Annotated in this window: 54 protein-coding genes, 1 tRNA gene, 3 pseudogenes and 1 riboswitch (1 of these 59 cut by a window edge); of the genes and pseudogenes, 15 read left to right on the top strand and 43 right to left on the bottom strand. The window is 71.7% G+C overall.

Annotation, left to right across the window (positions count from 1 at the left end):
• The 5 genes and pseudogenes from BMW78_RS08405 to BMW78_RS08425 all read right to left on the bottom strand — a co-directional run.
• On the bottom strand, positions 1-833 hold an 833-nt coding region (locus tag BMW78_RS08405), incomplete at its 3' end, for a DUF222 domain-containing protein (RefSeq protein WP_177180319.1).
• Between the two features lie 142 nt (positions 834-975).
• Positions 976-2,264 (bottom strand): annotated as a pseudogene (locus tag BMW78_RS08410) (RNA polymerase sigma factor).
• A 123-nt stretch (positions 2,265-2,387) separates the two neighbouring features.
• A complete protein-coding gene (locus BMW78_RS08415) occupies positions 2,388-2,807 on the bottom strand; it encodes a YciI family protein (RefSeq protein WP_091758320.1) in 420 nt (139 codons plus the stop codon).
• A 166-nt stretch (positions 2,808-2,973) separates the two neighbouring features.
• Positions 2,974-4,401 (bottom strand): FAD-binding oxidoreductase, encoded by a 1,428-nt coding sequence (locus tag BMW78_RS08420; protein ID WP_091758322.1) that lies wholly within the window; start codon positions 4,399-4,401, stop codon positions 2,974-2,976.
• Between the two features lie 76 nt (positions 4,402-4,477).
• Positions 4,478-4,897: a RidA family protein gene (locus tag BMW78_RS08425; protein ID WP_091759080.1), complete on the bottom strand. Its 420-nt coding sequence runs from the start codon at positions 4,895-4,897 to the stop codon at positions 4,478-4,480.
• Positions 4,898-5,035: 138 nt separating this feature from the next.
• Here BMW78_RS08425 and BMW78_RS08430 point away from each other — a divergent pair, with 138 nt between their 5' ends.
• Positions 5,036-6,169: a helix-turn-helix transcriptional regulator gene (locus BMW78_RS08430; RefSeq protein ID WP_091759082.1), complete on the top strand. Its 1,134-nt coding sequence runs from the start codon at positions 5,036-5,038 to the stop codon at positions 6,167-6,169.
• A gap of 80 nt (positions 6,170-6,249) precedes the next feature.
• Here BMW78_RS08430 and BMW78_RS08435 read toward each other — a convergent pair whose 3' ends face one another.
• Both BMW78_RS08435 and BMW78_RS08440 read right to left on the bottom strand, forming a co-directional pair.
• On the bottom strand, positions 6,250-6,564 hold the full coding sequence (locus BMW78_RS08435; protein ID WP_091758324.1) for a hypothetical protein: 315 nt from the start codon (positions 6,562-6,564) through the stop codon (positions 6,250-6,252).
• An 86-nt stretch (positions 6,565-6,650) separates the two neighbouring features.
• Entirely contained in the window at positions 6,651-7,199 is a 549-nt protein-coding gene (locus tag BMW78_RS08440; protein WP_091758326.1) for a hypothetical protein, read from the bottom strand.
• A 204-nt stretch (positions 7,200-7,403) separates the two neighbouring features.
• On the opposite strand from BMW78_RS08440, the gene BMW78_RS08445 reads away from it, so the two are divergent.
• The 3 genes from BMW78_RS08445 to BMW78_RS08455 all read left to right on the top strand — a co-directional run bounded on the left by BMW78_RS08445 (position 7,404) and on the right by BMW78_RS08455 (position 11,449).
• On the top strand, positions 7,404-9,431 hold the full coding sequence (locus BMW78_RS08445) for an adenylate/guanylate cyclase domain-containing protein (protein WP_091758328.1): 2,028 nt from the start codon (positions 7,404-7,406) through the stop codon (positions 9,429-9,431).
• Positions 9,432-9,564: 133 nt separating this feature from the next.
• Positions 9,565-11,019, top strand: coding sequence for an MATE family efflux transporter (locus BMW78_RS08450; RefSeq protein WP_177180320.1), 1,455 nt, complete (start codon positions 9,565-9,567; stop codon positions 11,017-11,019).
• Between the two features lie 10 nt (positions 11,020-11,029).
• Positions 11,030-11,449 carry a GNAT family N-acetyltransferase gene (locus BMW78_RS08455; RefSeq protein WP_177180321.1) on the top strand — a complete coding sequence of 140 codons (420 nt, stop codon included), beginning with the start codon at positions 11,030-11,032 and terminating at the stop codon, positions 11,447-11,449.
• Positions 11,450-11,468: 19 nt separating this feature from the next.
• Here BMW78_RS08455 and BMW78_RS08460 read toward each other — a convergent pair whose 3' ends face one another.
• Together BMW78_RS08460 and BMW78_RS08465 are read right to left on the bottom strand one after the other, a co-directional pair.
• Positions 11,469-12,479, bottom strand: a complete 1,011-nt coding sequence (locus tag BMW78_RS08460) for an FUSC family protein (protein WP_245735747.1) — start codon at positions 12,477-12,479, stop codon at positions 11,469-11,471.
• Between the two features lie 78 nt (positions 12,480-12,557).
• On the bottom strand, positions 12,558-13,676 hold the full coding sequence (locus BMW78_RS08465; RefSeq protein WP_091758335.1) for a CapA family protein: 1,119 nt from the start codon (positions 13,674-13,676) through the stop codon (positions 12,558-12,560).
• Positions 13,677-14,192: 516 nt separating this feature from the next.
• Between BMW78_RS08465 and BMW78_RS08470 the strand changes: the two genes are divergently transcribed.
• From BMW78_RS08470 to BMW78_RS20780, 3 genes are all read left to right on the top strand, one after another.
• Positions 14,193-14,456 (top strand): hypothetical protein, encoded by a 264-nt coding sequence (locus BMW78_RS08470; protein ID WP_091758336.1) that lies wholly within the window; start codon positions 14,193-14,195, stop codon positions 14,454-14,456.
• Positions 14,457-14,627: 171 nt separating this feature from the next.
• Positions 14,628-15,068 (top strand): hypothetical protein, encoded by a 441-nt coding sequence (locus tag BMW78_RS08475; protein ID WP_143056192.1) that lies wholly within the window; start codon positions 14,628-14,630, stop codon positions 15,066-15,068.
• A complete protein-coding gene (locus BMW78_RS20780; protein ID WP_091758341.1) occupies positions 15,065-15,265 on the top strand; it encodes a hypothetical protein in 201 nt (66 codons plus the stop codon). Before BMW78_RS08475 ends, BMW78_RS20780 begins: the two co-directional genes overlap by 4 nt.
• Positions 15,266-15,292: 27 nt before the next feature.
• Here BMW78_RS20780 and BMW78_RS08485 read toward each other — a convergent pair whose 3' ends face one another.
• The 5 genes from BMW78_RS08485 to BMW78_RS08505 form a co-directional block, all read right to left on the bottom strand.
• On the bottom strand, positions 15,293-16,441 hold the full coding sequence (locus tag BMW78_RS08485; RefSeq protein ID WP_245735748.1) for a hypothetical protein: 1,149 nt from the start codon (positions 16,439-16,441) through the stop codon (positions 15,293-15,295).
• A 4-nt stretch (positions 16,442-16,445) separates the two neighbouring features.
• On the bottom strand, positions 16,446-17,057 hold the full coding sequence (locus BMW78_RS08490) for a hypothetical protein (protein WP_218144287.1): 612 nt from the start codon (positions 17,055-17,057) through the stop codon (positions 16,446-16,448).
• Between the two features lie 266 nt (positions 17,058-17,323).
• Complete coding sequence (locus tag BMW78_RS08495; protein ID WP_091758342.1) at positions 17,324-18,268, bottom strand: S1C family serine protease; 945 nt, start codon at positions 18,266-18,268, stop codon at positions 17,324-17,326.
• 100 nt (positions 18,269-18,368) lie between these two features.
• A complete protein-coding gene (locus BMW78_RS08500) occupies positions 18,369-19,133 on the bottom strand; it encodes an SDR family NAD(P)-dependent oxidoreductase (protein ID WP_091758344.1) in 765 nt (254 codons plus the stop codon).
• Between the two features lie 79 nt (positions 19,134-19,212).
• Positions 19,213-20,001, bottom strand: a complete 789-nt coding sequence (locus BMW78_RS08505; RefSeq protein ID WP_245735749.1) for a helix-turn-helix domain-containing protein — start codon at positions 19,999-20,001, stop codon at positions 19,213-19,215.
• 128 nt (positions 20,002-20,129) lie between these two features.
• Between BMW78_RS08505 and BMW78_RS08510 the strand changes: the two genes are divergently transcribed.
• Together BMW78_RS08510 and BMW78_RS21390 are read left to right on the top strand one after the other, a co-directional pair.
• On the top strand, positions 20,130-20,543 hold the full coding sequence (locus tag BMW78_RS08510) for a nuclear transport factor 2 family protein (protein WP_091758346.1): 414 nt from the start codon (positions 20,130-20,132) through the stop codon (positions 20,541-20,543).
• Between the two features lie 29 nt (positions 20,544-20,572).
• Positions 20,573-20,743 (top strand): annotated as a pseudogene (locus tag BMW78_RS21390) (DUF1330 domain-containing protein); the annotation flags it as partial.
• A gap of 216 nt (positions 20,744-20,959) precedes the next feature.
• On the opposite strand, the gene BMW78_RS08520 reads toward BMW78_RS21390, so the two are convergent.
• Together BMW78_RS08520 and BMW78_RS08525 are read right to left on the bottom strand one after the other, a co-directional pair.
• Entirely contained in the window at positions 20,960-21,853 is an 894-nt protein-coding gene (locus BMW78_RS08520; RefSeq protein WP_091758348.1) for a hypothetical protein, read from the bottom strand.
• Between the two features lie 89 nt (positions 21,854-21,942).
• On the bottom strand, positions 21,943-22,275 hold the full coding sequence (locus BMW78_RS08525) for a hypothetical protein (RefSeq protein ID WP_091758350.1): 333 nt from the start codon (positions 22,273-22,275) through the stop codon (positions 21,943-21,945).
• Positions 22,276-22,413: 138 nt separating this feature from the next.
• On the opposite strand from BMW78_RS08525, the gene BMW78_RS08530 reads away from it, so the two are divergent.
• Positions 22,414-22,977: a DinB family protein gene (locus BMW78_RS08530; protein WP_091758352.1), complete on the top strand. Its 564-nt coding sequence runs from the start codon at positions 22,414-22,416 to the stop codon at positions 22,975-22,977.
• 9 nt (positions 22,978-22,986) lie between these two features.
• On the opposite strand, the gene arr is transcribed toward BMW78_RS08530, so the two are convergent.
• From arr to BMW78_RS08575, 10 genes and pseudogenes are all read right to left on the bottom strand, one after another.
• Positions 22,987-23,421 (bottom strand): NAD(+)--rifampin ADP-ribosyltransferase, encoded by a 435-nt coding sequence (gene arr, locus BMW78_RS21395; RefSeq protein ID WP_245735783.1) that lies wholly within the window; start codon positions 23,419-23,421, stop codon positions 22,987-22,989.
• A gap of 135 nt (positions 23,422-23,556) precedes the next feature.
• A pseudogene (locus tag BMW78_RS21400) lies at positions 23,557-24,036 on the bottom strand (putative immunity protein); the annotation flags it as partial.
• A 65-nt stretch (positions 24,037-24,101) separates the two neighbouring features.
• Entirely contained in the window at positions 24,102-25,361 is a 1,260-nt protein-coding gene (locus tag BMW78_RS08540; RefSeq protein ID WP_091758356.1) for a DUF445 domain-containing protein, read from the bottom strand.
• Positions 25,362-25,532: 171 nt separating this feature from the next.
• Positions 25,533-25,751: a hypothetical protein gene (locus BMW78_RS08545; protein ID WP_091758358.1), complete on the bottom strand. Its 219-nt coding sequence runs from the start codon at positions 25,749-25,751 to the stop codon at positions 25,533-25,535.
• Positions 25,752-25,803: 52 nt separating this feature from the next.
• A complete protein-coding gene (locus BMW78_RS08550; RefSeq protein ID WP_091758359.1) occupies positions 25,804-26,550 on the bottom strand; it encodes an SDR family oxidoreductase in 747 nt (248 codons plus the stop codon).
• A 120-nt stretch (positions 26,551-26,670) separates the two neighbouring features.
• Positions 26,671-27,567 (bottom strand): RNA polymerase sigma-70 factor, encoded by an 897-nt coding sequence (locus BMW78_RS08555; protein WP_091758361.1) that lies wholly within the window; start codon positions 27,565-27,567, stop codon positions 26,671-26,673.
• Between the two features lie 4 nt (positions 27,568-27,571).
• The gene (locus BMW78_RS08560) at positions 27,572-28,444 is read right to left on the bottom strand and encodes an LLM class F420-dependent oxidoreductase (RefSeq protein ID WP_091758363.1); all 873 of its coding nucleotides are present in this window, start codon (positions 28,442-28,444) and stop codon (positions 27,572-27,574) included.
• Between the two features lie 60 nt (positions 28,445-28,504).
• Positions 28,505-29,818, bottom strand: coding sequence for an SAM-dependent methyltransferase (locus tag BMW78_RS08565; RefSeq protein ID WP_091758365.1), 1,314 nt, complete (start codon positions 29,816-29,818; stop codon positions 28,505-28,507).
• Positions 29,819-29,901: 83 nt separating this feature from the next.
• Positions 29,902-30,342, bottom strand: a complete 441-nt coding sequence (locus BMW78_RS08570) for a VOC family protein (RefSeq protein ID WP_091759091.1) — start codon at positions 30,340-30,342, stop codon at positions 29,902-29,904.
• A gap of 65 nt (positions 30,343-30,407) precedes the next feature.
• Positions 30,408-31,661: a M48 family metallopeptidase gene (locus BMW78_RS08575; protein WP_091758367.1), complete on the bottom strand. Its 1,254-nt coding sequence runs from the start codon at positions 31,659-31,661 to the stop codon at positions 30,408-30,410.
• 248 nt (positions 31,662-31,909) lie between these two features.
• On the opposite strand from BMW78_RS08575, the gene BMW78_RS08580 reads away from it, so the two are divergent.
• Positions 31,910-32,239, top strand: a complete 330-nt coding sequence (locus tag BMW78_RS08580; protein WP_091758369.1) for a VOC family protein — start codon at positions 31,910-31,912, stop codon at positions 32,237-32,239.
• Positions 32,240-32,364: 125 nt separating this feature from the next.
• On the opposite strand, the gene BMW78_RS08585 is transcribed toward BMW78_RS08580, so the two are convergent.
• The 5 genes from BMW78_RS08585 to BMW78_RS08605 all read right to left on the bottom strand — a co-directional run bounded on the left by BMW78_RS08585 (position 32,365) and on the right by BMW78_RS08605 (position 37,461).
• A tRNA-Thr gene (locus tag BMW78_RS08585) sits at positions 32,365-32,437 on the bottom strand.
• Positions 32,438-32,608: 171 nt separating this feature from the next.
• A complete protein-coding gene (locus tag BMW78_RS08590) occupies positions 32,609-33,328 on the bottom strand; it encodes a transglycosylase family protein (RefSeq protein ID WP_091758371.1) in 720 nt (239 codons plus the stop codon).
• 9 nt (positions 33,329-33,337) lie between these two features.
• A riboswitch (cyclic di-AMP (ydaO/yuaA leader) is annotated at positions 33,338-33,484 on the bottom strand.
• A 265-nt stretch (positions 33,485-33,749) separates the two neighbouring features.
• Positions 33,750-35,258 (bottom strand): threonine/serine exporter family protein, encoded by a 1,509-nt coding sequence (locus tag BMW78_RS08595; protein WP_091758373.1) that lies wholly within the window; start codon positions 35,256-35,258, stop codon positions 33,750-33,752.
• A 43-nt stretch (positions 35,259-35,301) separates the two neighbouring features.
• Positions 35,302-36,990 (bottom strand): serine/threonine-protein kinase, encoded by a 1,689-nt coding sequence (locus BMW78_RS08600; protein WP_091758375.1) that lies wholly within the window; start codon positions 36,988-36,990, stop codon positions 35,302-35,304.
• 42 nt (positions 36,991-37,032) lie between these two features.
• On the bottom strand, positions 37,033-37,461 hold the full coding sequence (locus BMW78_RS08605) for a CBS domain-containing protein (RefSeq protein ID WP_091758377.1): 429 nt from the start codon (positions 37,459-37,461) through the stop codon (positions 37,033-37,035).
• Between the two features lie 187 nt (positions 37,462-37,648).
• On the opposite strand from BMW78_RS08605, the gene BMW78_RS08610 reads away from it, so the two are divergent.
• On the top strand, positions 37,649-39,172 hold the full coding sequence (locus tag BMW78_RS08610) for an alpha,alpha-trehalose-phosphate synthase (UDP-forming) (RefSeq protein ID WP_091758379.1): 1,524 nt from the start codon (positions 37,649-37,651) through the stop codon (positions 39,170-39,172).
• Entirely contained in the window at positions 39,172-39,948 is a 777-nt protein-coding gene (gene otsB / locus BMW78_RS08615) for a trehalose-phosphatase (RefSeq protein ID WP_091758381.1), read from the top strand. Before BMW78_RS08610 ends, otsB begins: the two co-directional genes overlap by 1 nt.
• A gap of 3 nt (positions 39,949-39,951) precedes the next feature.
• On the opposite strand, the gene BMW78_RS08620 is transcribed toward otsB, so the two are convergent.
• From BMW78_RS08620 to BMW78_RS08640, 5 genes are all read right to left on the bottom strand, one after another.
• Complete coding sequence (locus BMW78_RS08620; RefSeq protein ID WP_245735750.1) at positions 39,952-40,998, bottom strand: LacI family DNA-binding transcriptional regulator; 1,047 nt, start codon at positions 40,996-40,998, stop codon at positions 39,952-39,954.
• The gene (locus tag BMW78_RS08625; RefSeq protein ID WP_245735751.1) at positions 40,980-42,866 is read right to left on the bottom strand and encodes a glycoside hydrolase family 13 protein; all 1,887 of its coding nucleotides are present in this window, start codon (positions 42,864-42,866) and stop codon (positions 40,980-40,982) included. Before BMW78_RS08625 ends, BMW78_RS08620 begins: the two co-directional genes overlap by 19 nt.
• A complete protein-coding gene (locus BMW78_RS08630; protein WP_091758385.1) occupies positions 42,863-43,789 on the bottom strand; it encodes a sugar ABC transporter permease in 927 nt (308 codons plus the stop codon). The genes BMW78_RS08625 and BMW78_RS08630 overlap by 4 nt, the downstream gene beginning before the upstream one ends.
• 1 nt (position 43,790) lies before the next feature.
• Positions 43,791-45,377 (bottom strand): ABC transporter permease subunit, encoded by a 1,587-nt coding sequence (locus tag BMW78_RS08635; protein WP_091758387.1) that lies wholly within the window; start codon positions 45,375-45,377, stop codon positions 43,791-43,793.
• A gap of 199 nt (positions 45,378-45,576) precedes the next feature.
• Positions 45,577-46,905, bottom strand: a complete 1,329-nt coding sequence (locus BMW78_RS08640; protein ID WP_091758389.1) for a sugar ABC transporter substrate-binding protein — start codon at positions 46,903-46,905, stop codon at positions 45,577-45,579.
• 338 nt (positions 46,906-47,243) lie between these two features.
• On the opposite strand from BMW78_RS08640, the gene BMW78_RS08645 reads away from it, so the two are divergent.
• Both BMW78_RS08645 and BMW78_RS08650 read left to right on the top strand, forming a co-directional pair.
• Positions 47,244-48,362 (top strand): ABC transporter ATP-binding protein, encoded by a 1,119-nt coding sequence (locus tag BMW78_RS08645; protein WP_091758391.1) that lies wholly within the window; start codon positions 47,244-47,246, stop codon positions 48,360-48,362.
• Positions 48,363-48,532: 170 nt separating this feature from the next.
• On the top strand, positions 48,533-49,795 hold the full coding sequence (locus BMW78_RS08650) for a DUF4032 domain-containing protein (protein WP_091759095.1): 1,263 nt from the start codon (positions 48,533-48,535) through the stop codon (positions 49,793-49,795).
• 22 nt (positions 49,796-49,817) lie between these two features.
• On the opposite strand, the gene BMW78_RS08655 is transcribed toward BMW78_RS08650, so the two are convergent.
• From BMW78_RS08655 to BMW78_RS08685, 7 genes are all read right to left on the bottom strand, one after another.
• Entirely contained in the window at positions 49,818-50,546 is a 729-nt protein-coding gene (locus tag BMW78_RS08655) for a hypothetical protein (RefSeq protein WP_091758393.1), read from the bottom strand.
• Positions 50,547-50,567: 21 nt separating this feature from the next.
• Positions 50,568-51,014 (bottom strand): DUF2752 domain-containing protein, encoded by a 447-nt coding sequence (locus BMW78_RS08660; protein WP_245735752.1) that lies wholly within the window; start codon positions 51,012-51,014, stop codon positions 50,568-50,570.
• Positions 51,015-51,033: 19 nt separating this feature from the next.
• Positions 51,034-51,465, bottom strand: a complete 432-nt coding sequence (locus tag BMW78_RS21005; RefSeq protein WP_218144289.1) for a DUF4190 domain-containing protein — start codon at positions 51,463-51,465, stop codon at positions 51,034-51,036.
• 64 nt (positions 51,466-51,529) lie between these two features.
• On the bottom strand, positions 51,530-52,519 hold the full coding sequence (rlmB, locus tag BMW78_RS08670) for a 23S rRNA (guanosine(2251)-2'-O)-methyltransferase RlmB (RefSeq protein ID WP_091758395.1): 990 nt from the start codon (positions 52,517-52,519) through the stop codon (positions 51,530-51,532).
• 9 nt (positions 52,520-52,528) lie between these two features.
• Complete coding sequence (gene cysS, locus BMW78_RS08675; protein ID WP_091758397.1) at positions 52,529-53,968, bottom strand: cysteine--tRNA ligase; 1,440 nt, start codon at positions 53,966-53,968, stop codon at positions 52,529-52,531.
• 180 nt (positions 53,969-54,148) lie between these two features.
• Positions 54,149-54,817, bottom strand: coding sequence for an MBL fold metallo-hydrolase (locus BMW78_RS08680; protein WP_091758399.1), 669 nt, complete (start codon positions 54,815-54,817; stop codon positions 54,149-54,151).
• Positions 54,817-55,345 carry the final stretch of an S-(hydroxymethyl)mycothiol dehydrogenase gene (locus BMW78_RS08685; protein WP_091758401.1) on the bottom strand. 557 nt of this gene lie beyond the right edge of the window, so the window shows 529 of its 1,086 coding nt (coding positions 558-1,086); the start codon falls outside the window, past its right edge; it ends in the stop codon at positions 54,817-54,819. Before BMW78_RS08685 ends, BMW78_RS08680 begins: the two co-directional genes overlap by 1 nt.

Consider the following 55,345-nt stretch of genomic DNA (forward strand, 5'->3'; position numbering starts at 1 on the left):
GTCTTGCCGACCTCGTCCCCGGCCGCCACCGCCCGGCGCACCAGGGTGACCAGGGCGTCGCCGCGGCGCCGGTCGGAGGACCGGAGGTCGCGTTCGCCGTCGACCGGCTTCGGCGCGGACAACGGCCCGAGGGCGGCCTCGAGGACCGCCTTGCCCTCCAAGTCGAGGGTGAGCCGGTACTCGAAGGTGCTGGCGCCGGTGTCGGTCGGTGGGGAGAGCCGGATGAAGGACTTGCCCATGTTCTGCTGGTCCTGGAGCACGTCCTGGCGCCCGTACTTGGCGATCAGCCCGTCGCGCAGCAGCCGGCACCCGGACGGGCCGTGCTGCTCGGCCATCCCGATCAGCCCCTCCAGCACGTGCGGCTCGGCGCCGTCCGCCAGCAGCGGGCGCAGCTTGTCGGCCTCGGACACCACCACCGCCGCGGACTTCACCGCCAACCGGCCGGACTCCACTGCTTCCTTCACCGGGGCGTTGACGCGCTTGCCGAACGCGGTGGCCACCGACACGATCGCCGCCGCCCCACCGGCGATGGTCGACGGGGCGTGGTGACGGACCCACTGGGCGGTCGTCATCGCCGCCGATCCGCCAGAGTCTTCGCCGCGGTTCATCGCCTCCCGCAGCACCGCCACCCGGCCCGCGTCACACGCCATGCCCAGGGCGTCGACCTCGCCCATCAACCCGGACAGGCCGTCTGGGCCACCGCCGGAGGGTGCCTGCCAGGCCACGGACCCCAGCCCCTGCAGCGCCTCCCGCGCGGCCGCGATCCGGTCCCGGCGCTCGGCCAGGCTCAGGCAGTGACCTGCCTGCTCGCCGTGGCGCTGCTTCCCCTCCATGACCACAACACTAGGGGCGACCACCGACAACGCATCGCAAGCAGCAGCGAGCGGAAAGCATTGCGCCACAATCGCTTTCGCGGCATACGGGCGTCTCGACAGCAAGCCCATCAGAGCCGGTTGTGGACAGCGTGACGACGAGTCAGGGGCCTGTGGACAACGCGTCCACCTCTGCCGCTCGCCGACGGTAGACGCGTCGCTCGGCCTCGTTCTGCGTCAGCTCGGCCGCACGCTCGAACTCCGCCCGTGCCTCCTCGAACCGCCCCAGCCGCTCCAGCAGGTCGCCCCGCACCCCGGGCAGGAGGTGGTACCCCTCCAGCGAGGGCGTGTCCGCCAGACCCTCGAGGACTGCCAACCAGCCTCGGGACCAGCAGCCATCGACACGGCGACCGCCCGGTTCAGCTCGACCACAGGCGAGCTCGTCGCCACGACCAGTGCCCCGTAGAGCTCCGCGATGCGCTGCCAGTCCGTCTGCTCAGCCGTACGCGCACGCGCATGGCAGGCGGCAATGGCGGCCTGCAACCCATACACGCCAAGCGAGTCGGTCAGCGCCTCCGCCTTCTCCAACGCTGCCAGGCCGCGTCCGACCGCCGCCCAGTCCCACCGACCACGGTCCTGGTCGAGCAGCAACACCGGCTCACCGTCGCGTCCCACCCGCGCCCGTGAGCGTGATGACTGGATCTCCATGAGCGCCAACAACGCCCAGACCTCGGACTCCTTCGGGAGCAGCCCTGACAGCACCCGGCCCAGCCGCAAGGCGTCGTGGCACAGCTCCGGCCGCAACCAGTCCGACCCGGCGGTCGCCGAGTACCCCTCGTTGAATACGAGGTAGACAACCTCCAGCACCGAGTCGAGGCGCTCGACGAACTCGGACGGCAGCGGCGAGGAGAACCCGGCTCCGGCGCTGGTCAGCTTCTTCTTCGCCCGCACGATCCGTTGTGCCACAGTCGCTTCCGGCACGAGGTAGGCCCGGGCGATCTCGGCGGTGGTCAGGCCTCCGAGGAGCCGCAGCGTCAGTGCGACCCGCGCCTCGGGGGCAAGGACGGGGTGGCAGGTCGTGAACACGAGCCGCAGCAGGTCGTCCTCGATGTCCTCCTCCACCGCCTCGAAGTCGGCGATCCCGGACCTCTCGCCGGACGCCAGTGACAGCGCGAGCACTCGCCCGAGCTCGACCTCCTTGCGCGCCAACGTCTCCTGGCGACGGGACCAGTCGATGGCCCGCCTCCGACCGACCGAGAGCAGCCATGCACCGGGGTTGTCGGGTACGCCGTCGACGGGCCACTGCTCCATCGCCGCGACAAGTGCGTCCTGGGCGAAGTCCTCGGCCAGCCCGACGTCGCGAGTGACGTGGGCCAGTGCGGCCACCACCCGGGGCGACTCGATGCGCCACACCGCCTCGACGCGACGGCGGACGTCCTGTTCCGTGCCCACGCCCCCAACCAACCAGCGCTCCGCCACCCACCGCAAACAGGTATGCCGGTGGGCCGCCCACGAGGGCGACCCACCGGCATACCCGCGTGCCCGCCGGAACGGCGAGCGTCAGCCGACGTCAGGTCAGGAGCGCTGCGCCTCCTGCTTGGCGCGCTGCTCGGCCTCCCACTCCTTGACGTGCTCGGGCAGCGCGTCACCGAAGTCCTCGGCCTCGAAGACCCGACGGATCTCGAGCTCGCCCTCCTGCATCGGAGCCCGGCGCACCCACTCGACGGCCTCCTCCTTGGACTTCACGTCGAAGATCCAGAAGCCGGCGATCAGCTCCTTGGTCTCGGTGAACGGCCCGTCGAGCACGGTGCGCTCCTTGCCGTCGAACCGGACGAGGGCGCCCTCCGACGACGGGTGCAGGCCCTCACCGGCGACCAGCACCCCGGCCTTGGCGAGCTCCTGGTTGTAGGTGTTCATGGCCTCGAAGTCGTCCGCCGACGGCATCGCGCCCGACTCGGACTCGGGAGTTGCCTTGACCAGAACCATGTAGCGCATGTCTGTTCCTCTCGGGTGGTGGCCGGTGCCCTCACGGCCCAGCCTCTACCCTCACGTCGAACGGCGCAGCCACCGATCGACAGCCCGGCCGGAGAATCTTCAAGAGAGTCTCTCCGGCCGGGCTGATGGGGCCAGCCCCCGCCTGGGCGTGCCCCGACCCCCTGGTCTAGCCCTGGCCCGACACCGCGCCCGGGATCTGGTGGTTCGCGAGGAACACACCCTCCGGGTCGACCGCCGAACGGACCTGCCGCAGCCGGGTCCAGGTGTCACCGTCGAACGCGGTGCTGGCGTCGAGCGTTGTCTCGGTGAAGTTGAGGTAGGTCCGCCCGCCCACCCACGGCTGCAGGGCAGCCTCGAGACGGGCCGCGTCGGCGAGCCCCTGCGACGCCATCTCGGGCGTCGCGGCGATACCGACGAAGAAGCCCGCGTATGCCGCGTCGAGCCTCGGCAGCGCGCCGGCGCCGTCCGCGTCGCGGCCGAGGGCGCCGCCGAGCTGGCGCAGCTCGGCGAAGAGCAGCGACGACGTCGAGCCGTGCCCGACCTCGGCGAGGAACGCCTCGATGGCCTCCTCGGGCAGGCCGGCCAGGGTGAGGGAGCCCGACACCGCGGGCGTCGGCCCCTCCGGGTCCATGTGCAGCCGCGACAGCGCTGCGGCCGGCACCCGGCCGAAGGTGTCCATCTCCGGGGAGAGGGCGCGCAGCGGGGCGAGCAGCTCTTCGGCGGTGGCGTCGTCGGCCAGCACCGCGCCGTCGATGATGACCAGCTGCCGGCCCCGCAGGAAGTCGGGCAGCTCGGGCATCGGCGGGAAGCTCATGACGCGCAGCGAGGTCGTGACCTCATCGGGCGCCGACTCCGACCAGCGGGCCCACTCGCGCACCACCGCGTCGGCGTGCTGGCGGTCCCACAGGAGCATGCCGGCGTAGGCGTCGGCGATCGGGAAGAGCTGCAGCTCGACCGCGGTCACCAGGCCGAAGTTGCCGCCCCCACCGCGCAGCGCCCAGAACAGGTCGGCGTCGGTGCCGGCGCTCTCGGCCGAGACGCGACGGACCTGGCCGTCGGCGGTGACGACCTCGAGCGCGACCACACTGTTGGTCGCCAGGCCCAGCTTGCGGGCGTACCAGCCGATGCCGCCGCCCAGCGCGTAGCCGGCCACGGCGACGTCGGGCGAGCTGCCGTGCAGCGCGGCCAGGCCGTGCGGCGCCGCCGCCTCGACGACCTGCTGCCACAGCACGCCACCCTCCGCGCGCACCGTCCGTGCCTCGGGGTCGATGGTCACGCCGTTGAGCTCCGAGGTGCGCACGATGACGACGTCCTCGAGCGATGACTCGGCGAGCGGCCCGGCGGCGTGGCCGGTGCTCTGGGGCGCCACGCGCAGCCCGGCACGTGCTGCGGCGACGACGAGCTCGGCCGCCTCGGCGGCGCTGTGCGGGAACGCCACCGCGGCGGGGCGCTGGTCGACGGCCACGTTCCACGGCATACGGGCCATCTCGTAGCCGGCGTCGCCGGGCAGGTGGACGGCTCCGCCGCAGAGGCCGCGCAGGGCCTCGGCGGGCACGGACGGGGCTGGGTGATCGAGGGTCGTCTCGACGCTCATGGTGCTTCCTTCGTGTTCTCGTACCGGTTCGCTCTCGAACCGGGGTCGTTGGGTGTCAACGGCAGTGGTGGTGTGCTCAGCGGAGGGCGAGGGCCTCGATCGAGACCGTCATCCCGGGCACCGGCAGCTCGCGCACCCCGAGGAGGGTCGTCGGCGGGCTCGCCCCCACCTCCGCGAACCGCTCGACGGCCGTGTCCCAGACGCCGAGCAGGGTGTCCATGTCGGTGGTGTAGACGCGCAGCTGAGCCAGGTCGGCCGGCCCCATGCCGGCGGCAGCGAGCACCGCCTCGACGTTCGCGAGGGCGAGCGCCAGCTGCGCGGCCGGGTCGTCCTCGTGGACCAGTCGGCCCACCGCGTCGAGCGGCCCCTGCGCCGCCACCGTCAGGACTGCGCCGGGGGCAGCGCGCAGCTGCCCCTGGTCGTACCCGAGCGCACGGGACCAGGCGGTCCAGGTGCTCGGGGTGACGGGCGTCGTCGTGGCGGTCGTGCTGTTCACGACCACGACGGTGACGGACCACACCCCTGCCCAGCCATCCCTTTTCCGGGGGAACCTGCGCCTCCCGGTGCTCTGGAGTGGCGAACCCCCCACTTTTGTGGGATACCCGTGCGCCGCTCCGTCGGGCAGACTCCCGCCATGCGCCGTGCACTGACTGCTGAGCGCGTGCGGCGGGACGTCGAGGTGGTTGCGCGCGCGGGCCTCGACATCGACACCTTCCTCGGGGAGGCGGTGGAGTCGCTCCAGCGGGCCGTGCCCCACGTGGCGGCGTGCCTGGCGACGGTCGACCCCAGCACCGAGCTGCTCACCGGCACCCGGAAGTTCGGCGACCTGCAGGGACGCGACAGCCATGACCACGAGTGGGGCCTGATCGAGTACGGGTCGATCGAGCCGACCACGTTCACCGAGCTATCCCGTGCCGGCATCCGCGCGGCGGGGGTGCACGTGACGACCGACGGCGACGTGGCCCAGTCGCAGCGGATGCGCGAGTTCATGCAGCCGAACTTCGGCTACAGCGACGAGCTGCGGGTGGTCTTCCGCGACGGCTCCTCGGTGTGGGGAGGAGCGGCGCTCTTCCGCGACCCCGAGAGCGCCCCGTTCGCCCAGGAGGAGATCGAGTTCGTCGGCTCGCTGTCGGCCGTCTTCGCTGCCGGCATGCGCACCGGGCTGCTCGCCCGGATGGCCACCTCCGGCCCGCCGCCCGCCCCGAGCGGACCGGCCGTGCTCATCATCGGTGCCGACGACCAGGTCCGGCAGACCAGCCTGGGCGCCGAGGAGCGGCTCTCCGAGCTCGAGAGCCCCACCCACAACGCCAAGTGGACCGGCATCATCACCTCCCTCGTCGCCGCGGCCCGGCGCTACGCCCGCGGCGAGACGAGGGTGCCACCGCGCTCACGCGTGCGGGCCCGCAACGGCATGTGGCTGGTGCTGCACGCGACCCCGCTGCTGGGCCCCGACGGGGTGAGCGGCGACGTCGTCGTGACCATCGAGGAGGCGCGTCCGCCGGAGATCGTGCCGCTGGTCGTGGCCGCCTTCGACCTTACCCAGCGCGAGCGCGACGTCACCCAGCTGGTGCTCCAGGGCGTCGACACCAAGGAGATCGCCGCCACCATGCACGTGTCGACCTACACCGTGCAGGACCACCTGAAGTCGGTGTTCGACAAGGCCGATGTGCGCAGCCGTCGCGAGCTCATCGCGCGGATCTACTTCGACCAGTATGTCCCCCGGCTGGGCGCCGAGCTCGGTCCGTCGGGCTGGTTCTGCGCCGGCTGAGACCCGGTCGCGCGTCGACAGACCGAGCGCGCGTCAAGGGACCTAGCGCGCGTCGACAGACCGAGCGCGCGTCGACAGACCTAGTCGCGCGCCGCACGTCGGCGCGCGAGATACCGCATCACCAGCACCACGACAACGGTGACGAGCACGCTGGAGAGCAGCACCTCGTCCCTCGACAGCCCGTCGATGTTGGGCTGCAGGTCCTTCTCGGTCGCCCAGCCGAACAGCACCTCGCTGGTGAAGATCCCGAAGACGAAGCAGGCCACCGTCGTGATGCCCAGCGCCCACATCCGGTAGACCACGTCCCGTCCGACGAGGAGGCCGGCCGCCACGCCGAACCCCAGCGACACGGACGCCAGCACCGCCAGACCCCCAAGGCCGAGATCCCACTGCATGACAGCGCCTCCCGCAGTCCGTCTCACCTCAGCGTCGGAGGGTGAGGAGGCGCCACACAGTGCCGAACGGCCCGCGGCCTCCGCCGTCAGCGGGACGTCGCGGCGGGATGCGTACCGGTCATGCTGAGGCGCGTGCGGTAGCTGGTCGAGCAACCCGCCCGGGCGGCTGCCGCTGCGGCGTCCGGGTGCTTGTTCCGGTACCAGCGCAGGTCCTGGTCGGAGAGCACGGTCAGCACGAGCTCAGCGTCCTCGCGTTCCCAGTCCGTCGGCACCCGGGCGGCCAGCGACGAGGACCCGACTCCCGTCGGTGGCGGGGTCCAGTAGGCCTGGTACCCCGGCGCGACCTTCCATCCCACCGCCTCCAGCTGGTCGTCGAACCACTGCGCGAGCTCCGGCACGGACGCGGTCGTGCAGGCCACCGTCTGCAGGGTTCCGGAGTTGTCGGCCATCAGGTTGCGCTCCGGCGGCGACGCCGACGAGTCGTAGACGACGGAGCCGGGGTAGACCGACCCTGCCCCCGGGATGGCGCGCATGTCCTCCACCGACGGGAACGACGACGTGCACCCACCCAGGACGAGGGCGGCGCCCAGCAGGGTCGCCGCCGTGGCCGCCTGCCTGGTGGTCCCCCCGTCCATGCCCGCAGTATGGGGCCGGGGCGCAGAGAGATCCGCCACTTCGGGACAACCACCGGGGTGCCGCGTTCGCACCGCCTGGGCGGGGCACACCGACCGTCAGTGGTCGTGCGATCATCCGACTGACCTCGTCAGGGGCTGCCTTGCCGGATCTGGGGACGAACGGGCCCGGTCCGGAGTGAGAATGGGTGTTGCTGAAGGAGCTCCATGTCTGACGTGGTCGAGGCCTCACCGGTTGAACGCGCCCAGCAGGCGCTTGCGCGCCACTCGTGGCGTGAGGCGTTCGACCTGCTCCGCGCCGAGGACGAGGCTGGCAGGTTGTCCCCGGGGGAGCTGGGACTGCTCGCCCAGGCGGCTTTGTGGGTGGGGCAGCTGCCCGTCGCGATCGACGCCCTTGAGCGCGCGTATGCCGCCGCGGCCAGGGCCCATGACAACGAGACCGCCGCCGTGCTCGCCATCGCGCTGGCCCGTGACCAGCTCTTCCGCAACGCCGCGCCCGTCGCCAACGCCTGGCTGCGGCGAGCCGAGCGCCTTCTGGCGCACGCCGACGAGGGTGTCGGACACGGCTGGCTGGCAGCGACACAGTCCTTCCACGACGCGCTCGTCGGTGACGACGAGGGTGCGCTGGCCAACGCCACGCGCGCGCTGGACATCGGGAGACGCCTCCAGGACCGCAACCTCGAGACGTTCGCGCTGGCGGAGCGTGGGGCGGCCCTGGTCTCGGCAGGCAGGGTGGCGGAAGGGCTCGACCTGATCGACGAGGCCACGGTTGCCGCCATCTCTGGCGAGCTCGAGCCGGACGTTGCGGGCGGCGTGTGCTGCACCACGATCGAGACCTGCAGCGCCCTTGGAGAATGGACGCGGGCCGCGGAGTGGACCGAGGCACAGGACCGGTGGTGTCGGCGCGAGGGCATCAGCGGTTTCCCGGGGATGTGTCGGGTCTTCCGTTCCGAGATCAAGCGGCGACGGGGTGAGTGGCTCGAGGCCGAGGCGGAGGCACGGCAGGCGTCGGTGGAGCTGCGCGGCTTCGTGCCTGCGGCGGTGGGCATGGCCCTCTACCAGATCGGCGTCATCCGGCTCCGGCGCGGTGACCTGGGCGGCGCCGAGGCCATCCTCGTCGAGGCGCATGCCTTGGGGACCGATCCTGAGCCTGGGCTGTCCCTGCTGCGGCTCGCCGAGGGAAAGGTCGACGTGGCTGCCACGGGGATCCGCCGAGCCCTCGACGGCCCGGTGCGGACGCCGACGTGGAGGGCGACGCCCGACACGGGCCTCTATCGACTGCCGCTGCTCGAAGCGCAGGTCGAGATCGCACTGGCCCGGTCCGACAGCGGGACGGCGCGGACGGCTGCCGAGGAGGTCGGGCGCATCGCGGACCAGTTCGGGACCCGGCTGCCTGCGGCGGCTGCAGCGGCCACCATGGGTGCGGTAGAGGCGAGTGAGGGTGCGCTCGAGGCGGCGAGTCGGGACCTGCAGCGTGCCGTCGACCTGTACTCAGGGGCCGACGCACCATACGAGGTCGCCATCGCGCGGCGTGGACTGGCCGAGGTTCATGCAGCCTCCGGTGACCCGGATGCGGCGATCGTCGAGGCGAGGGCTGCGCGGGGGGTGTTCGACCACCTCGGCGCGACCCCGGACGTCGAACGGACCGCCCGGTTGCTGGTCACGCTCGAGGCCGCGACCGACCCACGTGCCCACGGCGGCGCCGGGGAGGGCGCGGGGGGTGTGGCCGGCACCAAGCGGGTCGTGCGGTCGTTCGTCTTCACCGACATCGTCGACTCGACGAGACTCACCGAGCTGCTGGGCGACGAGTCGTGGTCCCGGGTCCTCGACTGGCACGACAAGGCGCTGCGCGGTGTCGTCGCCGAGCACGGAGGCGAGGAGATCAAAGCCACGGGCGACGGGTTCTTCCTCGCCTTCGACGACGTGGACGAGGCCCTCGATGCGGCGATCGGGATCCAACGACGGCTCGAGCACCAGCGGCGTGAGTACGGCTTCGCACCCCAGGTGCGCATCGGTGTCCACAGGGCGGAGGCGAGCCGAAGCGGCCTTGACTACATCGGTGGCGGCGTCCACCTTGCCGCGCGCATCGGTGCGGCAGCCGCGGGTTCCGAGGTGCTGGTGAGCATGGCCTCGCTGCAGTCGTCGCGGCGGCGGGACCTGCCAGTCGATCGTCGGTCGGTCAAGCTCAAGGGCTTCAGCGAACCCGTCGAGGTCGCCTCCATCGGCTGGCGGTGACGGCCACCGGCCGCGGCTCACCGAAAAGCAGTGTCTGGAGGCAGGTCCGGGCTCGTAGGATTGTCACCTGCCCGCGGCGCCAACGACGGCGCCCGTCCCGGGACCTCTCCTCTCCTGCTCGAAAGGCACTGCCATGCCGCGCCTCACCCTGCCCACGCGCCGTACCGCGGCCGTGGCCACCCCGAGGCGGGAGATCGCGCAGATCGCGGTGCCGGTGAGTGCGGAGTTCGTGCTGATGCTGGTGCTGAACTTCGTCAACCAGGTGGTGGTCGGCACGCTCGGTGCCACCGCCATCGCGGCGGTGGGGTTCGCGAACAGCCTGTCGTTCATCCTCATCATCACGCTCGGCTGCCTCGGCACGTCGGTGAGCATCCTCGTCGCGCGGGCCTTCGGCGCCGGCCGTCGGGTCGACATGGACCACACCGTCACCGCTGCGTTGGTCGTCGCCGGCACCTTGGGCGTCCTCGCCTCGCTGCTGCCCTCCGTGTGGGCCGGTGACCTGCTGACGGCCACGGGGGCGTCGCCGACGGTCGCCGCAGTGGGCACCGACTACTTCCGGCTCGTCGCGCTGGCCACCCTGCCCACCATGCTGAGCGCCATCCTCAGCGGCGTGCTGCGCTCGGTCGGGCGGGCGACCAGCCCGATGGTCGCGACGACCGTCACCGTGCTGGCCAACTCGGTGCTGGCCTACACGCTCGTCACCGGTGCCGGCCCGGCGCCGGCGCTCGGGGCAGCAGGAGCCGGCTGGGCCACCCTCGTCACCACCACCGTGAAGGCTGCGATCCTGGTCTCGATGGCGTTCGGGCGGCGCGGGGTGGTCTCGTGGCGCCTGCCCGTCGACCGCATCGAGTGGCGCCGGGTCGTGGTGCCGCTCTTCGTGCTGGCCCTGCCGCTCGGCGTCACCGAGCTGTTCTGGACCGGCGGCACCTTCCTCTACAACGTGGTGTTCCAGCGACTCGGTGACGAGGCGCTGGCCGCGGCCCAGATCGTCACGACGCTCGAGGGCGTCTTCATCGTCGGCAGCATCGGGCTGATGAGCGCCACCACCACGCTGGTCGGCCGGGCGGTCGGCCGGGGCGACGCCGCCGGCGCCGTCGCGTGGGTGCACCGCCTGACCCGCGCCGGCCTCGGGACCGGCGCGCTCTTCGGTGTCCTGTTCGGGGCCAGCATCCTGCTCCTCGAGCCGCTGTTCCAAGACGCCGGGCCCGAGGTGCGCTCGATGGCCATGGCCGGCATCGCGGTCAACGCCGCCTTCCAGGTCGTCAAGGTGCGCAACATGATCCTCGGCGCCGGGGTGCTGCCCAGCGGCAACGACGTGCGCGGCGTGATCATGGGCGACGCCATCGGCGCCTTCGTGGTGGGCCTGCCCATCGCGGTGCTGCTCGGCCTGCACACCCCTCTCGGGGTGCTCGGCGTCTTCGTGGCCCGGGTGGTCGAGGAGGTCGCCAAGCTGGGCGTCTTCACCTGGCGAGCCCGGCGGCTGCGCTGGCACGAGCTGGCCCGCAGCGGCCACGCCGACGACAGCGTGGCAGTTCCCGCCGAGGGTGTGGCGCCCGCCCCGCCCGCCGATGCCCCCGTCGGAGTATAAGGAGACCGCCATGACCTATCGGTTCGTCGACACGGTGCCGACCGTGGAGGAGCACGGGGCGCTGGCCATCTCGGTCGGCTGGCACGGTGACTTCCACTGGGAGTCCGTGCCGGCCTCCCTGGCCGGTTCGCTGTGCGGCGTGGTCGCCTACGACGGCGAGGAGCAGCCCGTCGCGATGGGCAGGGTCGTGGGTGACGGCGCGTTCTACTTCTACCTCCAGGACGTCGCCGTGCACCCGGACCACCAGCGACAGGGGCTCGGCAGCCAGGTGATCCGCCGGCTGCGCGACCAGATCGAGGCCATGGCGGGAGCCGACTGCTTCGTCGGCCTGTTCGCCACGCCCGACGGCCAGACGCTCTACGCCCGGGAGGGCTTCGTCGCCGAGAACACCGTCGGCATGTGGCAGGTGCTGCGCCCCGGCAAGGAGTAGCCCGTCAGGTTCCCGGGTCTCAGGTCTGGACGCGGAGTCGACGGCGCACGTTCAGGCCGACGACCAGGGCCAGGCCCACGGCACTGCCGATCACCGTCTCGACGCCGCGGTCGAACAGCAGCTGGCCGGCCGGCTGCTCGAAGGCGGTCTGCCCCATCAGCAGCGCGAGCGGCGTGATGACGAGCAGGGCGACGCCGTAGTTGCGCCCCACGAGCAGCTCGGCACCGATCTGCAGAGCTGCGATGACGAGGAGCAGCGCGACTCCGGCCAGGTGCAGGCTGAGCAGCAGGCCGCTGGTGACCAGGCCGAGCAGCGTCCCGAGCACGCGCTGTATGCCGCGGGTCACCTGGCCGCGCAACCCGCGCGCCGACAGCGGCGCCACCGCCGCGACCGTGGCCCAGTAGGGGTGGCCGATGCCCGACGCCGTGGCGAGCGCACCGGCGACGCTCGCGGCGACGGCGTCCTGCAGTGGCAGCCACGACCGGTGGAGGCGCGCCCGCGAGGGCGTGGACCGCTCACCGCGGGCGAGGCCGCCGACCGCGCCGACGACCACGGCGAACAGCGCGGAGAGCCCGGAGACGGCCAGCGCGGGCGCGAGGTCGGCGGTCGTGTGCGGCACCGACGCACAGCCGCCGAACGCGAACACGACGAACAGCGAGCCCGGCGGGTGCCAGTCCTGCGCCCGCGAGAGCATCGAGGCGCCGGCCGCGACCAGGCCGGCGATGGGCACGGCGACCCAGGCGGCGTGCGGCAGCGTCGAGACGGCGACCCCGAGGACGATCACCGACACCAGCGCGGCGCCGACCGAGGCCTGCATCGCCGCGCGGGACAGGTGGACGTGGTTGCGGCCGTACAGCGACGTGAAGGCGCCGAACCCGGCATACATCGACCACTCCGGGTGGCCGAGGAGGAACACGGCGAGGAGTGGGACGAAGACGCTGATGCCGGCCCGCAGGGCCACCCGGTGCGCGCCCGCGTGCGGGCGGAAGTGGAACAGGTCGTGGTGCGTGAGCTGACCTGTCCGTGACACGGGGCGGGGCTTGCCTTTCGGGTCGGCTGCAACCTGTCGGGTTGTGGGCAGCATCAAGGATCTCACACGGCGGCTGGCTCACCAGCGGAGGTCGAGCGCGGGCCCGTCCGGCTCGTCGACCACCTCCAGGGCCGTGCCGAGCGGCCGTCCAGCGCGGGTCAGGGTGTCAGCGAGCCAGCGGGCGTCATCGACCCCGGCCCGGTCGAGCCGCAGACGGCGCGCGACGAACGGCACGAGCCGCAAGCCCAGCAGCGTGCCGTCGCGCGGGTCGAGGCCCACCAGGTGGAGCGCTCGGACCTCGTCGCGGAACGCCTCGTAGCCGCCGATGCCCTCGTAGTCGTTGACCAGGTCGCCGCAGCCGTAGAGCACGACGTGGCCCTCGTGCACCTCGACCGGGCGCGGGTGGTGCGAGGAGTGCCCGTGCACCACGTGGACGCCCGCCTCGACGAGCGCGTGCGCGAACCGGCGGTGCGAGGGCTCGACGTCGTAGCCCCAGTTGCTCCCCCAGTGCACCGACACCACGCGCAGGTCACCGGGACGCCCACCCTCGACCAGCCGTCGGGCCACCCGCCTCGCGGTCCGGCCGCTCAGGTCGGGCAGCAGCGCCACTCCCGGCCGCCCGGCACCGGCGGCCCACCGCGACGGGACGCCGCTCGAGGAGTCGCCCACCGAGAGCACCACCACGCGGTGGCCGTTCGGGGTCATGGCCACGGCCGGCCGCCAGGCTTCCTCCTCGTCGCGACCGGCACCGGTGGTGGCGAGCCCGGCGGCCGCCAGCACGTCGAGGGTCTCCTCCAGGCCGGCCAGGCCGTAGTCGAGGACGTGGTTGTTGGCGAGGGCCCACACGTCGGCCCGCGCCGCGGTGAGGACCGCGAGGTTGGCGGGACTCATCCGATAGGTGACGGCCTTGCCGTGGGCCCAGTCGTCGCTGGTGGTCACGCTGGTCTCGAGGTTGAGCACCCGCACCGCCGGATCGAACCGGTCCATGGCGGCGAGGGTGTCGCCCCACGGCCACGTCGGGGCGACCGGCCGGTCGACCACGCCGTTGACACGCTCCGCGAGCTCGACGTAGGTGCGGGCGTCGTGCACGTAGTCCTCGTGCAGCTCCGGCGGCACCGGGTGGGCCAGCACCTGGTCGATGCCGCGGCCGGTCATGACGTCACCGGCCAACAGGAGGTGCGCGCCGTCGTCCGCCATGGCTCCTGCGTATGCCGCGTCGCCGCGCCTGCGCAGGGCCAGAGGTCACCCAGCGAAGTCGAAGAGCCGGCGTGGCTAGGAGGCCGCTCCCCTGCCGGGCCGGTCAGCGTCGGCCGGTGCACCGTGCCTGCCGCGCGGTGCCGGTGCCGGTGACGGTGGCTGGGCGACGCCGTCCATCTGGTCGAGCCGCCCCACCGACGGGTCCTCCATCACCGGGACGTGGCGGTGCAGCCAGCGCGACCACCACGCACCCAGACGTCCTCGCCGTCGCGGTCGGCGAGCGGGAATGGCCGTCCCAGATACGTCAGCGATGAGCGTGCTCCTTCAGCTCCGTGGCCTAGTTCCCTCGGCCGAACGGCTGTCTGCTCCCCTGCTGGTTGTGCCCGCTTGCCCCGACATGCTTCCGGTGGCCAACGCGTCAACCGCGTTCCCAGAGTAGACCGCGGAGGCCGTTCGCGACAGCATCTCCGCCCTTTGCCGGATCCCCTCAGCAGGCCACCGGCGCAGGCTCGTCCCGTGTCGCAGATGAAGCACACCGACGACGACGGCGACCTGAGCGTGTTCATCAGCGGAGACCTCGTGCTCTTCGCCTGCAGCAAGGGCCATGCCTGGACGGCCCCGCTCTCGATCGAGCCCGGCGCCGGACCCACCCGTCACCTCGACACGGATGTCGAGGAGACCCAGGACGAGCTCGAGGAGCTCTCCGTCGAGCACGAGCGGTACGCCGAGCTGGTCCGCCGCTTCGGACCCGGCGTCCCGCGTGCGCTGGGCTTCCACTGACAACCGCACCGCGGCATACGTCGGCACTGCCCGCTGCAAGCGGCACCAAACGGCCCGACGGCTGTGGAAACGAAGCCGTAGATACCGAAAATTGACCTTGTCTCCGTCATTTGCACGACGTTCGACGGATGGGGCGAGCGCAGCCTTGTGGTGCAACAACAGGGGGGCGCCATGGAAAAGGCAGCGATGTACATCCGTGCGGTCCTGACCGGGATCCTGTTCCTGATCACGACCTACTGGCTGCTCGAGGTGGCAGGCCAGATCTCGACCGTCCCGAGATGGGACGCACAAGGGCACGTGCTCGACACGTACCAGCGGGCGAAGGACGTCCTGCTGGTGGTGCTGCCGCTGCTCACCACCACGCTGGGGTACTGGTTCGGGGCGGCCGGCCGCGAGAACGCAGAGGCCAAGGCGGTCCAGGCCATGAGCGAGGCCAGGAGGACCCAGCAGAAGCTGGAGGGGGTGCTGGGCAGCAGCCGCGATGAGGACCTGCTCAGCAAGGCGCAGGTGCTCTACCCGGACGCCTTCGGGCTGCCCCGCCAGCCGAACCCGCCGCACCGGTCCGACGTGCGGCGCACGCCTGAGGGCGCCGCCGCCGGAGCTTCCCCGTGACCACGCGGCTGAAGCACACGGACGACGACGGCGACCTCAGCATCTTCGTCAGCGGCGACGAGGTGCTGTTCGCCTGCAACCACGGACACGCCTGGACGGCCCAGGTGTCCGTGCACCTGCACACGTGCCGGCACGACCACGCAGAGGAGGACTCCCCCGTCGACGGGCCCGGACCACCCACCCATGGAGTGGCCTGACGGCGGGGGCGGGGTGCCCGCCGGGCTCTACGCGGCGTTGTCCGCGCGCGGCTCGGCGGGCGCTTCCGTGCTGGCGAGCTGGGTGTATGCCGCCCCGCGCACCGCGTCGTCGCTCTCCAGGCCGGCGCCGAGGGCGCCACCGACCGTCGCGAGGCTGGCCGTGACGAGGGCGACCCGGAGGTACTCGGGGAACCCGAGCGCGTGGCCGGTCAGCGCGGCATACACGTCGGCGTCGACGAGGACCAGCGCGCCCAGCACCGAGATGACGAACAGCGCTGCGAACAGGGTCACGACGCCGATGACGACCGTGGCGAGGGTGGCCGCGTTGAACAGCGCGACCTGGCGGCGCTCGCGCCGGGCGCGGGGCCGCTCCCAGAGCTGCGCGCCGATGACAAGGGTGCCTGCGACCGCCGCGACCGACAGCACGGCGAGCACGGCCAGCTGGGTGGGGCCGTAGCCCTCGGAGAGCAGCCAGAGGTCGGAGGAGACGAGGGTCAGCAGGCCGGTGGCCGCGGCGATGCTGAGCGACTTGGTGAGCCCGGCGGCCAGCCGCCACGGCCGGTTCGCGCGCACCATGCCGAGCAGCAGGCGGAGGTTGCCGCCGAGCACGCGAGCGGTGAACTGGAGTCCGTCGTCCTCGCCGGTGTCGGACGACAGCTGGTCGAGGCGCTGCCGCACCACACCGGGGTCGTCGTCCTCGTCGAGGTCGAGCAGCGAGGCGACCAGGTCGACCACGAGCGCAGGCACGCGCGAGCGGGTGCGGGCGCCCCCGAGGGCCGGTACCGACACGAGCCCGACGCCGTGCACCGGGCTGGCCTGGGTGACGAGCACCCGTCGGCCGGCCTTCAGGGGCAGGTCGGTGAGCGCGACGACGAGGTCCCACTCGCGCTCGAGCATGACGTCGCGCGCCGCCTCCAGCAGGTCGAGCCCGTCGGCGGGTGGTCGCACGAGGGCGTCGTCGACGAGCTCGACGCGCCAGTGGCCGGGCATCCGGTCGCCGAGCAGGCTCGACAGCTGCTGCGCTAGCGCGGTGCGGAGACCCTCGGTGACGTGCGGTGAGAGGGCGACGCCGAGCACGACCTCGCGCGACGCGGGAGCAGGGTCGGCGTGGCCCGGGGAAGCCGCGCCGGCCCTGCTGCCGTGGTGGCTGGTCAGGTCGAGCTCGTCACGGGTCACGCGGTCAGCGTCGCACAGCCGTGTTGCCGTACTGCCGGGCGCACCGGCTGCCGCTGATGTCGCCGGACACGACGACGTAGTCGGAGCGGGGGCGGATGATCGCGGTGACGGTCTTGGTGATGGCCGACATGCAGCTGTCGGAGACCGAGCGGCTGGCCTTGGCGCCGCCGACCCAGAGGTCGAGCCAGTTCTGGGCGCCGGTGGGGCCCTTCGGGAAGCCGGTCCAGCAGGCGCTGAGCTGCGGCTTGGGTCCGTCGCCGCACGTGTCCTCGACGATGAAGTAGCGGCGCAGGTTGGGGATGTAGAAGCGGGTGCCGGGCTTGAACAACGGGGTGTCGACTCCCCTGCTGATGCTGTGGCCGACGGCGACCGTGATCGGGTCGCTGTAGGTGCCGGTGCCGCCGGCGCGGGTGTGCTTGGTCGGGTACCACGTGCGGGGGTAGGCGATGGTGGCGCTGCCGGCCGGGGTGTTGTCCCAGTAGGAGTAACCGGTGACGTAGGAGCGGTAGCGGTACTCGGCGGCCTCGGCGTTCGGGGCGGTCACGACGGTGGCCAGGGCGAGGAGGAGGGTGACGAAGGCGCTCAGGGTCAGGCGCTGGGGGAAGCGGAGGGTCATGCGGGCACTGCCTTTCACGGGCGGGGCGCGCTGGGGACTGCTCCGGGTCATCGAAGGCTGGAGGTGCGCGCCCGACGCGCGTGAGAGTAATGGGCCGTTTGGCCCTGCCCGTGCGGTTCGCGAGGTGTGGCGCGATTCGGTGCCATTTCGTTGCACTGGTGGCGGTGTGCGTTACCTCCACCGGCACAACGCTTGACCTTCGGCGGCGCAAGTGTCGCCCTCGGGGCCGCCATCGGTGGTGTCGGCGGTGGAAGGCGGAGCCTTCCTCAGTCCGGAAGCTCGCTCGGCAGCACCACAGCGTCCACCAGCGCGCCGTTGCGGATGACGGTGACCTCCATCCGCTGACCGATCGCGTCGGTGAACAGGCGCTTCTGCAACGACTGCGCATCGCCGAGCGGCGCGCCGTCGATCGCGAGGACGAGGTCACCCGCGTGGAGGCCACTCTGGGCGGCCGGGCTCTTCTCGACGACCTCGACGACTCGCAGGGCACCACGCTGCCCGTAGCGCTCAGCCTGGGTGGGGGTCAGCCGTGCAGGAGTCGTCACCAGACCGAGGTACGCGCGCCGCACCCGCCCGTCATGCATCAGGGCGTAGATGATCCGGTGGGTCGTGGCATTGATGGGCACCGCCATGCCGAGGCCTATTCCGGCGACGGCCGTGTTGATCCCGACGACACGACCCCTGCTGTCGGCCAACGCACCACCGGAGCTGCCCGGGTTGAGGGCAGCGTCGGTCTGGATGACGTCCTCGATCAGGCGCGCCGCCGTGCGGGTCCGGACCGGCATGCTGCGGCCCAGGGCGCTGACCACGCCTGCCGTCACCGTGCCGGAGAGGCCCAGCGGGTTGCCGACGGCAACCACGAGTGAGCCGACGAGGAGCGAACCTGCGTCGCCGTAGTCGGGCGGGGTCGGCAGCTCGTGGTCGGCGACGATGACGGCGATGTCCGACAGTGGGTCACGGCCCACGACGTGGAAGCGGGTGAGCGTTCCGTCGGCGAACTCTGCCGTTCCTTCGCCGGCATCACCGACGACATGAGCATTGGTGACCATGTGGGAGTCGTTGGTGAGGACCACGGCCGACCCGGCCGACTCTCCGCGCAACGACCGGATCCGCAGCGCGGCGACCTTCGGCGTCAGCTGCGCCGCAACGGTGGTGACAACGGCTGAGTAGGCGTCCAGCGCGCCCGACTCCGCCGTCGGGTCAGTGCTCATGGCTGTGACAACGAGCGCTGCGCATGAAGGGATTCCGGGTTTCACCGAGGGCGAAACGCGCGGAGGCTGCCGTGGCGCCGAGGACGACCGGCGGGGTGCCTCAGACGGCGGTGTACCCGCCGTCGGCCACGAGGATCGAGCCGGTGATGAAGGATGCCGCGTCGCTGGCGAGGAAGACGACGCTCGGCGCGATCTCCTCCGGCAGCGCGAACCGCTGCTGCGGGCAGTCCTCGATCCAGTGGCGCTGGAACTCCGGGCGGTCCACCGGCGCCATGTCGGTCTTCACGTAGCCGGGCGCGACGGCGTTGACGCGGATGCCGTGGGGCGCCCACTCGACGGCCAGCGACTTGGTGAGGTGGTGCACCGCCGCCTTCGAGGCGTTGTAGGCGGGCTGCCACTGCGGGCGGTTGACGATGATGCCGGACATGCTGCCGACGTTGACGATCGAGCCCCCGCCGTTGTCGCGCATGACGGCTCCCACGGCGCGCGACATCTTCCACAGGGCGCGGACGTTGAGGTCGAACACGTCGTCCCACTGCTCGTCGGTCACCTCGAACGCCGGGGCGTGGTGGCAGACGCCGGCGTTGTTGACGAGGACGTCGATGCGGCCGCCGAGGGCTGACGCGGCCCCTTCGACGAGGGCCGTCACCTGGCCGTCGTCGGTGAGGTCGGCGGTGAAGGCGACGTAGTCATGCCCCGCTTCCCTGGCCTCGTTGGCAACGGCCCGGTTGGCGTCCTCGCGCCGGCCGCAGATCGCGACCCGGGCTCCTGCGTCGGCGAGGGCGCGGGCGAACGCCTTGCCCAGCCCCTGGTTGCCGCCGGTGACGAGGGCCGTCCTGCCCTCGAGGCTGAAGGGAGAGCTCATGCTCGGACCCTGCCACGCAAAGGCTCCGCTGTCCTGCGTTCGCTGGTCTCCCCGGCGTGGCCTCAGCGAGACGTTGGCCTCAGCGCGGGACGGACGCCATCGCCCGCTGGGTCTCGCGGTCGGCCGGCAGGAAGGTCTCGAGGTGCAGCTCGTCCAGCGTCGCGTCGGTGGCGGTCTCGAGCCGGGCGCTGACGCTGAAGAACCGCAGCAGCCCGTCCTCGTGCTCCAGCTCCAGGGCGAGCACCGGACCGGTCGGCCGTGGCCCGCGCGCGGCGCCCGGGACGTATGCCGCGGCCCCCCGCGCCAGCGCGACCAGCGCCGGGTCGTGGGTCAGGTCCGCCCGGGCCTGCACCTGGTGCACCAGGTGGGCGGCCCACTGCGACAGGTTGCGGATCCTCGGCGCGAGACCGCCCGGGTGCAGGCTGACTCGGATCGCGTTGACGGGCGGCTCCAGCAGCGCCGGCTCGCACCCCGCGAGCAGCAGGTCCGTGGCCGCGTTGGCGTCGACGACGTCCCAGTGCCGGTCGAGCAGGAGCGCCGGGTTCGGCAGGTGCGCGTCGAGCAGGTGGCGCAGGCCGTCGAGGACCACCCCGAGGTCGGCGTGGTCCAGGCCGCGGCCCCCGTGGCGGGGCGCGTAGCCCCCGGCGAGGAGCAGCTCGTCGCGCGAGCGCAGCGGGACCTCGAGCGAGTCGGCGATGCGGTCGATCATCTCGGCCGTCGGTCGCGAGCGCCCCGTCTCGACGTAGCTGAGGTGCCGGGTGCTCACCTGGGCCCTGGTCGACAGCTCCAGCTGGCTCAGGCGGCGGCGCTCGCGCCAGGTCCGCAGCAGGGCGCCCACCTCGGGCCGGGTCTGCACCGTCGTCGTCACGGGCGCCAGTCTCGCAGCCCACCTGCAGCCCGGCCATGACCTCCGAGGTCATCGACGCGCCTGCCCGCGGGACGGGAGCCTCTCGGTGCCGGCGGTTCCGCCGGAAGCAGCCCGATGAAGGAGAAGCCATGCAGGACAATGCCATCCGCGACACCACGCACAGCGAGACCGCCCCGCACAGCGCGGCTGTCCTCGCGGCATACCTCGCGACGTGGAACGCGGCAGACCCGCGCGAGCTGCGCGCCCTGCTCGAGGCGCACTGGAGCGCGGACGTGACCTACACCGACCCGCTCGCCGAGGTCGGCGGCCACGACGGGCTCACCGCCCTGGTCGCCGCCGTGCACGGGCAGTTCCCCGGGTTCGTGTTCACCGTGGTCGGGGAGCCCGACGGCCACCACCGCCAGGTCCGGCTCCAGTGGGGCCTGGGGCCGGAAGGGGGCGAGCCGGTCGTCATCGGCTCCGACGTGGTCGTGCTCGACGCCGAGGGCAAGGTGGTGGACGTCCGCGGCTTCCTCGACGTCGTGCCCGAGGTCGCGGCGTGAGCGCGGCGACCCCCCGGCCGGCGTATGGCGTGGGCTACCTGCGTGACGTCCAGCCCGTGCCGCAGGTCCTCGAGTACATCGAGCGGATCGAGGCGACGATGGAGCCGTACGGCGGCCAGTGGCTCGTGCACGGGACGGAGCTGGTCCCCCTCGAGGGAGAGTGGACGGGCGCGCTGGTCGTCATCCGGTTCCCCTCGATGCAGGCCGCTCGCGTGGTGGGACTCGCCCGCGTACCGCGCCATCGCTGCACTGCGGACCGAGCACTCCAACTCCATGGTCTGCCTCGTCGAGGGGGTGCCCGACGGCTACCGCGCCACGTCGACCGCGGACGCGCTGCGTCTGGTGTTCGCTGCGCAGGTCGCGGAGGCTGCGCCGGCCGGGTGAGGGCCGGGCCGACCGGCGGGTGGGCGCGGGACTCAGCGGGCGGCTGCGCGGACTCTCTGGCGCACCGTGCGCAGGGCGTCGGCGACCTCGGGACGCACGCGGGCCGGGTCGATGAGCCAGTCGAGCAGCACGTGGTCGTCGGTGGCGACCCCGGTGAGGGTGTCGGCGACCGCCGCGGCGAGGAGGGCGCCGGTCCGGGGCACGGGCACCGCTTCGCCCACGACGTCCTCGGTCCAGCGGTCGGCGAGGTCCAGCAGCTCGTCGTCGACGTGGCCGCGGCGTGCGGCGGTGAGGGCGGCCGCGGCAGCCGGCAGGGCTCCCACGGCCTCGTCCCCGGCTGCCGCCCGGACCTCGGCGACCAGCTCGACCAGGTGCAGCTCCATCAGCCAGGACGGCATGCCGCGCCCGGCGAGCACCCGGCAGAGCCAGGCGACCTGGCGGGTGGCGCGCTCCTCGCCGAGGTGGGCGAGGGAGATGAGCCACGCGGAGTCGGTGCTGGCGAACCGGGACCCGCGCTCGCCGTAGCGGATCCCGTAGTACGGCATGGCGTCGAGCGACCGCTGTGCCGCCCGGACCGCGGCCCGGACCAGCGTGGCGTCGGTCGTGACCTCGTAGGAGCCGGCACCGGGGTTGACCAGGGCGGCGTCGACCGGCTGCCGGTTGGCACGCCGGGCCAGGCCCGCGACCACGTGTCGCTCGCCCTCGGCGACGAGCGCCGCCACGTCCGACCCGTGACCGTGTTCGGGGAGGCGTCCCTCCAGCGCGGCGCGCAGGACCTCGGGGTCTGCCGACCCCGTCGCGACGACGAGCCGCTCGACCCCGACCACCGCCGCGAACAGCGCCGGGTCGTCGAGCCGCCCGGTGACCGCACGGTCGGCGTTGGCGAGCAGGAGCTGTCGCGCCTCGTCGGCGGCCAGGTCGGTCATGGAGGGCATTGTGTCGTGCCTCGCCGCGCCGGACCGCCCCGGGCAACCAGAGGGCTGCGAACGAGGACGGGGCCGGAGGTGGCGACGGTTCAGAGCTGGAGGATCCGCGTGGCCACCTCGTAGGCCGCGGCCACGCCCCTCGGGTCGTGCAGGTCGCCGGGGTCGGCCAGCGTGGCCTCGGTCCGCGCCCGGACTGCGGAGCCGGGATCGTCACCGACGAGGTCGGCACAGAGACCGTCGACGACCGAGCGCGCGTCGTGCTCGTCCAGCCCCTCGAGCGCGAGCCCGTTGTAGAGCAGGACCGCGGCCTCCTCGAACACCTCACGCGCCATGGCGAGGTCGACGTCGGGCCGGGCTCTGGCCACCGCCTCGGCGGTGGCCAGGAACTGGTCGAAAGGCGGCTCGAACGGACCGGACGGCATACGACGAGCGTCTCAGCACGTTCCCGACCCCGGCAATCGCATATAGGGTACCCGTCCGGAACCGACCCGCCGCCCCGCACGGAAGACGGCCTGACAGCGGACCGCTCCTGACCTGGGTCACGGGGCCACACTGGCGACATGACGTCGTGGAACGCACTCCTGCGCGACCAGTTCGAGTGGCACTGGGAACACCAGCTGCGCAACCGCTTGGCCGGGTTGTCGGACGACGAGTACTTCTGGGAGCCGGTCGAGGGCGCCTGGAACGTCCGCCCCCGTGGGACGGCCACGACTGCGATGGCTGCGGGCGGCGGCGACTTCGTCATTGACTGGGTGTTCCCCGAACCGACCCCGGCACCGTTGACCACGATCGCCTGGCGGCTCGGCCACGTGGTCGTCGGCGTCCTCGGGATGCGCAACGCTGCCCACTTCGGTCGGGCCCCGGTCGACTACGCGTCGTTCTCGTATGCCGGCACGGCGGCGGAGGCGCTGGCGCAGCTCGACCGTGAGGTCGCCCTGTGGCTCGAGGGCATCCGGGCGCTCGGCGAAGACGGGCTCGACCGACCGTGCGGACCCGCAGAGGGACCGTTCGCCGAGGCGCCGCTGGCCGCCCTGGTGCTGCACATCAACCGCGAGCTCATCCACCACCTTGCCGAGGTGTCGCTGCTGCGGGACCTCTACGGCCACACCGAAAGCCGTCGCTGAGGGCTGCCGTCAGTCGTCCATCGCCTCGATCCCCAGCTCGGCCAGCTCGGCCATCCGCTCGCGCATGTGCCGGATCAGGTCCGCCGGCGGACGCGTCCAGCCGGTGACCTCCTCGACGACCCGCAAGGGCTCGGTCGTGCGGTAGGACCGGGTCGGGTTGCCGGGGAAGCGCTTGTCGGTGACATTCGGGTCGTCCTCGATCCTGCCGAGTGGCTCGACCCGGTAGACGCGTCCAGGTCCGTCGCCCTGAGCGAGCTCGGCTGCCAGCGGCGCGCCCTCGCGCGTCGCGGTCAGGTAGATGTGGTTGGCCTGACGCCCCGACCCGTAGTTCGAGCGCCAGCCCGGGGTGAGCAGGTCCCCCGGACGCAGGTCGGCCCTGGTGCCGTGGAAGAACGGCCCGGGGTCATCGACCACGCGCGGCGGCGGAGGTGGGTCCCGGAGCATGCTGTCGAGCCGTTCCATGAGCGCCGCGACCCGGTTGCGCCCCTTCGGCGCCCGCGGGTAGCGGCTCAGCACGTCGAGGACGACCGGCGTGGCCCGCTTGGCGGCGGCGGTGACCACGTACTCCGCGACCACCGGGTCATCGCCCCGGGCGAGCTCGGCCGCCCGGGCGGCATGGGCTGCGGACCCGAGGATGTGGCGCACCTGCGTCGCCTTCGCCAGCGGGTGGAGGTATGCCGCCGCGGCGGCGTCTCCTGCAGCGCTCGCCGCGTGCCGGGCGGCTTCGGTCGCAGCCTCCCTGGCAGCGCGGTGGGCGTCGGTGGCCGCAGTCCGTTGGAGGCGTGAACGGGGCGCCCCCTCGGCGAAGACCCGAGCGGCGTGGAGGGCCGCCGCAGGGCGGCAGTCACCGGGGTGGGCCTTCTCGAAGATGACGAGCGCAGGTTCGGCGCACGCCACGGCATACCCCGCCACCGCCCGCAGCTCGTCCGTCGTCAACCCGAAGTCACCCGCCGATGTCCGCATCTCCCCTACAGCTCCCGCTCGTACGCGACCATGACCGGACTGCACGGTTGAAGTCGTGCAACAGCCGCGCCGCCGCAAGTCCGTCTTCGGCAGCATTCCCCATCACCCTCCGGACCACCCTGACAGTGTGCCTTGGCGACGGGCCAGCTCGCGGCCTCGAGTCAGACGAGCAGCAGCGACAAGGCGTGGATGGCGACGCCGGCCAGTGCGCCGACCACCGTGCCGTTGATGCGGATGAACTGCAGGTCACGGCCCGCCGCGAGCTCGAAACGGTCGGCGGTCTCCTTGGGCGACCACAGCTCCACCTTGGTGCGGATCAGGTCGGTGAGCTGGTGGCCGTGACGTTCGGTGGTGGTGACGACGACCTGTTCGAGCTGGCGCTCGAGCATCTCTGCGAGCTCGTCGTCCTCGAGCACCCGGGTGGCGACGGACCGGATGAGCTTGGCGATCTCGTCCTCGGCCGCCGCGTCCGGGCGCGACAGCATCCTGACGACGGCATCGATCCAGGTGCCCACCTGTTCCTGCACCCAGGCCTCGGTGCCCGGGTGGTGCACGAGGTTCCTGATCTCACCGTCGATGCGGCGCGAGGCCGCCGTGTCGTCCTTCAGCAGCTGGGCCACGCGCTCCAGGAGGTCGTTGACGGTGGTCCGCAGGTCGTGGTCCCGGTCTGCGCCCGCTGCGCGCAGGGCCGCGGTCACCTGGGTCAGGATCTTCTCGGCGCGCCTGGTGGTGGACACCAGCGACACCAGGAAGCCGCTGCGCTCGCCGATGGCCTTCAGCTGCTGGGCCAAGGCTGCCTGGTTCTCCTCGATCGCGTCCGCTCCCGCCTTGAGCAGCACGTCCAACAGCGGCTCGTGCGTCCTCGCCACGACCACGTTGTCCATGAGCCGCCCCAGCGCGGCGCTCGTGGAGTGGTTGTCGGTGTAGCTGCGCAGGGCGCCAGTCGTCAGCCGCCCCAGCACGGAGGGGTCGGCAGAGCGCATCGCCGTCGTGAGCATCTCGACGCCACGGTCACTGAGCATCCGGGCGACGTTCTCCTGCGCCACCCATCTCGCCGTCCGCCCGACGACCCCGAGCGAGCGGACGTGGTCGCGCACCGTCTCCGGGGACAGGAAGTTCTCGGTGACGAACTGCCCGAGGCTGGCGGCGAGCTCGTCCTTCTTCCGGGGGATGAGGGCGGTGTGCGGGATCGGCAGCCCGAGCGGGTGCTTGAACAGGGCCGTGACGGCGAACCAGTCCGCCAGTCCGCCCACCATGCCCGCCTCGGCCGCGGCGCGCAGGAACTCGGACGCGGTCGACTGCGGCGCCACGAGGTAGCTCGCGATCCACAGGACACCGACGAGGACGAGCAGCAGGCTCGCCCTCGTCTTCATCCTCCGCAGCCGCTGGCGGTCACGCTGCGAGCCCTCGATCCCCAGCACTCCGGTCAGGGAGGATCGCGCCCGGTGCCGCCCGGGTTCCGACGGAGTCAGGGGTTGCTGCTCCGCTGTCGAACGCGGCGGTGCTTGCGTCGTGGACGGGGACACCCCACCCACCCTAGGCGGCCCTCCCGCCGAACGTCGGCCGTGCTTCGGGCGAGCGGCCCCGGGGCCTCAGGGCACGTCGTGCGAGTGGTCCGCCTCGTCGAGCCTCGTCGCGGCGCCGCGCAGGCTGCGCAGCTCCGCCTCGTAGTACCCGAGCTCGGCGGTGGCGAACGAGCCTGCGGCGTCGAGCGGCATACCGGGTCCTTGGAGGACTTCCGCCGCAGCGATCTCGACCTGGGCCTCCTCGGCCACGGCGAGGAGGTCGGGGTGGTTCGGGTTGGTGGTCATGGACTCATGACCGGGCAGGACCCGGGAATGTGACAGCGGGTCCCGACCACCGTCATGCGGACTCCTTGGCCCAGGCCGCGTACGAGATCGAGCCCAGCTCGGCACCCGCAGCGGGCACGAGGCTGTCGTCGGCGAGCTCGGTCCCGAAGTACGTGGCGTGTTCGTCGACGACCAGGTCACGCGTGTCACCGGACTCCGAGAGCACGGCCGCGATGAACTCGTCCATCCTCACCCTCTCGGGGCCGCCGATCTCCTTGACGCCGTGCAGCGGTGTGGCCACAGCCGCCCTTGCCACGGCCGACGCGACGTCGTCGGACGCCATCGGCTGGTAGTGCACCGGGGCGAGGTGCACCGCGCCGTCGACGGTGGAGGCGTCCGCGATGGCCCTGGTGAACTCGAAGAACTGGGTCGCACGGACGATCGAGTACGGGACGCCCGACTGCCTGATGAGGTCCTCCTGGGCCGCCTTGGCGCGCAGGTAGCCGCTGTCAGGCAGGGTCCCGGTGCCGACGACCGAGAGGGCGACGTGGTGCGCCACGCCGGCCTCCTTCTCGGCCTCGAGGAGGTTGGTGGTGGAGATGGTGAAGAAGCCCATGACGTCGTCGTCCGCGAACGACGGGGAGTTCGACACGTCGACCACGACGTCCGCCCCGACCAGCGCGTCGGCCAGCCCCTCTCCGGTGAGCGTGTTGACCCCGGTCTGCGGCGCCGCGGCCACCGCCTCGTGGCCGTGGGCGTTCAGCTTCTCGACGACCTTGGACCCGATGAGCCCTGTTCCGCCGACTACGACGACCTTCATGAGTTGATCCCTTTCTGGGACTGTCGATGGGAAGGAGGCTCAGGCGCCTCCACCCCACATGACCGGACAGCGCCGCCTCCTGTGACACCACTCGAGGACGAGCGTCACGCGCAGGTGTGGCTAGCCCGCGATCGGGGCGAGCTTGGCGGGTGCCATGACCCAGAGCAGCTGGTCGATACCGGATCCCGAGCTGCTGATGGTGAGCAGCGCCAGGGCCGAGTCGCCGCGCGTGACGAGCACGGACGGCCGCCCGTTGGTCTCCAGCCAGGTGAGGCTCGTGCCGGTCCACCAGTCCGCCCACCCGGCGACGAAGCGGGCCACCTTGTCCCGGCCGACCACGGGCCGGCGGGCCGCCCGGGGTGCAATGCCGGCACCGTCGGAGGTGCTGACCACCTCGGCGGACAGCACCTGCTCCAGGCGCGCCAGGTCGCCGTCGCGAGCAGCCGCGACGAAGGCGTCGAGCAGGGCGCGGTGCTCGGCCGGGTCGACGGGTTCGCTGCGGCTCGACTGCACGTGCTTCTTCGCGCGGCTGACCAGCTGCCGGGCGTTGGGGGCAGTGGTGTCGAGGATCTCCGCGATCTCGTCGTAGGGGTAGCAGAACGCCTCGCGCAGGACGTACGCCGCCCGGTGCTCGGGGCCGAGCTTCTCCATGAGCACCAGCACGGCTGCGTCGAGGGCCTCGGCCGTCTCGGCACCGAGAGTCGGGTCGGCGCTGGTGTCGACGGGCTCGGGCAGCCACGGCCCGACGTACTGCTCCCTCCTGGCGCGCGCGGTGTCGAGGACGTTGAGGGCGAGCCGGGTGGTGACGGTGGTGAGGAAGCCTGCAGGGTTGCCGACGAGCGAACGATCGGTCTGCTGCCAGCGCAGCCATGCTTCCTGCACGATGTCCTCGGCCTCGGCGACACTGCCCAGCATGCGGTAGGCGACCCCGAACAGCCGGGGCCGGGAGTCGTTGAAGACCTCCGCCGCCGCGTCGAGGGTCCGGCCAGGCGCGTCGTCGACCTCGCGTGACGTCATGGCGCTAGATGTCCGCTACCGCTGGGATCACGCGCTCAGCCATCAGCTCCAGCGTGCCGGGCTTGCTGACGTTGGCGAGAGCACCATGTGCGACCTCGATACCCAGGCCGGCGAGCTCGTGCAGGTGCTCGATCGTCTGCTTGACCCGTTCGCCGTTCGGGCCGAGGTCGAACCGCACCTGGGCGGTCTTCTCGATCTGGTCGTAGTCGCGGCCGAGTCGCTCGCAGTGCTCGCGCAGCACCTCGAGCTTGTGAGGCAGCTCGGGCGTGTCGAAGATGTTGCACGCGTCGGCGTACTGGGCGACCAGGCGCAGCGTCTTACGTTCCCCGGCGCCGCCGATGAGGATCGGCGGGTGGGGACGGCTGAGGGACTGCGGCGAGTTCAGCGTCCGGGCGAGGCGGTAGTGCTTGCCCTCGTACGGGCCGTCGTCGTCGCTCCACATCTGCTGGCAGATCTGCAGCGCCTCCTCGAGCCGCTCGAACCGCTCTGCCGTGGAGGGGAAGAACAGGCCCAGCCCGCGGGACTCCTCCTCGTTCCAGGCAGCACCGATGCCCAGCATGGCGCGACCGCCGGAGAGAACGTCGAGCGTGGTGACGGCCTTGGCCAGCAGCCCGGGCTCGCGGTACACGACGGCCGTGACCACGGTGAGCAGCTTGACGCGTTCGGTCTTCGCGGCCAGGTAGCCGAGCGTCGTGTAGGCCTCGAGCATCTCGTGCTCCGGCGGCCCCAGGTGCCCGATCTGCCAGACGTGGTCCATCACGCTGACGCGGTCGTACCCCGCCTGCTCGGCGCGCGCAGCGACGTCACCGAGCTTGTCGCGCAGGCTGTTCGGCCCCCCGTCCCAGGTGAAGTCCGGGATGTGCAGTCCAAGCTTCATGCCAGCTCCCTCACGTCGCGCTCTCCATCGGTGCCGTCCGTCGCCGCCGACCGTCCCCATTCAACGCTCGGGACGACCTGCTGGCGCGAGCAGCCCGGTGCGGGTCCGGGGGAAGCCACTGTCCCCACCGGGGCCGGGCTTGACGGCGAGGACCTGGTTGATGCCGAGGCGGTTGGAGCGGAAGCCGAGTGCCGAGCCGGCCATGTACAGCCGCCACACCCGGGCCCGCCCGGCGCTGGAGAGCCTGACCGCCTGGTCCCAGTTCTGTTCGAGGTTGGCCACCCATGCGCGCAGGGTGTCCACGTAGTGCTCGCGCAGCGACTCGACGTCCCGGACCTCGAACCCCGCTGACTCCAGCACGTCGACCACCGTCGCCAGCGGGTGCAGCTCACCGTCGGGGAAGACGTAGCGGTCGATGAACGACGTCTTGTCACCCTTGGGGTCGCCCGGGGGTCCGGGCCGACGCGAGATCGCATGGTTGAGCAGCCGGCCGCCCGGCGACAGGAGGGTGTGCAGGTGGGCGGCATACTCGTCCAGCTGCGACAGGCCGACGTGCTCGGCCATCCCGATGCTCGCGATGGCGTCGTAGGACCCGTCCGGCACATCGCGGTAGTCCTGCACCCTGATCTCGACCCGGTCAGCCAGGCCGTGTGACGCGACGGCTGCGCGTGCGAAGGCGGCCTGCTCCTCGGAGAGGGTGACGCCCACAGCCGTGACGCCGTACCTGCGGGCGGCCTGGATGACGAACGACCCCCACCCGCAACCCACGTCCAGCAGTCGCATCCCCGGGGCCAGGCCCAGCTTGTGCGCCACCAGGTCGAGCTTGGCGCACTGCGCGTCCTGCAGGGTGTAGTCGGGCGAGGGCTCCTGCTCGAAGTACGCGCAGGAGTAGACCATCGACGGCCCCAGGACCAGGGCGTAGAAGTCGTTGCCCACGTCGTAGTGGTGCGAGACCGCCTTGGCATCCCGTCCCCGCGCGTGCCGGCGCCCGGACAGCCGAATCTCCTCGGCGGGCGGCCGCGGCGGCGGACCCAGCGCGCCCAGGCGCAGCACGGCCTTGACGACGGCAGCCGTGGTGTCGGGCCCGACCCGCACGCCCGGTCCGCGCTCGGGGTCGGCCAGCGCCTCGAGGCGGGTCAGCGCGTCGAGGAGGTCACCGTCGATCTCGACGTCCCCGGACACGTACGCGCGGGCGAACCCCAGTTCGTTGGGGGCCCAGGCCAGGCGGCGAAGGGCCCGCCGTGACGCGAAGCGAACGACCACGTCGGCGTCCGGTGACCCCATCGAGCTGCCGTCCCAGCATTCGACGCGCAGCGGAAGGTCGGTGCCGAGCGCGGCGTCGACCAGCGGTCGCAAGATCGCAGCGGCGTCCATCGCACCTCCCAACGGCCTCACGAGCCAACGTAGCGGTCTGGGCCTCATGCTGCGCAGCCCGCGGCGCGGCGATCGCCCTCCGGTCAGCCGATCCGCTCGGCCAGCGAGACGATGATGCCCTCCGGGCCGCGGACGTAGGCCATCAGCCAGGCGTTCTCGTACTGGCCGATGCCCCCGACGAGGCCGTACCCGTCAGCGCTCAGCTGGTCGACGGTCGCCTGCAGGTCGTCGACCTCGAACGAGACGTTGCGCAGGCCAAGCTCATTGGCCATCGCGGTGGGCGATCCGGGCTGGTGGTCCGGTCTGACGAAGCTGGAGAGCTCGATCCACGTCCCTCCGCCGGGCGCGCGCAGCCCGACGATCTCCGTACGTGAGTCGGGAATGCCGGTCACCGTGTCGACGAACTCGCCCTCGACGAACATGCGCCCGTCGACCTCGAGACCCAACCCGACGAAGAACGCCGTCACGGCGTCGAGGTCGGCGACGGTGATGCCGATGTGGTCGAAACGCTTGATGGCGGGCATGACGTCCATCCTCCCAACAGATCCACGACGGCGCCCGAGACCAGCTCCGGCCTCGCAGCCGCCGGTCAGGAGCTGCCCGAGTGCCCCCGCGCCGTGGCCAGGCGTTCCACGGTGTCGGGATGGGTCGCGAACAGCAGGTACTCGATCCGGGGAGGATGGACATCGGAGATGTTGAGCTCGGCCAGGCGCAGCTGCATCGCGGCGAACACGGCGGAGTCACCGGTCAGCCGCAAGGCGTGCTGGTCGGCACGGGCCTCGACCCGACGGGAGACGAGGTTCTGCACCGGGCCGCTGACCAGGCCTGCCACCGCCCCCGCGGCGAGCACCAGCCCGATCGCGTTCGGCGAGCCGATGGAGCTCACCCCGGCTCGGCGCAGCAGGGCGCCCCACTCCCCCAACAGGTAGAGCGCCACGACCGCAGCCGCGGCCCCGACCGCCCCCAGCAGCGCACCCAGCTCGGTGTCCCGGTCCTTGGCGTGGCCCAGCTCGTGCGCGACGACGCTGCGCACCTCACCTGAAGGGGCCTCCCGCAGCAGCGTGTCGTAGACGACGATCCGCCGGGTGCGCCCCAAGCCGGACACGTACGCGTTCAGCCCGGTCGTACGCCGCGAAGCGTCCGCGACCAGCACGTCCCGCACCGTCAGGCCGTCCCGGGCCGCCATGGTGAGCAGCTGGTCACGCAGTGGTCCCGCCGGCATCGGGGTGAACGTGTTGAACACCGGCTCGACCAGGACCGGGAAGACGAACGACAGCAGGACCACCAACGCGGCGGCACCCACGGCGCCGAACGCCCACCACCAGCCGGGCGCGAAGTGGGTGAGCGTGTAGAACCCGCCGAGCACCACCGCACCGATCACCGCCCCGACCGCGCCTCCCTTGAGCTGGTCCGCCGCCCAGCCGCCCCAGTCCTGGGTGGACAGCCCGTAATCGCGCAGCACGGTGTGGCGCCAGGCGCTGAACGGCAGGGCCACCAACCACAGCATCGCCAGGATGACCAGCCCTCCTGCCAGGGCCTCCGCCAGCCAGTGCCCGCCGAACGGCTGGCCGACCCAGGCGACGATCCGGGCACCCGCCGGGGTTAATCCGAGCAGCAGGGGCACCACCAGTCCCACCAGCAGGGCACCGTACGAGCTGGGGCGCAGGGCGGCGCGCAGCGCCCGACCTCTGGTGACCACGCCATCCGGCACGTCGCCCAGCGCCGCCGCTTGGTCGGCGCGGCTCGGGCGGGGCAGCCGCCAGGGCACCAGCGTGATCGCCGCGACCGCCAGCACGATGCCGACGGCGACCAGCGCCGCCAGAGCCCACCATGTCGGGGTCACCGCCGTCCCCTCTCCTCCCTGTCACCGTCCAGGCAGGTCCAGCCGCCGGGACCGTTGCCGCCCACCGCCAAGTGCACCACCCGGCATGCCAACAGGTGAACGGTTCGCAACAGCGGGCCTTCTGCCCAGGCGGCGCTGGTGGAAGGGTCAGGATTCGAGAAGCAGCGGTCACCGGTTCGCTCCTAGCGTGTCAGTCATCGACAGAGCGGCGGTCAGTGGATGACCGTCCTGACAAGGAGGTGACGAGGATGAGCCCCACGATCCGCAGTCTGGTGATCCCGGTGTCCGATCTGGACGCCACCAAGGCGGTGTACACCGCGCTGCTCGGCTCACCGCACACGGACGAGTCGTACTACGTCGGCTACAACGTCGACGGCTTCGAGGTCGCTCTCAACCCGGCCGGCGCTGGTGGGGGGCCGGTGGCCTTCGCCGACGTCGAAGACCTGGACGCGACCCGCGCGACCCTGCTTGCGGCCGGAGCCACCGAGCGGGACGCGCCGCGCCAGGTCGCACCCGGTGCGCGGGTCTGCGTGCTCGCCGACGCCGACGGAAACCCCATCGGCCTGCGCGGGAAGTAGCGGACGGACACACCGCGCCGCCCAAGGACGCACGCTTGACCGGTGCCGGCAGCCGCGCCGGCCGCGCCGGCCGTGCCGGCCGTGCCGGCCGCCCGAGAACAAATCTGCGGTTAGCTGTCAGAGCGAGCCGACGAGGGGACTCGAACCCCTAACCACCTGTTTACAAGACAGGTGCGCTGCCAATTGCGCCACGCCGGCGAGTCCACGAGCGCCGACGTGGCGCCTCGGGATCGCGGAAATGCTACCCGCCGCTGCTCGTCACCACGGCATGCGGGACGCCCAGCGCAGGCACACGGACGTCTGCCACGCGGCACACGACGGGGCCCGGCCCACCGTGAGGTGAGCCGGGCCCCGTCGGAAGCAGAGGCGTCAGTGACGGTTCAGGTAGCTCTGCAGCGAGCGCACCGTGGTGCGGTCGAGGTAGTGAGCGCCGTTCTTCCTGGCGCCGATGTGGCCCTGCAGGGCGCGGACCGTCTTCGGGCCGATGACGCCGTCGGGAGCCGAGCCGACCTTGCGCTGGAGGCGCTGCACGTCGCCGCGCGAGAGGTCACCGTTGACGGATCCGCCGACCCAGCGCTCGATGGCGGCGTTGGTCTTCGGACCGCGGATGCCGTCGACGGTGAGCCTGCCGTGGCTGGAGCTGGAGGACAGCGCCTTGCGGGTGGTCGAGCGCGACGCGACTGCGCTCGAGGCCGAGGCGACGGCGCTGCCGTTGGAGCGGGTCAGGCCGGCGACGACGCTGCAGTGCGGCCAGGCGCCGGGGCCCTGGGCCTGCAGCACGCGCTTGGCGACGGTGATCTGCTCGCCCTTGGTGGCGAGGTCAGCCCGGCCGGCGTAGCGCTGGCCGCCGAAGGCGTTCCAGGTGGTGTACGAGAACTGCAGGCCTCCGTAGAAGCCGTTGCCGGTGTTGATGCTCCAGTTGCCGCCGCTCTCGCAGTTGGCGAGGCGGTCCCAGACGGTGCTGGCCTGGGCGCTGGAGGAGGTGGCGATGCCGGCGCCGACGGTGGCGAATCCGGCAACGGCGACGCCGGCCATGCGCCGGCGGACGGGGCTCTGCTTCCGAGCGGAGTGCTTCGGGGCATAGAACATGCGCGGGGGTATTCCTCTCCTGACCTGCGCCTGAGAGGTGAGCTGTCGGGTTCGGGCTGTCAGGCGCCCGGCCGGCGGACCGGCTTCACCCCAAGACCCGCCGAAGCGGGCCGAGTTGGTTCCCCCACCCTCGTCCTGGCCCGGGGATCTCCCGGCGAGACACCAGCCGGACGAGGTTAGGCGCGGCGGGCGTGCGTGCTCTGATGTGCGGTGTATGCAGTTGTGAGAACCCGGGAGAAATGCGCAGTTACCCGGCGGCGCTGGGGCCAATCGCTGACGGTACCGGTCCCTGTCGGATGTCGACAAGCGGTTCGTCGTAATCCGTTCGTGATCTTTTTGAACACAACTCCGGCAGGGTTTGAGCGGGTATGCCGCGCGGGCGCCTGTCGCGCCCCGGCGGCACCGCTGTCGCGCCGCGACGTCAGCGCCGGCGGGCCCGCCGCTTCTGGACCATGCGGTGGTCGAACGGCGCCCCGAGGAACTCGCCCAGCACCGTGCCGGTGGCGATGGCGAGCAGCACCGCGAAGGCCCCGAGCAGCGTGGTGAGACCGCCCTGCATCGACAGGCTCCCGGAGTCGGCGGACGAGTGCGTGACCATCTCGTACAGACCCCGGAAGATCGCCAGACCGGGCAGCAGGCCGTAGGAGGCCGGCACGACGAGCACCATCGCCGGCGCCCCCATCCGCAGGGCCACCAGCCGCCCGGCGAACCCGAGCCCGATGCTGGCCAGGCCGGCCGCAGTCAGCGTGCCGAGCCCCGGCACCAGGCTGACCACCAGCGAGAGCCCCACGGCCGCGCCCGAGAGCAGCCCCGTCGGCAGGACCAGCTCCCGCCGGCTGCGCAGCGATACGGCTCCCGAGAGGCCGACCACCACGGCGCCGAGCACACCGAGCAGGACCGGCGCGTCGGTCGCCCGCAGGTCGAGGATGCCCGGGGAGGCGATCGGCAGGTCGAGCATGGCCGTCAGCTTGAGGGTGAACGACAGGGCGGCAGCGACGCCGAGGATGATCCCGGCCGTCGTGAGCAGCACACCGAACATGCGCCCCGCACCGGTCACCGAGTAGCCGGAGACGACGTCCTCGAACGCCGACGCCACGGTGCGCCCGGGCAGCAGCACGACGATGCCACCGGCCACGACGTAGGCGAAGTCGGCCGAGCTGACGGGAAACAGGTCCGCCGCCCCGAGCGAGAAGGCGCCCCAGGCGATGGCCGTGGCGATGAACCCGCCGATCGCGCACTGGTAGAACTCCGGCAGCCCGCGGTGCCCCAGCCGGCGCGCGGTGGTGTCGACCAGCAGGGCCGAGGCACCGGCCACCACCGACGCGAACAGCGACGCCCCGAGCATCAGCGCGACCGCCGCCGCCAGGACACCCATCGAGCCGTGCACCACCCACCGCGGCCAGAAGCGCGGCATGCGGCGGATCTCCCGCAACCGGGCAGCGGCCGCCTCGCGGTCGTAGCTGCCCGCCACGAGGTTCTCGACGAACTCGTGCACGGCGACGAGCCGGGCGAAGTCGCGGGTCGCCGAGCGGACCACCCGCAGCATGGTGATCTGGCCGCCCGAGCTGGTGGTGCACTGCACCAGCAGCGACTGCAGTGTGATGTCGACCTCGAGGTTGTCGAGCCCCGCGGCCGCCGCGACCGCGATGACGCTCGACTCCACCTGGGGCGCGCCCGCCCCGCAGCGCAGCATCAGCTCGCCCACCCGCAGCGCGAGGTCGAGCGAGGCCCGTGCCTCCCGCTCCTCCGCCGCGGCGGCGAGCACGCGGGGGTTGCGGTACGGGGTCAGCCGCAGCGAGTCGACGATCGGGAGGGTCTCGGTGACCTCCTCGCCGCGCCACAGGGCGCGCGGCACCCGCGCCCGACGCGGGAGGACCCGGCGTTCGGGCAGGCTCGACTGGCCCGGAGGGCCTTCGGCGACACCCGTCATCGGCGACCCGTCAGAGCGGACACGTCATCGACAGCAGCGAGCATCAACGCAGCCCCGGCAGCCCGGCCCAGATCTCCGACGGCGACTGCCACGGCCACCACGTCGGCACGCCGCCACCCTGGTACGACCACAGCGCGAGTCCGGCGGCGACCAGCAGACCCGCCACGACTGCGACCTGCGCACCACGGGCACCGGGCGCCAACCCGCGCACGACACTGCGGGTGCCCCGGCGCAGGGCGGCTCCGCCCGGCCCCCACCAGGCGACCAGCACCGCGAGCAGCCCGCCGACCGCGAGGGGCAGGGCGGAGTTCGGCTCGGGGGACCCGCCGGCGACGCCGACCCAGGCCAGCGCGGTGCTGAAGACCGCGGAGACCCCGACGAGCAGGGGCAGCAGCAGGCCGCCGAGCGTGCCGAGCGCACCCACGACGACGTGCCAGGGGCTGGCCGCGACGGCCATCGGCACGTCGCTGCGCCGCGGCCCACCCCTGTGGTGGCGCCGCAGCACCAGCGACGTCACCGACCGCTCGGCCGTCCGGGCCACCCAGCACCACAGCACGAAGAGCACCACGCCCACCACGGGCACTGTCGCGATCACGGCCGCCACCACCAGCAGCAGAGCCAGCAGGGTTCCGCTGCGCTGCGGACGCCCGATCCGCGGGTCGGGCTCCTGCGGGTCGGCCTCCCAGGCCGCCTGCCAGTCGGAGACCTCGTCCGAGGGCTGCTCGTCCCAGTGCGCGAGGACGCTGTCGTCCTCCTCCGGGGCGGCGCGCGTGTAGGGCTCGCTGTCGACGGGCAGGGACAGCCGGCCCACCGGGGGCGGCTGCTCCCAGCGACGCGTCGACCGCTGGTCGATGACCTCCGTATGCCGTGCGGCCAGGGCCGAGGGCAGCACCTCCGTGGCAGGCCTGCCGGCGGCATACCGCTCGAGGCCCTCGACCACCTCGTCCGCGTCGGGGCGCCGGCGGGCGTCCGGCGACAGCGCGGCATACAGCAGGGGCGCCAGCCGCGGGTCGACGCCCGAGAGGTCGGCCTCGCCGCGGCTGACCCGGCTCAGCACGACGTCCATGGGGCCGCGCCCGAAGGGCGGGGTGCCCGAGGCGGCGAAGGCGAGCGTCGCGGCCCAGCCCCACCAGTCGGTAGCCTCGGTGACCGGCGCGCCCTCGACCACCTCGGGGCTGAGGTAGCCGGGCGTGCCCATCACGAGCCCGGTCATGGTGATGCGGACGTCGTCGGCGACGTGGGCGATGCCGAAGTCGATGACCACCGGGTCGCCGTCGAGCATGAGCACGTTGGCGGGCTTGAGGTCGCGGTGGATGACGTCGGCGGCGTGGATGGCGTCGAGCGCGCCGGCGAGGCCGCGACCGAGCCGCAGCAGGTCCTGCCCCTCCAGCGGACCCTGCTCGCGCACCACCTCGTCGAGCGAGGGGCCGGGCACGTAGCGGGTCACGACGTAGGGCTGGTCGCCGTCGAGGTCTGCGTCGATCACGGCCGCCACGCGGGGGTCGTCAACCCGGCCGAGCACCTCGACCTCGCGGGCCAGCCGCGAGCGGGCGGCGGGGTCGTAGGCGATGTGGGGGCGCAGCAGCTTGAGCGCGACCGCACGGCCGCTGGGGTCGAGAGCGAGGTGGACGACCCCCATGCCGCCCTCACCCAGCTGCTGCACGAGGCGGTAGGGGCCAAGACTTGCGCCCCCGGGCAGCCCGGGAGCGCCTCCGATCGCCTCCGTCGTCATGCGCCTACGGTAGGCCGACACCCTCTCGGGCGTCAGGCCGACTCACCCCTGGATGTACCCGACCAGCTGGTCCCGCTCGGACTGGAGCTCGTCGATCCGGTGCTTGACGATGTCGCCGATGCTCACGATCGCGCGGAGCTTGCCGTCGACCACCACGGGCATGTGGCGGACGCGCATCTCGGTCATGGTGCGGGCGAGGTCCTCCAGGGGGACGTCGAAGTCGCACGTCTTGACGTCCGTGGTCATGATGTCGCGGACGCTGCCCTGCAGGATGGCGGCTCCATCGGAGGCCAGGCGCCAGACGACGTCGCGCTCGCTGACGATGCCGGCGACCGTCTCGCCGTCCTCGCTCACCACCAGGGCACCGATGCGGTGCTCACCGAGCAGCGCGAGCAGGTGCTCGACCGAGTCGTCCGGTCGCACCGTCACCACCGTGTCGCCCTTGCGACGCACCACGTCGTGGATCTTCATGCTCCGACGTTAGCCCTCGCGGTGGTGGGGCCGCCACCAACTCCGGGTCAAGAGCCCGGCAAATCTTGCGCTGCAAGGAGATCCGTCCGAACCGCCTCATCGCGGACATTTCCCGTTCGTGCAGGTCAGCAGGGCTCGGCATAGGGTTGCGGAGGAACCCCGAGTACAGCAGCTGGGAGTTGATCGCGTGTCCGGCAGTACCCACACCTTTGACCTGGTGGTGGCGGCCAACCGCCTGCCCGTCGACCGGGTCGTCCTGCCCGACGGTGGCACCGAGTGGCGGCGCAGCCCCGGTGGACTGGTCACGGCCATGGAGTCGGTGATGCGCGGACGTGAGGGAGCCTGGGTCGGGTGGGCCGGCGAGGCGGGCGACGCCCCGGAGCCGTTCGAGGAGGACGGCATGTTCCTGCGGCCGGTCCCGCTCTCCGAGGACGAGGTCGCCTACTACTACGAGGGCTTCGCCAACGACACGCTGTGGCCGATCTACCACGACGTGATCGTGCCGGCCACGTTCCACCGGCTGTGGTGGACGGCCTACGAGAAGGTGAACCGGCGCTTCGCCGAGGCCATCTGCGACGTGGCCGCCGAGGGCGCCACGGTGTGGGTGCACGACTACCAGCTGCAGCTGGTGCCCGCCATGGTCCGCGAGATGCGCCCCGACGTGCGGATCGGCTGGTTCAACCACATCCCCTTCCCGCCCGTCGAGCTCTTCGCCCAGCTGCCGTGGCGTCGCCGCCTCGTCGAGGGCCTGCTCGGCGCCGACTTCCTCGGGTTCCAGCGGGTCGCCGACGCCCACAACTTCCTGCGCGCCTGCCGCCAGCTGCTCGGCCTGAGCACCAAGGGCGAGACCGTCACCTCGACGCTCGAGGACGGCCAGACCCGGGTGGTGCGGGCCAGCGCCATCCCGATCTCGGTCGACTTCACCGGGCTCGAGGAGCTGTCGCGCCGGCCCGAGGTCATCCAGCGGGCCAAGGAGATCCGCGAGTCGCTCGGCAACCCCGAGACGATCTTCCTGGGCGTCGACCGGCTCGACTACACGAAGGGCATCCGGCACCGGCTCAAGGCCTACGCCGAGCTCCTCGAGGACGGCGAGGTGTCTCCGCCGGAGCAGGTCTTCATGCAGGTGGCGACGCCCAGCCGTGAGCGGGTCGACGCCTACCGGGAGCTGCGCGAGGAGGTGGAGAAGGAGGTCGGCCGCGTCAACGGCGAGTACGGCGACATCGGCTCGGCTGCGGTGCACTACCTGCACCACTCCTACCCGCGCGACGAGATGGCCGCGATGTTCCTCGCCGCCGACGTCCTGCTCGTCACCCCGCTGCGCGACGGCATGAACCTCGTCGCCAAGGAGTACGTCGCCTGCCGGCACGACGGCGCCGGCGCCCTGGTGCTCTCGGAGTTCACCGGTGCCTGGCACGAGCTGCACCAGGCCTACGTCTGCAACCCGCACGACATCGCCGGGCTCAAGCAGACCATCCTCACGGCGATGCGGGCGCCCGAGGCGGAGCGACGCCGGCGCATGAAGGCGATGCGTCGGCGGGTCGCCGACCATGACGTGCAGCGGTGGGCCTCCCGCTTCCTCGAGGCGCTCGAGCAGGCGCCCGCCAAGCCGACCCGCACGCCGCGCGAGCAGCGCGAGGACGAAGCGCAGGCCGCCGCTGACGACAAGGCCGAGCAGCGGCACCACGCCGAGCACGCGGGGGTCAACGGCTGATGGCGCTGCCCGCCTCCCTGACCGCGGCCCTGGAGGAGCTGGCCCGCCGCCCGTCCGTGCTCGTCGCCAGCGACTTCGACGGCGTGCTCGCCCCCTTCGTGCAGGACCCGATGGACGCCAAGCCCCTCGAGGGCACCATCGACGACCTCGCCGCGCTGGCTGCGCTCCCCCGCACCCACGCCGCCGTGGTGTCGGGACGCGACCTCGACGTCCTGACGGAGCTCACCGGCCTCGAGGACGGCAGCCCCGTCACGCGGATCGGCAGCCACGGAGCCCAGTCCAGTCACGACGACGCAGACGACCTCGGCGAGGAGCAGCAGCAGCTGCTCGAGCGGCTGACCGGCGACCTGCACGACGTCGTGGAGGCCCACCCGGGCGTGCGCCTCGAGCACAAGCCGGCAGCCACCGTCCTGCACACGCGCGGGCAGGAGGAGCACGTCGCCGAGGCGGCGGTGCGGTCCGCGCTCGAGGTGGCGCAGCGGCATACCGGCGTGAAGGTGCTGCAGGGCAAGAACGTCGTGGAGATGTCGGTCGTCACGGCCGACAAGGGCACCGCCCTGAAGGCGTTGCAGGAGAAGGTCGGAGCCGACGCCGCGCTGTACATCGGCGACGACGTCACCGACGAGCACGCCTTCGAGGTGATGGCGGAGCCCGACGTCAGCGTCAAGGTCGGCGAGGGCGAGACGGCAGCCCGGTTCCGGGTCGACAGCGGCGAGCAGGTCGCCGAGGCGCTGCGCCTGCTGGTGCGCCTGCGCCGCGAGGCGACCGCGAGCTGACCGTCAGGCCCGCTGGCGGTCAGCGCGCTGGCGGGCTGCGCCGGTCGAGCCGCGCACGACGAGCTCGGGGCGGAAGATGTACTCCGCCCGCGGCGCCGGCTCCCCGGCGATCTCGTCCAACAGCGCCCGCACCGCGGCCTCGCTCATGGCCTGCACGCTCTGGCGGATCGTGGTCAGCGGCGGGTCGGTGAACGCGATCAGCGGCGAGTCGTCGTAGCCCACGACCGAGAAGTCGTCGGGCACCTCCAGCCCCAGCCGGCGGGCCGCCCGGATCGCGCCGAGCGCCATCAGGTCGGAGCCGCACACGACTGCGGTGCAGCCCTTCTCGATGAGCCGGGTCGCGGCCGTGTCGCCTCCCTCGACCGAGAACATGGTCTTCTCGATGAGGTCCTCGACGTCGTCGCGGCCGAGCAGCGACTTCATCGAGTTGCGGAAGCCGGTGATCTTGCGGATGACCGGGACGTAGCGGTCGGGACCGATCGCGAGCCCGATCTCCTTGTGCCCCAACGCGACCAGGTGGCTGAGCGCCAGCTCCATCGACGCGACGTCGTCGTTCGAGATGAAGGGGGCGTCGATGCCCTCGTGGTAGCCGTTGACCAGCACGATGGGCAGCCCGCGCTCGCGCAGCTTCTCGTAGCGCTCGGGATCCGTTGTGGTGTCGGCGTGCTGGCCACTGACGTAGATGATGCCGGCGACCCCGCGGTCGAGCAGCATCTGCACGTACTCGTCCTCGTGCACCCCGCCGGGCGTCTGCGTGCACAGCACCGGCGTGAACCGCAGTCGCGCGAGGGCCGTCTCGATGATCTGCGCGAACATCGGGAAGATCGGGTTGGTCAGCTCGGGCACGATGAGCCCGACCAGCCCGGCGCTCTTGCGCCGCAGCCGCGACGGCCGGTCGTAGCCGAGCACGTCGAGGGCCGTCAGGACGGCCTGGCGGGTCGACTCCGCGACGCCCGGTTTGCCGTTGAGCACCCGGCTGACCGTCGCCTCGCTGACATCTGCGTGCGCAGCGATGTCGGCCAGCCGTGCCTTCACTCGCTCACCGTCCATGTCCAGACCCGAACCTGCGGACCCGGCGCCCGCAGGGTCATTCTGCCCCCATCGAACTCTGGGGCGTCACCGTATTTCGCTTCTCCGCCCTCGACACCCGGGATGCGAGACGCGTCCAGCGTGACGGGCTCGTGCGCGTGGCGGGCGCAGTGCACCAGGGCCACCTCGGTGGGCGACTCGCGAAGGAAGACCAGCGCGTCGTCGTCGGCGTGCACCCACCGGAGGCCACCCTCGCGCAGCGCCACCGAGCCGCGGCGTGCGGCGATCAGGCCACGGTAGGCCTCTAGCAGCGAGGAGTCCCAGCGCTGTTCGTCCCACGGCATGGGCCGGCGGCCGTCCTCGCCGAACTCGCCCTCCATGCCGACCTCGTCGCCGTAGGTGAACATCGGGATGCCGGGCAGCGTGAAGAGCAGGCCGGCCGCGACCTCGACCTGGCGCGCGTCGTCACCGACGAGGGTGCGGATGCGGGTCGTGTCGTGCGACCCGACGAGGTTGAAGCTGTGGCGCACGGTGCTCCACGGCACCATCGCCGCGAACTCGCGCATCGTCTCCATGACCGAGTGCCCACCGAGCCGCGGCACCATCAGCGGCGAGCCGAGGAACTTCGGCGCGTGGCCGCGGTCGCGCAGCCAGGTCCACACCGGGCGGGTGAAGCCGGCGTAGTTCATGACGCCGTGCCAGCCGTCGCCCTGCGCGTCCTGGGTGTAGTCGTGGCAGTGCTCCCCCACCAGCAGCGCGTCGGGGGCGGCCTGCTGCATCGCCCCTCGCATCTGCCGGGCGAGCTCACCGTTGAGGTCCTGCCCGCGGTAGCGGCCGGTCATGTTGGCCACGTCGACCCGCCAGCCGTCGAGCGGGCTGTCGCCGGTGATCCAGTGGCGCACCACACCGTCGGGGTCGTCGAAGACCCGTCGGCGCAGCCCCTCGCTCTCGTAGTTGAGCTTGGGCAGCGACTTCACGCCGAGCCAGGAGACGTAGTCGCCGTCCTCCCAGAAGTAGTAGCCGCGCTCCTCGCTCTCCGGGTCCTGGTGCGCGCGGACGAACCACTCGTGCGCGTCGCCGGTGTGGTTGGTCGTGAAGTCGCCGAGCACCCGGATGCCCCGCTCGTGGCAGGCGTCGACCAGCCGGGCGAGCGCCTCGTCGCCGCCGAGCACGGGGTCGACCCGGTCGAAGCTGGAGGCGTCGTAGCGGTGGTTGGACCGCGCAGGGAAGAACGGCGTGAGGTAGAGCACGCTGACGCCGAGCCGCTCGAGGTGGTCGAGGTGCTCGACGATGCCGTCGAGGTCACCGCCGTAGAGCTGGGTCGCGATCACGTCGGGCTCGAGCCGCACCGGCTCGTCCCACTGCATCGGCACCGCCCACTCCGGCACCTCGCGGTCGTCCTGCGCGGCGGAGCGGCCGAACCGGTCGGGAAAGACCTGGTAGACCACGGCGTCGCCCGCCCATGCGGGCGGTGCACCGAACGCGGTGATCCGGAAGTCGGCGGCATCCGGCACGTCGCGCAGGTGCAGGCCAGTGCCGTTCAGCCACTGGTATGCCGTGGGGCCACCTTCGAGGATGAACCGGTAGTTGGTGACGGGGTTGTGCACCACCACGTCGGCCGCCCACCAGGTGTCGGTGGCGGTCTGCTTCTCGACGACGGCGTCGACGAAGGACGGCTCGGCGTCGGGCGTGAGCCGCACGTGCACCGCGGTGACGTCGGCCCCGCGCGGCACGCGGACCCGCACGGTGACGGTCTCGCCGAGCGCCGGGTAGGGGTTGGAGACGTAGAGCGCCGAGCCGTCGTGGTGCGGCTGGGCGAGCAGGTCGCGGTGGGTGGAGCCGCCCGTGCGCGCTGGGTCGACGTGGTGTCCGGGTTCGGAGGAGCTCACTTCACCGAGCCCTGGGTCAGGCCGCCGACGAGGTAGCGCTGGGCGCCGAGGTAGAGCACCACGACGGGGAGCGAGGCGAGCAGCGCGCCGGTGGCGAACTGGCCGAAGAGCCGGTTGCGCTCGTTGCCGACGGTCATGCTGTAGAGCCCGACGCTGAGGGTCTGGCTGTCGACGTCGCGCAGGAAGATGCTCGCGAGGATGAACTCGCTGTAGAGGCCGACGAACCCGAGCATGAAGACGGTGACGAGGATCGGCATGACCAGGCGCAGCGTCATGGTGAAGAAGATGCGCGCGTGGCTGGCGCCGTCGACCTTGGCGGCCTCGTCGAGCTCACGGGGCACGGTGTCGAAGTAGCCCTTGAGGAGCCAGACGTTCGCACCCATCGCGCCGCCCATGTAGACGAGCAACAGGCCCCAGACGCTGTTGAGGCCCAGGGTCGGGACGACGTCGCCGATCGCCGCGAAGGTGATGTAGAGCGCGACGAAGGCGAGGAAGGCCGGGAACAGCTGGAGCAGCAGCAACGCCAGCAGGCCGGGACGGCGGCCGGTGAACCGCATGCGGGAGAACGCGTAGGCCGCGCAGGCGCCGATGAAGGTCTGCGCCAGGGCGCCGACGATGCCGATGATGAGCGAGTTCCGGTACCACGTGGTGTAGGGCCGGGACGCGTCGTTCAACAGGATGTGCAGGTTGCTGAGCGAGAACTCGGTGGGCAGCAGCGAGCTGGTCGACAGCGTGCCGGCGGGGTTGAGGGCGGCCGAGATCAGGAACATCACCGGGAACAGCGCCCAGACGAGGACGATGGCCACCAGGACGTAGCGCCACCACATGTGGCCGCCGCCGGGTGCGCGCCGAACCTGCTTCGGTGCGCGGCGCCGGGCCTCGGGGGTGACGGTGGGGACGGTGGTCTGCACTCCGGTCGACATGTCAGTTGACCTCTTCCAGGGACTTGGTGCGACGGAATCCGACGTAGCTCATGAGCCCGACGATGATGAAGATGAAGATCGAGATCGCCGACGCCAGGCCGTAGTCCGGGTTGACGCCGCTGAAGGCGATGCGGAAGGCGTAGGTGATGAGCAGGTCGGTCGACCCGATGCTGACGTCCCCATCGGTGAACGGGCCGCCCTTGGTCATGAGGAAGATCAGCGTGAAGTTGTTGAAGTTGAACGCGAACGACGCGATCAGCAGCGGGCCGACCGCCACCAGCAGCAGCGGCATCGTGATCGACCGGACGGTGCGGACCGGGCCGGCGCCGTCGATGCGGGCGGCCTCACGGACGTCGCCCGGGATCGACTGCAGCGCACCGGTGCAGACCAGGAACATGTACGGGAAGCCGAGCCAGAGGTTGGTGATGAGGATCGCCGCCTTGGCCGCCCACGGGTTGCCGAGCCAGTCGATGTCGAGGCCGGTGATGTTGTTGATGAGGCCGTAGTCCTGGTTGAACATCGACATCCACAGCAGCGCGGTGACGAAGCCCGGGATCGCGTACGGGAGGATCAGGATCGAGCGGTAGAAGCCCTTGCCTCGCAGCCGGTCGTCGTTGAACAGCAGCGCCAGCAGCATGCCGAGCATGAACGTCGAGATGACCGAGAGCAGCGCGAAGGCGACGTTCCAGACGAAGATCTTCACGAAGCCGTCGCGCAGCGTGGAGTTGGTGACGAGGGTCTTGAAGTTGTCCCACCCGACGTTCTGCTTCCAGCCCTGGGGGTAGGCCTCGCCCTGGCCGTCCGCGGGCACCCACGCGGCGCCCTTCGGCACGTAGGTCTTGCCGGTGGAGGTGTCGGTCAGCTTGTCGGCGGCCTTGTCGTAGGTGACCGTCGCGCGGCCCTCGAAGGCCTCGCTCAGGCCGACCGCCTTGATCCCGCCGTTGTCCTTGGGCACGGCGAACTCACCGAGCTCCTTGCCTCGCTTGTTGACCTGCTTGGCGTCGAGGATCGTGAAGCCGGGCGCCTTGGTGATCTTGCCGGTGGTGGTGGCCTCGACCCCGTCGGTTGGAAGGTCCTCGAGGCCCTTGGGGGTGCCCTCGAAGTACTTGCCGCTCGGGTCGGTCAGCAGGAAGGTGAGGTCGCCCTTCGCGGGGTCCTGCCCCTGCGGGACGGCGATGCTCAGGCGGTACCGCGGCGAGCCCGGGACCTCCTGGACCGAGTTGGCGATGATGCTGGCGGTGGCGTCCTCCTTGCTCAGGAGGTGGCCGTCGCCGTAGTTGGTGAATGCCGTGGCAGCCGTGTAGGCGATCGGCCAGACCTGGAAGGCGACGAGCAGCAGCATGCCCGGCAGCAGGTACTTCAGCGGCACCGCCCGCCGGGTGGAGTAGACGGCAACGACCGCCATGACCACGAAGGCGATGATGACGACGAACAGGGCCTTGCCGTCCTCGACGAGCCGCCACGAGACGAGGGTCCCGAAGGCGACGACGAGGGCGATGGCCGCCCACTTCACGACGACCACCCAGGCCGGCGCCGGGCCGGACCGGGTGGAGGGGTCTCCACGGAAGGTGGTGTCAGCAGCAGCCATGGGGCGCTCTCCTGGGGCGGGCAGCCGGGCCGGCGGGGCCAGCGGCGGTGGTGGCGGGGCGGGGCGGGCCCCGGGCGGTGCAGAGGGTGGAGCGGGTCGTTCAGGGTCGTGCGGGTGGTGCGGTATGCCGGGCGGTCCCCGCGAGTGGGGACCACCCGGCATACCTGCTGTCACCGCGGCCGGGGCCGCGGGTCAGGCGTCAGCCCTTGGCGATGTTCGCCACGATCTCCTTCTGGGCCGCGTCGAAGCGGGCCTTCGGAGCCTTGCCGGAGATGACGTCGGCCGCGGCCTGGCCCAGCGGGCCCCAGACCGAGTTCATGGCCGGGATGTTCGGCATGGGCTTGCCGTCCTTGCCGGCCTCGTACCAGGCCTTGACGTCCTTGTCCTTGGCGGAGACCTCGTCGTAGGCCTCCTTCAGGGCCGGCGGGCGGCCACCCTGCTCGAAGAGCGCGAGCTGGACGTCCTTGCGCGGGACGTAGTTGGTGACGAACTCCTGCGCCAGGACGGCGTTCTTGGCCTTGGCGGAGACGTAGAACATCTGCACACCGAGGAACGGCTTCATCGCGCCGCCACCGGCGAGGCTCGGCAGGCTGGTGATCTCGTACTTGATGCCGGCCTTCTTGGCGTTCGGCACCGACCACGGGCCGGTGATGAAGAACGGCGCCTTGCCGCTGGTGAACAGGCCCTCGGCGTTCTCGTCGCCGACGTTGGTGGAGAGGATCTTCTCCTTGCCGAGCTTGGCGAGCTCCTCGGCACCCTTGATGGAGCCGGCGCTGTTGACGATGACCTTGTTGGGGTCGTAGTCGCCGTTGGCCTTGGTGGCGAAGATGCCGCCGTCGAAGGCGCTCAGGTAGGGGTAGGTGTAGTAGGCGTTACCGGTCTTGCCGACCTGCTGGATCAGGACGTTGGTGACCTTGCCGCCGGACTTCTTCTTGGCCTCGGTGCCCATCTTGACGAGCTCGTCCATCGTCTTGGGGGCGGTCGGGGCGAGCGCGGTGTTGCGCATCAGGCCGATGTTCTCCACGGCGTAGGGGACGCCGTAGGTCTGGCCGTTGAACTTGGTGGCCGCGATGGAGTTCGCGGAGAACTTGGAGGCGACGTCACCGGAGAGCTGGATCGGGGCGACGGCGCCGTTCTGCACCAGCTCGCCCAGCCAGTCGTGGGCGCCGACGATGACGTCCGGGCCCTTGCCGACCTTGGTGGCGTCCTTGAACTGGGCGCGCAGGTCGACGGAGATCTGCACGGCGACCTTGACGCCGTTCTCCTTGCCGAACTCCTCGGCGTACTTCGTCAGGATCGGCGCGCGGTCGGCGTCGGTCCAGATGACGAGGTCGGCCGCCTGGTCACGGACGGGGGCCTCGGTGCCGGTGGGGCTGGGGGCCGGGGCCGAGGTGGTGGTCTCCGTCGAGGAGGAGGCAGAGCTGGTCGAGCTCGAGCTGGAGGCTGCGTCGCCGCCGCCACCGCAGGCGCTCATGAGCAGCGCCGCGACACCCGTCACGGCCGCTGCGCCAAAGGCACGCTTGTGCATGAAATCTCCTTGTAGTGCGCAGGGCGCATCCTTGCGGCCCTGACGGTGCGCTGAAGATAGCAAGAACTTGCAGCAAAACAGCCCCATACGCCTGCAAGAAATTGCATCGATCAGGTCACGGCTTGCAGCGGACCGTCGACCCTGGCCCTCCCGCGGCCGTCGGCCGCCTGTGGGGCCGCCCCGAGGGCCTCCACCCCGCGTCGCAGGGTGGGCCGGTGTGGCCAAACGACGCGTCGTAGGACAGACTGACGCCACCGCGGGCACCGACGCCCGCGGGGCACCACCTTTACAACGGATCGTCCGGCACGTTCCTGCCGGTGAAGGAAGGCAAAGACGCCATGGCCACTGTGAAGTTCGACGAGGCAACCCGGATCTACCCGGGCAACGACATCCCGTCGGTCGACAAGCTCAACATCGACATCGCGGACGGGGAGTTCCTCGTCCTGGTCGGCCCCTCCGGGTGCGGCAAGTCGACGTCCCTGCGCATGCTCGCCGGCCTCGAAGAGGTCAACGACGGCAAGATCTGGATCGGTGACCGCGACGTCACCAACCTCTCCCCCAAGGACCGTGACGTCGCCATGGTCTTCCAGAACTACGCGCTCTACCCGCACATGACGGTCGCCGACAACATGGGCTTCGCCCTGAAGATCGCCGGCGTCGACAAGAGCGAGATCACCAAGCGCGTCAAGGAAGCCGCCAAGATCCTCGACCTCGAGCCCTACCTCGAGCGCAAGCCGAAGGCCCTCTCCGGTGGCCAGCGCCAGCGCGTCGCCATGGGCCGCGCCATCGTGCGCCAGCCGCAGGTGTTCCTCATGGACGAGCCCCTGTCGAACCTCGACGCCAAGCTGCGCGTGCAGACCCGCACCCAGATCGCCTCGCTCCAGCGCCGCCTCGGCGTCACCACGGTCTACGTCACGCACGACCAGATCGAGGCCATGACGATGGGTGACCGCGTCGCGGTGCTCAAGGACGGCATCCTGCAGCAGTGCGACACCCCGCGCCGCATGTACGACCACCCGAACAACGTCTTCGTCGCCGGCTTCATCGGCTCCCCCGCCATGAACCTGCTCGACGTCGCCGTGGTCGACGGTGGCGTGAAGCTCGGCACCGGCACCTACCCAGTCGCCCGTGACCACCTCAAGGACGCCCACGGCCGCAGCGTCACGATGGGCGTGCGGCCCGAGGACCTCGACCTCACGACCGAGGGCAATGGCATCCCGGTCGTCGTCGACGTCGTCGAGGAGCTCGGCGCGGACGCCTACATCTACGGCACCGCCAAGGACGCCCACCAGCACCAGGACTACGACGAGTCCGGCGGCGACCTGCCCGAGCGTCCCTTCATCGCGCGGGTCGACGGCCGTCGTCCCCCGCAGAAGGGCGAGACGGTCTACCTCGCCCCCAAGGAGGGCCACGTCCACATGTTCGACACGGAGAACGGCCTGCGCCTCGGCGACTGACCTCCAGCACGTATGCCGGTGGGCCGGCACCCGTTCGCGGGTGCCGGCCCACTGCCGTGTCCGGCTCGGTGTTCCGACTCCGTGTTCCGACTCCATGTGGTCACCGGTGGTCAGTAGTCACCGGTGGTCAGCCGTGCCGGGTCGAGCGCTGACCTGACACCATGGGGCGCGTGGCACTGGAGATCACCGCAGCCCGACCGGACCCGGCCCTGCTCGACCTGCCGTGGCACCTGCCGCTGGAGACCTGGCCGGAGGAGCACCTCGCCGCCCTGCCCCGCGGCATCTCGCGGCACGTGGTGCGCTTCGTCAAGCTCTCGCACCGGGTGCTGGCGGTCAAGGAGATCAAGACCGACATCGCCTTCCGCGAGTACCACATGCTGCGCGCCCTGGGCCGGCTCGACCTGCCCTGCGTCGAGCCGTTCGGCATCGTCAGCGGCCGTGAGCAGGAGGACGGCACGGTGCTCGACGGCTGCCTGCTCACCCGCCACCTGCAGTTCTCGCTCCCCTACCGCGCCCTGTTCAGCCAGACCCTGCGGCCCGACACCGCCAAGCGCCTCATCGACGCCCTCGCGGTGCTCCTCGTCCGGCTGCACCTCGAGGGCTTCTGGTGGGGCGACGTGTCGCTGTCCAACACCCTCTTCCGGCGCGACGCCGGCGCGTTCGCGGCATACCTCGTCGACGCCGAGACCGGTGAGCTGCACCAGACGCTCACCCCGGGACAGCGCGAGCACGACCTCGACATCGCCCGCGTCAACATCGCCGGCGAGCTGATGGACCTCGAGGCCGGCGGGCTGCTGCACGAGTCCGCCGACCCGATCGAGACCTCCAACCGGATCGTGACGCGCTACACCGACCTGTGGGAGGAGCTCACCGGCCTCGAGCGGTTCGAGAAGGGCGACCGGTGGCGCGTCGACGAGCGGATCCGCCGGCTCAACGAGCTCGGCTTCGACGTCGACGAGCTCGCCATCTCGACCGACATCGGCGGCACCACGATCCAGATCCAGCCCAAGGTCGTCGATGCCGGCCACCACTCCCGCCGGCTGCTGCGCCTCACCGGCCTCGACGTCGAGGAGAACCAGGCCCGCCGGCTGCTCAACGACCTCGACGCCTTCCGGGCGTCGCAGGACCGCCAGGGTGAGGACGAGGAGATCGTCGCCCACGACTGGCTGGCCCGCATCTACGAGCCGGTCACCCGCACCGTGCCCCGCGACCTCACCGCCAAGCTGGAGCCCGCCGAGGTCTTCCACGAGGTGCTCGAGCACCGCTGGTACATGTCGGAGCGCGCGGGCCACGACGTGCCGATCGAGGACGCCATCCAGGACTACGTGAAGACCGTGCTGCCGGGAAAGCCGGACGAGAAGTCGGTGCTCGGCGTCGACACCGTCGAGATGCCGGTGATCGCCATGCTGGGCGACGAGATCGGCGAGGGCTGAGGGCCGCCCGAGCGACGGTCGCTCAGTAGCGCGGGGCCGACTGCGCCTCGAACCAGGCGCTGGACTCCTTGCGCCACAGGAAGAACACCGCGACGCCGCCGACGATCGTGCCCGCCACCGACAGGATGGTCAGCAGCGGGGTGACGCTGGCCTGCGCCAGGCTGCTGAGAGCGGAGAGCAGCCCCAGGGCGAAGAGGATGGTGGCGACGATGCGCGCCCACGTCCTGCCCCTGCCGTTCTGCCACGCCATCAGCAGCCACAGCCCGGCCTCGACCAGGCCGAACACGACGGCGACTGCCAGGATCACGGTCACGAACCCGTCGAGCGTTCCCGGGTCCATGGAGGAGCCGGAGGTGGCGATGGCGTCGCGGATCTGCGTCCGCATCGCGTCGCCCATGGTCGGGGTCAGCAGCGCGCTCACCAGGCTGAGGGCGGCGCCCACCCACATGAGGCGCACCGCCGTGGTGACCGAGGCGGGGCGCGGACCGGCGGGTTGGGGCGCGCCGGCGGCCGGCGGCATACCGGGCATGCCCCCCGCGTAGCCCGGCATCGGAGCCGGCACCTGACCCGGCATCTGACCGGGCATCTGACCCGGCATCTGACCCGGCATCTGACCCGGTGCGGCACCCGGGTACGCCGGCGGCGGTCCCGGGTAGCCGGCCCCAGGGTAGCCCTGGGGTCCCGGCTGGCCCTGGGGCTGGCCCGGGGGCTGGCCCTGCGGCTCCGGCGGCGGCGGGTACGGGCTGCTCATGAGGTTCTCCTTGGCGACTGGTCAGGCGGGTGACAGCAGCGTCATCCCGGGAAGGTTGCGGGCCACGCCGAACAGCACGACGAGAGCCGCAGCCGCCCACTGCACCCATGCTGGCACCGACGCCCTCGCCGTCGTGGGCGTTCCCCACCGCCCGCGCACCCAGCCGAGCCACGCCCAGGCCAGCACGGGCAGCGACAGCACGGCCAGGGGGTTGCGGGCCAGGGCGCCCGCGAGGTCGCGATGGGCGAGGTCGTGCAGCGCGCGCATCGTGCCGCACCCCGGGCAGTAGAGGCCGGTGGCCGCGAGCAACGGGCAGGTCGGGTAGTGGCCCGGCTCGTTCGGGTCCACCACCGCGACGAGCACCCACCCGGCCGCGACGGCGCCGAGCCAGAGCAGGGGAACGCCGAGCGCCCTGCGTCCCTCACGGAGGAGGTCGGCAGGGCGCTTCCCGACGGTCGGTGCGGTCACGGCACGCCAGGGAGTGGTGCTAGTAGGTGGTCGAGTTGGACGTCATGACTCCGGTCGCGATGAGGATGATCCAGGTGATGACTCCGACGACCAGGAAGACCGTGCCGATGATGCCGCAGATCCGGCCGGCGTTGACGGTGCCCCGGTTCGAGTAGGCACCCGGGTTGGCGTCGATCTCGCGGATCGCCCGGTTGCCCATGATCCACGCGACCGGGCCGAGCAGCTGGATGCAGACGATCGACGCGATGCCGAGGATCAGGATGAGCGTGCCCTGCGGGTGCTCCCGCGGCCCCATCGGGCCGGCGCCCTCGACGTAGCCCGGGGCGGGCGGCGGCGCGGAGTACCCCCCACCTCCGGGGGGCGGAGGCGGGTAGCCGCCTCCACCAGGCGGCGGAGGCGGGTAGCCGCCCCCACCAGGCGGCGGAGGCGGGTTGGAACCGTAGTCGGACATGCCCATCCTTTCGCTGGCGCTCCCCCATGGGCGCGGCTGCAGCGAACGGTATCGGAAACGTCCCTTACGACCGGGTTGCGCCGGCCGCGCGTCGCCTCGCGATCTCGTACAGGGTCACGCCCGTCGCGATGCCGGCGTTGAGCGACTCGACGGCCGACGACATCGGGATCGAGACGATCTGGTCGCACGTCTCACCGACGAGGCGCGAGAGCCCCTTGCCCTCCGAGCCCACCACGACGACGAGCGGCTCCGACGCGAGCTCGAGCTCGGGCAGGGAGACGTCGCCGTCCATGTCGAGGCCGAGGATGAAGAAGCCGGCCTTGCGGAAGTCCTCGAGGCTGCGCGTGAGGTTCGACGCCAGGGCGACCGGCACCCGCGCCGCGGCACCCGCCGACGTCTTCCACGCGCTGGCCGTCATGCCCACAGACCGGCGCTCGGTGACGATGACGCCGTGGCCGCCGAACGCCGCCACGGAACGGATGATGGCACCCAGGTTGCGCGGGTCGGTGATGCCGTCGAGGGCCACGACGAGCGGGATGCCCGGCGCCTCGGGGTCGACGAGGTCGGACGGGTGGGCGTACTCGTAGGGCGGCACCTGCAGTGCCAGGCCCTGGTGCACCGCTCCGTCGGTGAGGCGGTCGAGCTCACCGCGCGGGGTCTCGAGGATCGGTATGCCGCGCTCGGTCGCCGTCTTCAGCGCCTCCCGCACGCGGTCGTCGGCGTCGATGCGTCCGGCGACGTACATCGTCGTGACCGGGATGTTCGCGCGCAGCGCCTCGACGACCGAGTTGCGCCCGGCGACGATCTCGCTGGAGCTCTTGGACCGGCGACCGCCCGAGGGGCGGCCCCCGCCGGGACGGCCGGCACCTGCGCCGCCCCGTTTCGCGGCGGCCTTGGCCATCTTGTGCGCCTTGTGGTTCGGGCGATCGGCCGCCTTGGGGGTCGGGCCCTTGCCCTCGAGCCCGCGGCGGCGCTGGCCGCCTGAGCCGACGGTCGCGCCCTTCTTGGATTCGCCCTTGCGGATCGCCCCGCGGCGCTGGGAGTTGCCTGCCATGTGTGCCTCTCAGCCCTCGGTGCGACGGGTCATCGACCACGACGCACCGGAGGCGGTGTCCTCGATCTGGATGCCGACCGCGCCGAGCTGCTCGCGGATCGCGTCGGCGGTGGCGTAGTCGCGTGCGGCCCGGGCCGCAGCACGGGCCTCGAGCTGGACGCCGACGAGCGCGTCGAGCGCCAGCTGGGCCTCGTTGCCGTGGTTCGCGGAGCCGCCGTCCCAGTGCGGGTCGAGCGGGTTCACCCCGAGCAGGTCGGTCATGGCCACGACGTGGGCGAAGGCCTCGGCCACACCCTCGTCGTCGCCGTCGTCGAGCGCGGTGTTGCCGGCACGCACGGTCTCGTGCACCACCGCGAGCGCGCCCGAGACGTTGAGGTCGTCGTCCATCGCCTCGGCGAAGGCCTCGGGAACGCGGCTGTGGTCGGGTGTCGCGTCCATGCCGGGCAGGGACCGCAGCGCGCGCCGCAGGAAGCCGTCGATGCGCTCGACGGCGGAGTCGGCCTCCTCCAGCGATCCCTCGTGGTACTCGATCGTCGAGCGGTAGTGCGCGGCGGTCAGGTAGTAGCGGACGGCGAGGGGACGGGCCACCTTGGTGACCTCACTGACGACGAGCGAGTTGCCGAGCGACTTGCTCATCTTCTCGCCGGCCACCGTCACCCAGGCGTTGTGCAGCCAGAAGTTGGCGAAGTCGAGCCCGGCCGCACGCGACTGGGCCTGCTCGTTCTCGTGGTGCGGGAAGCGCAGGTCCACGCCACCACCGTGGATGTCGAACGCGTCGCCGAGGTACTTGCGCGCCATGGCCGAGCACTCGAGGTGCCAGCCCGGCCGGCCGGTGCCGAACGGCGTCGGCCACGAGGCGGTCGGCGGCTCGGACTCCTTGCGCCCCTTCCACAGGGCGAAGTCGCGGGGGTCGCGCTTGCCGCGCGGGTCGGCGTCCTCGGCCGCGGCCATGTCCTCGATCCGCTGGTGGGTCAGCGCGCCGTACTCCGGGAAGCTGCGGACGTCGAAGTAGACGTCGCCGCTGCCGTCGGGGGCCGCGTAGGCGTGGCCCTTCTCGACGAGAACCTGCATGAGCTCGACCATCTCGGGGATGTGCCCGGTCGCGCGCGGCTCGTACGTCGGCGGCAGCACACCGAGGAGGTCGAGGGCCTTGGCCGTCTCGATCTCGTTCCGGTACGACAGGGCGTACCAGGGCTCGCCGGCCTCGGCCGACTTGGCGAGGATCTTGTCGTCGATGTCGGTGACGTTGCGGATCAGGTTGACCTGGTAGCCGTAGCGGCCCTCGAGCCAGCGGCGCAGCACGTCGAACGCGACGGCGAAGCGCACGTGCCCGATGTGCGGGGCGCTCTGGGTCGTGAGCCCACAGATGTAGATCCCCACCTGACCTGGCACCAGCGGGGTGAAGTCGCGCAGCTCGCGCGCGGCGGTGTCGAACAGGCGGAGGCTCACCCGCGCAAGGTTACCCGCGGGTGGCACCACGGGACTAAACGGCGAATCGTGCGGTGTGCGCTACGGAGGTGGTGCTGGGGGCCGACATGGACCGCGCCGAGGTCGAGGCGGCGCTGCTCGGCGAGCCCCTGATCCTCGAGCGACCCTTCTGGACCGGCGAGCGGCCACTGGACCTGACGGTCACTGGCCGCGGTCGAGCCACTCCTGCAGGTGCGGCGCCTCCGCCCCGATCACCGTCGAGTCACCGTGCCCGGTCAGCACGACCGTCTCGTCGGGCAGGGTCAGCAGCTTGTCGCGGATCGAGTCGATGATCGTCGGGAAGTCGCTGTACGACCGCCCCGTCGCGCCCGGGCCACCGTTGAACAGGGTGTCACCGCTGAAGACCACGCCGAGCTGGGGCGCGTAGAAGCAGCAGGCGCCCGGCGAGTGCCCCGGCGTGTGGATGACGTGCAGCTCGACGTCGCCGACCGTGATGGTGTCGCCGTCCCGCAGCTCACGGTCGGGGGTCACGGGGTAGACCGCGTCCCAGAGCACGCGGTCGTCCGGGTGCAGGTACGCCGGGGCGCGGGTGGCGTCGCAGACCTCGCCCACGCCGTTGATGTGGTCGTTGTGCGCGTGGGTGCACAGCACCGCGGTGACCTTGCGGTCGTGCGGGACCGACTTCACGATCGCCCGCGCGTCGTGGGCGGGGTCGATGACGACACACTCCTTGTCGTCGCCCACGATCCAGACGTTGTTGTCGACCTCCCACGAGCCGCCGTCGAGCTCGAAGGTGCCGGAGGTGACCAGGCGCTCGACCCGCACGCCACCGGCGGACGGCGCGATGTCCGGCACGAGCTCGGCCGGCATCAGAGGACCACCACCGAGCGGAGCACCTCGCCGCGCTCCATCTTCTCGAACGCCTTCTCGATGTCGCCGAGCCCGATCTTCTCGGTCACGAAGGCGTCGAGGTCGAAGCGGCCCTGGCGGTAGAGGTCGACCAGCATCGGGAAGTCGCGGCTGGGCAGGCAGTCGCCGTACCAGCTCGACTTCAGCGCACCGCCACGGCCGAAGATCTCGATCATCGGCAGGGTGACCTGCTTGTCGGGGGTCGGGACGCCGACCAGCACGACGGTGCCGGCGAGGTCGCGGGCGTAGAACGCCTGCTCGTAGGTCTCGGGCCGGCCGACGGCCTCCACCACGACGTCGGCACCGAAGCCGCCGGTCGCCTCCTTGATGGCCTCCACCGGGTCGGTCTTGCCGCTGTTCACGGTGTGCGTGGCGCCGAACCGGCGTGCCGCGTCGAGCTTCTCGTCGTCGATGTCGACGGCGACGATCGTCGTCGCGCCGGCGAGCTGGGCGCCGGCGATGGCCGCGTTGCCCACGCCACCACAGCCG

This window comes from Pedococcus cremeus, assembly GCF_900111375.1.
Taxonomy (GTDB): domain Bacteria; phylum Actinomycetota; class Actinomycetes; order Actinomycetales; family Dermatophilaceae; genus Pedococcus_A; species Pedococcus_A cremeus.

Excerpts from the sequence above, each read along its gene's own strand:
- BMW78_RS08520 (WP_091758348.1), bottom strand. The coding sequence starts at position 21,853 with ATGACCGACCTGGCCGCCGACGAGGCGCGACAGCTCCTGCTCGCCAAC.
- BMW78_RS08560 (WP_091758363.1), bottom strand. The coding sequence starts at position 28,444 with ATGAAGCTTGGACTGCACATCCCGGACTTCACCTGGGACGGGGGGCCG.
- BMW78_RS08555 (WP_091758361.1), bottom strand. The coding sequence starts at position 27,567 with ATGACGTCACGCGAGGTCGACGACGCGCCTGGCCGGACCCTCGACGCG.
- arr (WP_245735783.1), bottom strand. The coding sequence starts at position 23,421 with ATGCTCCGGGACCCACCTCCGCCGCCGCGCGTGGTCGATGACCCCGGG.
- BMW78_RS08430 (WP_091759082.1), top strand. The coding sequence starts at position 5,036 with ATGCGCCGTGCACTGACTGCTGAGCGCGTGCGGCGGGACGTCGAGGTG.
- BMW78_RS08495 (WP_091758342.1), bottom strand. The coding sequence starts at position 18,268 with ATGAGCACTGACCCGACGGCGGAGTCGGGCGCGCTGGACGCCTACTCA.
- BMW78_RS08640 (WP_091758389.1), bottom strand. The coding sequence starts at position 46,905 with ATGCACAAGCGTGCCTTTGGCGCAGCGGCCGTGACGGGTGTCGCGGCG.
- BMW78_RS21005 (WP_218144289.1), bottom strand. The coding sequence starts at position 51,465 with ATGTCCGACTACGGTTCCAACCCGCCTCCGCCGCCTGGTGGGGGCGGC.
- BMW78_RS08620 (WP_245735750.1), bottom strand. The coding sequence starts at position 40,998 with ATGGACGGTGAGCGAGTGAAGGCACGGCTGGCCGACATCGCTGCGCAC.
- BMW78_RS08600 (WP_091758375.1), bottom strand. The coding sequence starts at position 36,990 with ATGACGACGGAGGCGATCGGAGGCGCTCCCGGGCTGCCCGGGGGCGCA.
- BMW78_RS08435 (WP_091758324.1), bottom strand. The coding sequence starts at position 6,564 with ATGCAGTGGGATCTCGGCCTTGGGGGTCTGGCGGTGCTGGCGTCCGTG.
- BMW78_RS08455 (WP_177180321.1), top strand. The coding sequence starts at position 11,030 with ATGACCTATCGGTTCGTCGACACGGTGCCGACCGTGGAGGAGCACGGG.
- BMW78_RS08680 (WP_091758399.1), bottom strand. The coding sequence starts at position 54,817 with ATGCCGGCCGAGCTCGTGCCGGACATCGCGCCGTCCGCCGGTGGCGTG.
- BMW78_RS08465 (WP_091758335.1), bottom strand. The coding sequence starts at position 13,676 with ATGGCGGACGACGGCGCGCACCTCCTGTTGGCCGGTGACGTCATGACC.
- BMW78_RS08590 (WP_091758371.1), bottom strand. The coding sequence starts at position 33,328 with ATGTTCTATGCCCCGAAGCACTCCGCTCGGAAGCAGAGCCCCGTCCGC.
- BMW78_RS08500 (WP_091758344.1), bottom strand. The coding sequence starts at position 19,133 with ATGAGCTCTCCCTTCAGCCTCGAGGGCAGGACGGCCCTCGTCACCGGC.
- BMW78_RS08490 (WP_218144287.1), bottom strand. The coding sequence starts at position 17,057 with ATGACCCTCCGCTTCCCCCAGCGCCTGACCCTGAGCGCCTTCGTCACC.
- BMW78_RS08550 (WP_091758359.1), bottom strand. The coding sequence starts at position 26,550 with ATGAAGGTCGTCGTAGTCGGCGGAACAGGGCTCATCGGGTCCAAGGTC.
- BMW78_RS08565 (WP_091758365.1), bottom strand. The coding sequence starts at position 29,818 with ATGGACGCCGCTGCGATCTTGCGACCGCTGGTCGACGCCGCGCTCGGC.
- BMW78_RS08420 (WP_091758322.1), bottom strand. The coding sequence starts at position 4,401 with ATGAGCGTCGAGACGACCCTCGATCACCCAGCCCCGTCCGTGCCCGCC.
- BMW78_RS08440 (WP_091758326.1), bottom strand. The coding sequence starts at position 7,199 with ATGGACGGGGGGACCACCAGGCAGGCGGCCACGGCGGCGACCCTGCTG.
- BMW78_RS08645 (WP_091758391.1), top strand. The coding sequence starts at position 47,244 with ATGGCCACTGTGAAGTTCGACGAGGCAACCCGGATCTACCCGGGCAAC.
- BMW78_RS08605 (WP_091758377.1), bottom strand. The coding sequence starts at position 37,461 with ATGAAGATCCACGACGTGGTGCGTCGCAAGGGCGACACGGTGGTGACG.
- rlmB (WP_091758395.1), bottom strand. The coding sequence starts at position 52,519 with ATGGCAGGCAACTCCCAGCGCCGCGGGGCGATCCGCAAGGGCGAATCC.
- BMW78_RS08580 (WP_091758369.1), top strand. The coding sequence starts at position 31,910 with ATGAGCCCCACGATCCGCAGTCTGGTGATCCCGGTGTCCGATCTGGAC.
- BMW78_RS08510 (WP_091758346.1), top strand. The coding sequence starts at position 20,130 with ATGCAGGACAATGCCATCCGCGACACCACGCACAGCGAGACCGCCCCG.
- BMW78_RS08530 (WP_091758352.1), top strand. The coding sequence starts at position 22,414 with ATGACGTCGTGGAACGCACTCCTGCGCGACCAGTTCGAGTGGCACTGG.
- BMW78_RS08445 (WP_091758328.1), top strand. The coding sequence starts at position 7,404 with ATGTCTGACGTGGTCGAGGCCTCACCGGTTGAACGCGCCCAGCAGGCG.
- BMW78_RS08475 (WP_143056192.1), top strand. The coding sequence starts at position 14,628 with ATGGAAAAGGCAGCGATGTACATCCGTGCGGTCCTGACCGGGATCCTG.
- BMW78_RS08595 (WP_091758373.1), bottom strand. The coding sequence starts at position 35,258 with ATGACGGGTGTCGCCGAAGGCCCTCCGGGCCAGTCGAGCCTGCCCGAA.
- BMW78_RS08525 (WP_091758350.1), bottom strand. The coding sequence starts at position 22,275 with ATGCCGTCCGGTCCGTTCGAGCCGCCTTTCGACCAGTTCCTGGCCACC.
- BMW78_RS08570 (WP_091759091.1), bottom strand. The coding sequence starts at position 30,342 with ATGCCCGCCATCAAGCGTTTCGACCACATCGGCATCACCGTCGCCGAC.
- BMW78_RS08415 (WP_091758320.1), bottom strand. The coding sequence starts at position 2,807 with ATGCGCTACATGGTTCTGGTCAAGGCAACTCCCGAGTCCGAGTCGGGC.
- BMW78_RS08635 (WP_091758387.1), bottom strand. The coding sequence starts at position 45,377 with ATGGCTGCTGCTGACACCACCTTCCGTGGAGACCCCTCCACCCGGTCC.
- BMW78_RS08450 (WP_177180320.1), top strand. The coding sequence starts at position 9,565 with ATGCCGCGCCTCACCCTGCCCACGCGCCGTACCGCGGCCGTGGCCACC.
- BMW78_RS08630 (WP_091758385.1), bottom strand. The coding sequence starts at position 43,789 with ATGTCGACCGGAGTGCAGACCACCGTCCCCACCGTCACCCCCGAGGCC.
- BMW78_RS08545 (WP_091758358.1), bottom strand. The coding sequence starts at position 25,751 with ATGACCACCAACCCGAACCACCCCGACCTCCTCGCCGTGGCCGAGGAG.
- otsB (WP_091758381.1), top strand. The coding sequence starts at position 39,172 with ATGGCGCTGCCCGCCTCCCTGACCGCGGCCCTGGAGGAGCTGGCCCGC.
- BMW78_RS08655 (WP_091758393.1), bottom strand. The coding sequence starts at position 50,546 with ATGAGCAGCCCGTACCCGCCGCCGCCGGAGCCGCAGGGCCAGCCCCCG.